The organism is Blautia aquisgranensis (assembly GCF_040096615.1).
Taxonomy (GTDB): Bacteria; Bacillota; Clostridia; order Lachnospirales; family Lachnospiraceae; genus Blautia_A; species Blautia_A aquisgranensis.
Map to the genome: position 1 here is coordinate 115,344 of NZ_JBBMEJ010000005.1, position 57,671 is coordinate 173,014.

The window sequence follows — 57,671 nt, forward strand, 5'->3', positions numbered from 1 at the left end:
TTGCCACAATGTCAAAAAAATACAGCAAGCAGAAGAATGTTATCTATGAGATCTGCAATGAACCGAACGGCTGTAGCTGGAGTACCATCCGTTCTTATGCAGTATCGGTTATAAAAACCATTCGAAAATATGACAAGAACGCGGTGATCATCGTGGGAACTCCGACCTGGTCTCAGCTGGGATCAGACGGAACCAGCAATGAGGTGGCAAAAAATCCTATCAAAGGATATAAGAACATTATGTACTCCCTGCATTTTTATGCCAATGAATGGAGTCACAACCAATATCTGCCAGATAAGCTGGTTTATGCCAGAAAAAGAATCTTCCGGTGATGGTCACAGAGTTTGGTATGTCGGCAGCCAGCGGAGGAGGTGGAATCAGCACTTCATCTACAGGAAAATGGCTGACCAGACTGAATAAATATAACATCAGCTATTTTTGCTGGAGTCTGAGCAACAAGAATGAATCATGCTCGTTTTTGTTTTCCGGAACAAGAAAGACAAGCCAGTGGAAAACCAGTGATCTGTCAAAAGCCGGACAATATATCCGTTCCAAATACCGTGCAAGGAAAAAAGCCCTTGGAAGTAAAGCGTGAAAAGTGATGATTTACGAAGAAAAGGATTCATGATATTATAGATAAGATATGTTTACTAAATATTTATGACTGATCCTGGAGATATGGCAGGAGGTCAAAGCTTTATGTGATGAGAACAGGATGAATTTCAATAATAAATCAAGGGGGAAATTATGAACCAGGAAACACAGACACCACACAAGCGGCGTGTACGTTATAAGGGGAAATATCCGAAGAAATTTGAGGAGAAATATAAAGAGCTTCAGCCTGAAAAATATAAAGATACGATCGAGCATGTGATCAGCAAGGGCAACACACCAGCTGGAATGCATATTTCCATTATGGTAAAAGAGATCATTGATTTTCTGGATATCAAGCCTGGCGAGACAGGATTTGATGCGACGCTGGGATATGGAGGGCATACGAAGGCCATGCTGGAATGTCTGAAAGGACAGGGGCACATGTATGCAACAGATGTGGATCCGGAAGAGTCTGCCAAGACGAAAAAACGTCTGGCCGAGCAGGGTTTTGGAGAAGATATGCTGACTGTAAAACTTCAGAATTTCTGCACCATTGACGAGATCGCAAAAGAAGCAGGTGGATTTGATTTTATCCTGGCTGACCTTGGGGTGTCATCCATGCAGATCGACAATCCGAAGAGAGGTTTTTCCTTTAAAGTGGACGGACCGCTGGATCTGAGACTGAACCAGGAAGCCGGGATCAGTGCAGCTAAACGTCTGGATACGATTTCCAGGGAAGAGCTTGCCGGAATGCTGGACGAGAATTCGGACGAGCCGTACTGTGAGGAGATCGCAAAAGCCATCACAGACGAGATCCGCAGAGGAAATCATATAGATACCACCACGAAGCTTCGGGAAGTTATAGAGAAAACCCTTTCATTTCTGCCTGAGAAGGAGAGGAAAGACACAGTGAAAAAAACCTGCCAGAGAGTATTCCAGGCACTGCGTATTGATGTAAACCGGGAATTCGAGGTTCTCTATGACTTCATGGAAAAGCTGCCCAGAGCACTGAAGCCAGGCGGACGTGTGGCAATCCTTACTTTCCATTCCGGAGAGGACAAGCTGGTAAAAAAAGCACTGAAGCAGGGCTACAAGGAAGGAATCTATTCAGACTACGCAAAAGATGTGATCCGTCCTTCCGTTCAGGAATGTGCCCAGAACGGCAGAGCCAGATCCACAAAGATGCGGTGGGCTGTGAAAGCATGAAAACAGATAATATAATAGCTGTGAAGGATTCATAAGCCATGGCAGGAGCTGCCATGGCTTATATTTTGGAGAATTTACAAATTTATATATTATATTTTGAAATAATTCCATACAAATAAAAAAATCACTGTGATATCATGATAAATAATTACAGCGTTTTAGTGAAAAGCTATGAAAACGAAAGGAATAGAAAACATGAATATCACACTTGAAACAGCAGCAGATAAGCTGGTAAAAGAGATCTTTGGTGTAAAGGCCGGAGAGACAGTGATCCTTACAGCAGATGATGATTCAGACATGTCCGTTGTACAGGCAGTTAAGGACAGTGCAAAAAGAGCAGGTGCTCATGCCATGGTGATTTCCGTTCCAACACCAGGCGGAGTAGGAAAGGCGGCAGACCCGGATCTTCCGGTAGATGCGTTAAGTGCGGCGCTTCTCTGTGCAGATGTATGGATCGAGTTCAATCATCAGTGGCTTCTGTATTCTACGCCATTTGAACGTGCTGAGGCAGAAAACAAAAAAATGCGTTATATGTGCTTAGTAGATTTCAATCCGGAGCTGATGATCCGTACGATTGGAAATGTAGAAACAGAGCAGCTGAAAAGATTTATGCTGGAGATCACTGCAAGAACAAAAAATGCAAAAAACATGCGGGTTACAACACCGGCAGGCTGTGATGTTTCTTTTGAGATCGATCCGGGACACTATACAGCATGTGACTGCGGCAATGCAACTGTTCCGGGAATCCATATGCTCACCGGGCAGATCAATGTTGTACCTCGTTTTGGAAGTATCAATGGAGTGATCGTTTTTGACGGTTCTGTGACACCGCCGTTTGGAACAACTCCTGATGCACCGATCCGTCTTACGATTGAAAACAGTAAAATTGTAAAAATTGAAGGAGGCAGCGATGCAGCTGTTTTTGAAAAACATTTGAAAAGCTTTGAGGATGAAGGCATGTTCAAGCTTGCACATATTGCATATGGATTTAATCCGGGAGCGATCCTTACCGGAAATATCGTGGAAGATGAACGTGTGTGGGGATCCACAGAATGGGGAATCGGCTATGTCAGTCCGTTTGACGCACCGCCACATGGACAGGACGCAAAATCTCACTGTGATGGTATCTGTCTGAATTCTTCCGTATGGCTGGATGGTGTTCAGATCATGGACGAAGGAAAAATGGTGGATCCGTATCTGAAAGAACTGGCTGCATTCAGAGAATAGATCATATGAATATATCTTTATTGCAGATTTTAAATGCACCTTTATTTGAAAATGTAAAAATTCTGGCAGGACAGGATGGACTTACCCGGATCGTAAAAAGAGCATCTGTTTTTGATGCACCCTTTCAGGAGGATGTCCTGGAAAAGGATATTCTTGCACCTGGAGATTTTTTTATCACATCACTTTTGCAGTTTGAACCCGACAGTGAAGAACTGATGCAGGTGTTGGAACTGCTGGTAAGAGGAAACTGCAGCGGACTGTGTGTGATGATGGAAGAGCGGGCAGAACTTTTTTCAGAAGAAATGTTGCTTTTCTGTGAGGAAAAACAGTTCCCCGTGATCTGTATGCAGAAAGACATTTCCTATGCAGAAGTTCTTGGAGTCATTAATCAGTGTATTCTGGAGGAGCAGACCAATGTGCTCAATCAGCTGAAGCTGGATAAGATCTTGGCAGCCAAAACTCTGCCGCAGGAGCGGATGAAAATTCTTCTCAGCATCAATCCAGGCGTGCGGGAATATGTACAGGCCATTTATGTACGGGATGAAAAGCGCAAGAATACACGTCGGAGGGCAACGGGAGATGTATGCTCTGCTTTTGATATTTTTATTCCCTCGGATAATTATGACATTTGCATTCTGAGCGCAGATTCCATAAAGGAGCTGGAGCAGCATAGGAGTGTTGTATGTGAACAGCTTCTCAGAAGCTGCAATGGCCGCAGGCTGGGAATAGGAAGGCCCTATGCCAGATACCGGGTGGAACGTACGCTGCTGGAAGCTGGAGATGCGCTGGATATGGCACAGGCTTCAGACAGAAGTCTTCAGGTGTATGATCCGTTATCTCCGCAGCAGCTGCTTCTTCCAATAAGAGGAAGTCGTGAGATGCAGGAATTCTATGATGAATTCTGCCGTGAGATCGCAGTGAAAACAACAGAAGAAGGAATGAAGGATATGCTTCTTACCACAAGGGCATATGTGCAGTGCAATGGAGATTTTAAGGAAACCGCCAGAAAACTGAAACAGCATGAAAATACGATCCGCTATCGCATTAACCGATTGAGAAATTATCTCGATGTAGAGGAGCAGCCATTGCTTTTTCATGAGATCATTTCTCTGGCTGTGCGGATCGAATCTATGCTGGAGATCAAAAAAGAATAAAGAGGTATGAGAGTGGAACAGAAAAAGAAAACAGGAAATGTGGAATCTGTCACGCTGGAACAGGTTCCTATGGGGGAAAGAAAAAGCTGGGCTGATGTTGCCATGATCCAGGCCGGTATTATGATCTGTGTGCCGAGTCTGATGCTGGGAGGAATCCTGGCAGAGGCTATGCCCATGTCACAGGCGATCTGGTCCGGTGTGATCGGATATGCGGTGATCGTAGCATTGATGATATTCTGCGGGATTATGGGAAGCGACCTGGGTGTACCGACCTGCGTGGTCGCCTCAGGAGTTTTTGGAAAACAGGGATCCTCCAAACTGATCTCTGCGTTGTTTATGATTTCCATGATCGGATGGTTTGCAGTTCAGAATGGTGTCTGTGGTTCTGCATTCTCCAATCTGATCGAGGCAGGAACAGGCGTGAAGATTCCGATTCCGTTATCCACGGTCGTATGGGGTGTGATCATGCTGGTCACTGCGGTATATGGAATCAATGCTCTGGATAAATTAAACAAAATAGCGATTCCGGCACTTGTGATCGTTACTGTGATCGGCTGTGTGGTTGCGATCCAGCGTTTCGGTACAGGAAATTTAAGCATGGTTATCGACAAGCCTTCCATGAGTTTTGCAGATGGTGTTGTGCTTACCATCAGCTTTATGGCTACCGGTGCATTGAATGCTCCGGATTTTACAAGATATCAGCGAACAAGAAAAGACACAGTACTTTCTTCTGCAATCGGAGTGATGCCTGCGGGAATGGCAATGCTGATCCTTGGAGCAGTGATGACAAGAATCGCACAGCAGTATGATATTTCTTTGGTATTTTCAGACATCGGACTTCCATTCCTTGGAATGATCGTGCTTATCCTTGCAACATGGACGACCAATACGACCAATGCCTACAGTGCAGGTCTGAATGCGGTTATGGTATTTAATCTGAAAGAAAGCGGACGTTCTCTGGCAACGGTTGTGCTGGGAGCAGTGGGAACAGTGCTGGCAGCTGTTGGAGTAGCTGGAAATTTTGAAGGTTTTCTGACGCTTCTTGGAAATGCATTTATGCCGATCATTGCACTGTTTATTGTAGAATACTGGATCCTTGGTAAAGGAAGGGCAGAAAACTTTACACTTCGCGAGGGATGGTCTGCTGCAGGAATCGTGACCTGGGCACTTGGGTTTGCAGCGACTTTTCTGACAGTTGGAATCTCCTTTATCAACGGAATGTTAGTTTCCGGAATTTTATATCTTATCTGGAGACTGGTAAAAAAGGGTGAGAATTAAATGATCAGAGAATACATAGAAAAAAACACACCGGACATGGTAAACCGACTTGGTGAGCTGGTAGCGATACCAGGTGTGTTTGAAGATGCTCCGTCAAAGGGAGCTCCTTTTGGAAAAAATATCCGGAAGGCATTGGAATATGTCCTGAAAATGGGACAGGAGATGGGCTTTCAGGTGAAAAATTATGATGGTTATGCAGGAGAGCTTACCATAGGAAAGGGAAAACGTATAATAGGTGTTCTCTGTCATACAGATGTGGTCAGTGCGGGTGAGGGATGGAATACATCGCCGTTTGATCCCGTGGAAAAGGATGGGAAGCTTTATGGAAGAGGAACCTCGGATGATAAGGGTCCGCTGATCGCATCCCTGTATGCTATGAAGTATCTGGCTGACAATCAGCTGATTCCGGAGGATACCTGTCTGCGAATGATCGTAGGAACTGATGAGGAAGAAAGCTGGCAGTGTATCCGCTATTATCTGGATCACGTAGAAAATCTTCCGCAGGTTTCTATTGTGCCGGATGCCAACTTTCCGCTTCTGTATTGCGAAAAAGGTCTTCTTGATTTTGATCTGTCTTCGATTGCGTATGTGGATGAGAAGGCTGAGATACAGCTGGTGGATCTGAGGGGAGGACGCAGCCGGAACATTGTTCCGGATGAGGCAAGCTGCCTTCTGAAATGTCAGGATCCGCAAATCACAATGAAAGAGCTTATATTGCCGGAGCAGGTAACCGCTGAGATTGCAGATGGTTTTGTGAAACTGACAGCAAAGGGGATCAGTACACACTGTATGAGTCCGGAAAAAGGCTTTAATGCAGTTTCGTGCCTTCTGGAAACACTGAAACAGCTTGGAAAGAAATTTTCTCATAATACTTACATAGAAAATTTTCATCAGGCTATTGGAATGGAATATAGCGGAAAACGACTTGGCTGTGCGATGGAAGATTCAGCCGGTGTCCTGACCTTCAATGTTGGTACGGTTAGCATGGATGAAAATCGAAAAATTCTTCTTCAGTGCAATATCCGTTATCCTGCATCTGTAGAATACAATGACATAAAAGAACTTCTGGAAAAACAGCTGAAAAAATATGATTTTGCATATAATGAAGTAGATTATCTGGCACCAGTGTACCATAAAAAGGACTCTGCGCTTATAAAGTGTCTGATGGAAGCATATCAGAAGGTAACCGGGGATATGGAGACAGAACCGATGGCGATCGGTGGAGCTACCTATGCCAGGGCACTTCCTAATGCAGTTGCTTTTGGGCCGCTGTTTCCGTATGAGGAAGAGCTGGCTCATGAGGCAAATGAGTTCATAAGTATTGACAGTCTGAAAAAGATGACAGAAATTTTTGCCGAAGGCTTATATAAGCTTATGACTGAATACAGATAAATAAAAAACAGAAGCATAAAAAATATCTTGGAATGCGTTGACATCCAGGATATTTTTTGCTATGTTATATAAGTTTATAAACAGGGGAGAGGAGTGACAGAAAATGGGAAAAGACACAACTAATGACATGACAGTAGGAAATCCGGTGAAGCTGATCATCCGGTTTATGATTCCCATGTGTCTTGGAAATATTTTTCAGCAGTTTTATAACATTGCAGATTCCATTATTGCAGGACAGTTTCTGGGTGTGGATGCACTGGCTGCGATCGGAAGTACCGGTTCGCTGATGTTTTTTGTTACCGGATGGCTGAACGGGCTGAGCAGTGGTTTTGCGATTCTGGTATCCCAGTGGTTCGGAGCAAAGCAGTATGATAAGATGCGCCATTATGTGGCGATGTCTGTTTATCTGGCAGCTGCTTTTGCCATTGTGATGACAATCGGGCTGGAGGCCTTAAATGAGCCGATCCTGCGGCTGATGAATTCTCCGGAAGAGCTGATGGGCTCTGTGAAGGGATATATGGGGATCATCTATGCCGGCCTTATCGTGACGGCAGCGTATAATTCTCTGGCAGCGTTCTTACGTGCCCTTGGAGATTCCAAGTCACCGCTGTATTTTCTGATCATCTCAGCAGTGATCAACGTGATCCTGGATATTGCGTTTATTGTAAAAGGAGGAATGGGTGTTGAGGGCTGCGCCTATGCTACCGTGATCGCGCAGGCAATCTCAGCCGTGTGCTGCCTGCTCTTTATCATAAAAAAATTCCCGATCCTTCATCTGAAAAAAGAAGATTTCAAAGTTTCATTTACCAGCTTCCGCTATCTTCTGGCACTTGGTATTCCCATGGGACTGCAGTTTTCCATTACAGCCATCGGAACCATTATCGTCCAGGGAGCGGTAAATATTTACGGTTCTGTTTACATGGCAGGATTTTCTGCAGCAGGAAAGATCCAGAATATCATTGCGACTGTATTTGTGGCTTTTGGCGCGACAACAGCAACCTATGTGGGACAGAACCGCGGCGCCGGAAAAATAGATCGTGTAAAAGAAGGTATGAAATATACCCAGATCATGATTCTGATCTGGAGTGTGATTACGATGGTCATTATGTTCTTCTTCGGAAAATATATGACCTGGTTGTTTATTGACAAATCTCAGACAGATGTAATCAATGTGTCCGTTACATATTTCCACACAGTGTTCTGGGCTTATCCGTTCCTTGGAAGTATTTTCCTCTACAGGAACGGCCTTCAGGGACTGGGATATGGACTGGTACCGATGGTGGGAGGAATTTTTGAGCTGGTGGCAAGAAGTGCCATTGTCATGTTCGTAGCCGGAAAAACAAGCTTTGCAGGCGTGTGTCTGGCTGATCCGGCTGCGTGGATCGCGGCACTGATTCCGCTGATCCCGTATTATATTTACGTGATGCGGAAGTGGAATAAGAAGAATTCCGGAACGGTCGTCTCATAATAATGTTCCGGTTTAATTTGGGGCTTGCAATTATGGAAGATGCAGTTATAATTATACTATAACTGCGAAAGATACCGGGGCTCCGGAATTCCGGTTAGAAATGAAGATCCAGAAGGGAGAATATAGATCATGGAAATCACAAAGGAAACAACAATGGGCGAGATGCTCGCATACGATGAGAAGATTGCATACATCCTTATGCAGGAAGGAATGCACTGCATCGGATGCCCGTCATCCATCGGTGAGTCTCTTGAGGAGGCATGCATGGTACACGGACTTGACGTAAACGTAGTACTGGCAGACATCCATCATTATGAGGAGACCAAGGATCAGAAATAATAAGATCACAGTGATCAGATAATAAGAACGTACAGATTACGGACCGTAGAAGGGATAACGACTGTGCATGTTTTTTGGCATGCCTTTCGTTATCCCTTTTTTATTTGAAGCAGAGTTGCATGGCGAATATTCGATTAACTTAAAGGTGGAGAGAAACGTATGTATGTAATGATAGATAATTTTGATTCTTTTGTTTATAACTTAAAGGCGTATTTTGAGGAGCTGGGACGGGAGATTCTGGTGAAACGCTGTGATGAGATCACACTGGAAGAGCTGGAGGAGCTGAATCCGGAGGGAATCATTCTTTCTCCAGGACCGAAACGTCCCTGGGATGCAGAACTTTGTGTGGAGACGGTAAAAAGATTTCAGGGCAGGATTCCGATCCTTGGAGTCTGTCTGGGACATCAGGTGCTGGGGCACTGTGCAGGTGCCGTGGTAGAAAAGGGAACACGCCCCATGCATGGAAAAGTGACAGAGATCCGCAATCATGGAACCGGAGTCTTTGCCGGTCTGCCGGAAGAATTTAAGGTGACAAGGTATCATTCCCTTATTGTCCGTGGAGAAAGTCTTCCGGAAGAATATCAGGTGGATGCGGTTTCTAAGAATGGAGCAGTCATGGGAATCTCCCACAAAACACTTCCACTGTATGGTGTACAGTTTCATCCGGAGGCGGTTCTCACGGAGTATGGTCACGAGCTTCTTGAAAATTTCTGTAAAATTGCGGAGAAATTCCGGGAAGAAAAAGAAGTGCTGGTTCGGGAAAAAACTGCCTGATCGAAAAAGAAAGCAGTGAATCGAGAATAAAACACACAGGAGATAAAAATGTACAGAAAACAACGCATCATAAAAGAACTAACCCCATATGTTCCCACAGCGGAAATCTTCAGGATCTATGAAAAAGAGCCAGAGGCAGCATTTCTGGATTCTTCTCTGGTTAATGAACTGGGACGGTATTCTGTGATCGGAAAATGCCCGTATCTGAAACTTATAAAAGATGGAAATATTTTTACCGTAAACGGAAAAGAGGAAACAGAGAAAACTTTTGAACAATACATGCGGGAATATTTAAATACGCATTTTGACAAAAACGACAGTGAATTGCCGATCGTATCCGGAGCTGTGGGATATTTTTCCTATGATTACGGAAGAAAACAGATGGGTGTTCCAAGTAATGAATCAGACATTGTGACGATCCCGGAAGCGGTTCTGACGTTTTATGACTGTTTTATTGTGGAAGACTGCCGGGAAAAACGGACCTATCTTGTGTCCAATGGAATCAGCGGAGACGCGGAAACCGAAATTCAGATGATGGAGAAGGAAATTCTGGAGGCGTCAGAATCCGGCAGAAAAAACTGCAACGGAAATGCAAAGGAAGAAGAAGCTCATTCAGATAAAAAATATGAGATTCAGGTTCATCCGAATTTTGAAAAGGAAGAATATAAACGTGCAGTAGACAAGATGATACGTTATATTATCGAAGGAGATATCTATATCGCCAATATGACACAGCAGCTGACCATAGAAAGCGAAAAGCCACCGCTGGATGTTTTTTATGATCTGCGGAAAAATAATCCTTCTCCGTTTGGCGGATATCTGGATTTCGGAGATTATCAGATCGTCTGTGCGTCTCCGGAGCGTTTCCTGAAGATGAAAGACCATCACGTAAATACGCGTCCCATAAAGGGAACAAGAAAGCGTGGTGCAACGCCGGAGGAGGATGAGCAACTTCGCCAGGAGCTTGCAGATTCCGGGAAGGATAAAAGCGAGCTTCTGATGATCGTAGATCTGGAACGAAATGATCTGAACCGGGTGTGCAAGCCTGGCAGTGTAAAGGTTACAGAGCTTTTTACAGTAGAGACCTATGCGACCGTTTTTCATCTGGTGTCTGATATAGAGGGAACACTTGAAGCGGATAAAAATGTGATGGATCTTCTGGAAGCCACATTTCCGGGTGGCTCGATCACAGGTGCTCCGAAATACCGTGCTATGGAGATTATTGACGAATCAGAGCATGGCAAAAGAAATCTTTACACAGGCTCCATCGGTTATCTGACATTGGATGGAAGCTGTGATTTCAACATCGTGATCCGAACAGCACTTCATAAAAACGGAAAATATCATCTGGGAGTAGGCGGTGGGATCACGGCGGAGTCGGATCTGGAATTTGAATACGAGGAAACCCTGCAGAAAGCCAGAGCGATACTGGATGCGTTGCAGTAAGGAGAAGCCAAAATGAACGTAAAATTAGATGAATGCTTTCAGTTCGGTCTGGGAGCTTTTGAGACAATCGGAATCGAAGAAGGAACACCCATACTTCTGGAAAAACATCTGAAACGGTTGAGCCGTGCAGCAGATTTTCTGAAACTTGGTGATCTGAATGAACGCGGAATCACAGAAGAAAAGATCCGGGAGTATCTGAAAGAGCAGACAGAGTTAAAAGAGATCCAGGAAGAATTCGGGAATCTCACGCACTGTGCACTGAAGCTTATGCTCACGAAAGAAAATGCAGTTTTTTTGCTCCGGGCCAATCATTATACACCGGAGAAATATGAGAAAGGTTTTTGCATGGATATCAGCAGTGTGAAAAGAAACGAGACATCACCTCTTGTATATCACAAAACTATGAATTACGGGGACTGCACTCTGGAAAAGAGAAATGCGACGGCAGCAGGTGTAGATGAGAGGATATTTCTCAATACAAAAAGGCAGATCGCAGAAGGAACAGTCAGCAATATTTTCTTTGTACGAAAAGGCGTGATCTGTACGCCGGAAATCAGCTGCGGACTTCTTCCGGGGATTCTACGGGAATATATCTGTGAGACAGAAGAGGTGGAGGAAACGGATATCTATGTTCAGGACCTGAAATGGTATCAGGAATGCTTTGTGACCAATTCCTTGATGGGAATCATGCCCGTGCGGCAGATCGGGAGCGTTTACTTTGAAGAAGATAAGATAACCAGGGAACTGATGGCAAAGTACCGTAATATGATCGCTGAAACAATAAGGCAGAGAAAATCGTTGTGACAGAAAAAACGATATGACAGAATATGAATGGTTTAAACGAATATGACAGAAATATCTTGAATGAAAGTGCGTATAACTGGAAAAAATACAGTTAACGCACTTTTTTTGTGCAAAATCAACCAAAAACGATCAGAAAATTTGTGGAGTAGTTTGATTGACTTTGGACGATTTTGAATGTATACTAAGTTCAACAAATGAGAGGTAGAAAAAAGCGGTCAAAAAACTGCAGAATAACAAATATGGGAGGAAAGAAATGATCTGCACAGTAACTTTTAATCCGTCTCTGGACTATATCATTTCCGTGGAAGACTTTAAACTGGGTCTTACCAACAGAACCAGTTCCGAGCTGATGCTTCCGGGCGGAAAAGGAATCAACGTTTCCATAGTGCTTAAGAATCTCGGAATCGAAAATACAGCACTTGGTTTTATGGCAGGATTCGTTGGAGATGAGATTGTAAGAAGACTTGAGGAAATGGGAGTAAATTCCGATTTTATCGGAATTTCCGAAGGAGTATCAAGGATCAATGTGAAACTGAAATCCATTGATGGAACCGAGATCAATGGAATGGGACCTGAGATCAGCAGTGATAAAGTCCAGGAGCTGATGGAGAAGCTTGATACATTAAAAAAAGGAGATGTACTTTTTCTCGCAGGAAGCATTCCTTCCTCCATGCCGGATGATATGTATGAGAAGATTATGGAGCGGCTGGATGGAAGAGGCGTGATGATCGTTGTGGATGCGACGAGAGATCTTCTTGTAAATGTGCTGAAATACCATCCGTTCCTTGTGAAACCAAACAATCACGAGCTGGGAGAAATTTTTGGCGTAGAGCTTAAGACCCGTCAGGATGTGATCCCTTACGGAAAAAAGCTTCAGGAAAAAGGAGCCAGAAACGTGTTGATTTCCATGGCAGGCGAAGGTGCAGTCCTGGTGGCAGAAAACGGCCAGGTATTTGAAAAACCGGCACCGAAGGGAAAACTGATCAACGGTGTTGGAGCAGGCGATTCCATGGTAGCAGGCTTTATGGCAGGCTGGATGGAGAGACAGGAGTACGAGCATGCTTTCCATATGGGAATCTCTGCGGGAAGCGCGAGTGCATTTTCTGAAAATCTTGCCGCAAAGGAAGAAATTCAGGCGGTATATAAACAGGTAACAGAGGAGTAAACGGGAAAGGAGAAGGGAAAATGAGAATCACAGATCTGCTTGATAAGCGAAGTGTCTCACTGGATGCAGCACCGAAGAGCAAATCCGAGGCTTTGGATATGGCTGTAGATCTTATGGTGAAAAGTGAGAAGATCAGCGACAGAGAAGCGTACCGGAAACAGGTATACTTAAGAGAAGAAGAAAGTACAACGGGAATCGGCGACGGAATTGCCATTCCTCATGGAAAATGTGACGCAGTAAAGAAGCCGGGACTTGCAGCCATGGTAGTAAAAAACGGCGTGGAATTTGAAGCACTGGATGATGAGCCGGTAACACTGCTTTTCCTGATCGCGGCACCGAACACAGAGGATAACATTCATCTGGATGTTCTCAGCAAGCTGTCCGTTATGCTGATGGACGATAATTTTACGGAATCCTTACGTAATGCGAAATCGGTAGATGAGTTTATAGAGATTATCGATAAAGCAGATGATGAGAAAAAAGATATCGACGAGAGACTTGCAGATACAGGCAGCTCCGAAGGAGCCAGAGCCAGACTGCTGGCAGTGACTTCCTGCCCCACAGGTATTGCCCACACCTACATGGCAGCAGAAGGACTGGAAAAAGCAGCAAAGGCGAAGGATTGCTTCATTAAAATAGAAACAAGAGGCTCCGGCGGAGCGAAAAATGTACTTACTGATCAGGAGATCCAGGAGGCAGACTGCATCATCGTGGCAGCAGATGCCAAGGTTCCGATGGATCGTTTCGATGGAAAAAAACTGATCGAATGTCAGGTTTCCGATGGTATCAGCAAAGCAGATCAGCTGGTTGAACGTGCCATTTCCGGAGATGTACCGGTATATCATGCGACAGCAGGAAGCCAGAGCACTTCCACGACGAAGGCAGGCGGCGGAGCCGGACATAAGATCTATATGCAGCTGATGAATGGCGTATCCCATATGCTTCCGCTGGTTGTGGGTGGCGGTATTCTGATCGCCATTGCGTTTCTGATCGATGGTCTGTGTGTGGATCTGAATTCTCTTCCAGCAGACCAGAGAGCAAATTTCGGTACTATTACACCGGTAGCAGCTGTACTTAAAAGCATCGGTGATACAGCATTTGGATTTATGCTTCCTGTACTGGCCGGCTTTATTGCAATGGCAATCGGTGACAGACCGGCACTTGCAGTTGGCCTTGTAGGCGGTATGATCGCAGCCAATGGAAAATCCGGTTTCCTCGGAGCGCTGCTTGCAGGTTTTCTTGCAGGATATCTGATCCTGGGACTTCGCAAAGTTTGTGATAAGCTTCCGGAAGCTCTGGAAAAAATTGCTCCTGTACTGATCTATCCGGTTGTTGGTGTCCTTCTTATGGGACTTTGCATGACTTTTATTGTTGAGCCGATCATGGGTGGCATCAACACAGGATTAAATAATGCCTTGACAGGCATGGGAAATTCAAGTAAAGTAATTTTAGGACTGGTTCTTGGCGGTATGATGGCCATTGATATGGGCGGTCCTTTCAATAAAGCAGCGTATGTATTCGGTACAGCTGCAATCGCAGCAGGCAATTATGACATCATGGCAGCAGTTATGGTAGGAGGTATGACTCCTCCATGTGCGATCGCACTTGCATCTCTGCTGTTTAAAGACAAATTTACAAAAGAAGAGCGGGAAGCTGGTCCGACCAACTTTATCATGGGACTTGCATTTATCACAGAGGGAGCGATTCCTTTTGCAGCTTCTGACCCGATTCATGTACTTCCGTCCTGTATTGTTGGTTCCGCAATAGCTGGAGCAATCTCCATGTTTTTCAACTGTACATTAATGGCACCTCACGGCGGAATCTTCGTATTCCCTGTGGTAGGGAACGCACTGATGTATCTGGTTGCGCTTGTTGTGGGAACTTTGATCTCAGCAGTACTCCTTGGAGTCCTGAAGAAAAAAGTCTCTTAAAACTTAAAAAATAAAAATTTGGAGGATAAAGAAATGAAAGAATTCAAGTATGTAGTAACAGATAACGAAGGAATCCATGCACGCCCGGCCGGAGAGCTTGTGAAACTTGTAAAAGGATTCGAGTCCAAGATCACAATTGAGAAAGACGGCAAGACAGTAGAGTGCAGAAAACTTCTCGCACTGATGGGACTTGGCGTAAAGAAAGGCCATGAGGTTACTTTTACATTCGACGGTGCAGATGAGGATGCAGCATACGAGGCAGTAAGCAAATTCATGCAGGAGAACCTGTAATTCCTGAATGGAAGAATAAGAGACAAGACATCCCGGTCGCATGATCGGGGTGTCTTTTTTAAGGAGGATGGTTATGCTGACAGAGCAGAGATATGAGATCATTCTCGGGCTTCTCAGAGAAAAAAACAGTGTAACTGTGACAGAGCTGAAAGATATTCTGGAGGCATCGGAATCCACAGTACGCAGGGATATTACAGCACTATATAAGGCTGGAAAGCTTACCAGGGTTTTTGGCGGTGCCGTGGCTCTGGAGCAAAAAGTGAATGCCTATGAACCCACAGTGGCACAGAAATCTGAGCTGAATACAGAAGAAAAAAAGAAGATCGCAGTCTATGCAGCGTCGCTGATAAAGCCGGAGGATTTTGTGTATCTGGATGCAGGAACTACTACAGGATATATGCTGGAGCATCTGAATGATTCCAGGGCAACTTTTGTGACGAACGGTGTGTCCCATGCCAGAACGCTGGCGCAGATGGGAGAGCGGGTACTTCTGGTTGGCGGTGAGCTGAAAGGCTCCACGGAAGCAGTAATTGGAAGCCAGGCCATGCAGATGCTTAAGAATTATCATTTTACAAAGGGTTTTTTCGGAACGAACGGAATGACTCAGAAAGAAGGTTTTACTACTCCGGAAGCCAATGAGGCTCTGGTCAAGCGCACAGCCATGGAACAGTGCCTGGAGCGTTATGTGGTATCAGACAGCTCCAAATTCGGTCTGATCAGTGCTGTGACATTTTTTTCTTTTGACGAGGCTGTTATTCTTACAGAAAATTGTTCAAGAGAATATAGAGACTGCAAAAATATACAGATCATATAAGAATATAAACAGACAGCCACGGATCATTTGCCGGATAATTTCCGGATGGCTGTAATAGAGGAGAGGCTGGCTATATAAGTAACAAGAAACTTATATAGCCGGTTTTTTGCGCTTATAAAAAAGCTTATGACAGCAGTTGGGGTCTGGAAAATTAAGGAGTATCAAGAAAATCATATTGACTAGATAGGAAAAGTATGATAATTTGTTTGGATAAATATGATTTAGAAGAGGTGAAACGATGTCAGATAAAAATTTGCAGGAAGTATTAAAAAAACAGGAAGAGCTGAAGACTTATATTCAGGAGCTTGGAAGTGTGGCAGTGGCTTTTTCCGGAGGTGTGGATTCCACATATCTTCTGAAAGTGGCACATGATACCCTGGGAGACAAGGCAATCGCGGTAACGGCAAGATCCTGTTCTTTTCCGGAGAGAGAGCTTAAACAGGCGATGCGCTTCTGCGAAAAAGAAGGAATCCGTCACTTTGTCTGTGAATCCGAGGAGCTGGATATCGAGGGCTTTTCCCATAATCCGAAGAACCGGTGTTATATCTGCAAGCATGAGCTGTTTGAGAAAATCATAGACATTGCGAAGGAACAGAAGCTGGTGTATATTGCAGAAGGCTCCAATATGGATGATAACGGAGATTACAGACCGGGGCTACAGGCAGTGGCAGAGCTTGGCGTGACCAGCCCTCTTCGCCATGCGGAGCTTAATAAGGAAGAAATCCGTATTTTATCCAGAGAGCTTGGGCTGTCTACATGGGATAAGCAGTCTTTTGCCTGCCTTTCCTCCAGATTTGTCTATGGGGAGGAGATCACAAGAGAAAAGCTTTCCATGGTTGATAAAGCAGAACAGCTGCTTCTGGATCTGGGATTTCATCAGGTCCGTGTGCGGATTCATGGAATGATGGCACGTATTGAAGTGATGCCGGAGGAATTCTCAAAAATTCTTGAAAACCGGGAAAAGATTACAAAAGAATTTAAGACATACGGCTTTACATATGTTACAATGGACTTAACGGGGTACAGAACAGGAAGCATGAATGAGACACTGTAGAAGCTGCCCCGGTTTATTTAACGGGAGGTTTTTTATGGTATATTCAGACAATGGAAAATTATATCACATCCAGGTTGCACCAGGAGAGGTTGGGAAATATGTGATCCTGCCGGGAAATCCCAAGCGCTGTGCGAAGATCGCGAAGTATTTTGATGATCCGGTGCTTGTGGCAGACAGCAGGGAATTTGTTACCTATACGGGATATCTGGATGGGGAAAAAGTCAGCGTCACTTCCACCGGTATCGGAGGTCCTTCGGCAGCGATCGCCATGGAAGAGCTGGTTCAGTGCGGGGCGGATACATTTCTTCGTGTGGGAACCTGCGGCGGAATGGATCTGAATGTAAAAGGTGGCGATATTGTGGTTGCTACCGGTGCAATCCGTATGGAAGGAACCAGCCGCGAGTATGCGCCGATCGAATTTCCGGCAGTTGCCAGTCTGGAGGTAGCCAATGCGCTGGCTGCTTCAGCGAAGGCTCTGGGAGCAAAATATCATACAGGTGTTGTTCAGTGTAAGGATTCCTTCTATGGACAGCATTCTCCGCAGACCAAGCCGGTAAGCTATGAGCTGGAGAATAAATGGGAAGCCTGGCTGCGTCTGGGCTGCCTGGCCTCAGAGATGGAGTCCGCTGCGTTAATGACTGTGGCAAGTTACCTTCGTGTACGCTTTGGTTCAGCTTTTCTTGTACTGGGTAATCAGGAGCGGGCAAAGAAGGGACTGGATAACCCTCAGGCCCGGGATACAGATCTGGCGATACGTGTGACAGTTGATGCTATGCGTCGACTGATCCGGGAAGATAAAGAAGCAGCAGATGTCGGTGAGAAGTAAATGATTACGGGCATTTATTAAGAAATAGCAGGGAGTTTCCGCCGGAATTGTGCTGTAAAACAGCCGCAGTTCCGGTGGAAAAAAACAGATTATGAAAATAATTGCAAGAATACAGAGCGATTTTCCTACGAAGTTTGGAATTCCGCGCCAGAGCGGGCGCGTGGAAGAACTGACAGCTAGGATCGTATTTGAACCGGAATATCGGGTAAGAGAGGCAGTGAAAGGGCTTGAGGATTTTTCACATATATGGCTGATCTGGGAGTTCTCAGAGGCTGTGCGTGAGAGCTGGTCCCCTACGGTACGGCCGCCACGGCTTGGCGGAAATGAGAGAATGGGCGTGTTTGCTACCAGGTCACCGTTCCGGCCGAATGCGCTTGGGCTTTCCAGCGTGAAGCTGGAGCATATTGAACTGGACAGTCAGAATGGACCGGTACTTGTTGTGTCCGGTGCAGATCTCATGGATGGAACGCCGATCTATGATATCAAGCCATATATTCCGGCTGCGGACTGTCATCCGGAAGCGACAGGCGGCTTTGCCCAAAAGGTGGAGCAGCGTTTTTTGAAGGTGGAGATTCCGGAACCTTGGAACAGTATGATTCCGGAGGAAAAGTTGCAGGCACTTAAGGGAGTTCTGCGTGAAGATCCAAGACCTGCTTATCAGAAGGATCCGGAACGTGTATATGGAATGCCTTTTGCCGGAATGGATATACATTTCCGGGTGCGGGATGAAGTGCTGACCGTGTGCGGTGTCACAGAATATAAAAAATAAATAAAATCTCAAATTACCTTTGACAAACTTTTTAAGCCATGGTATTATGAATATAGAGTTAGCGAATGCTAACTCGAAATTTTAGGCCAAGAGTTAGATCAGAATAACCATATAATAAAAAGTTTAAGAATCAAAGGAGAGTGAATTATGAGCGTTGTAATTGTAGGCGGTAATGAAAGAATGGTATGTCAGTATGAGGATATCTGTAAAGGCTTTGGATGTAAGGCGAAGGTTTTTGCCAAGGAAAAAGGAGCCATGAAGAAAAAGATCGGTGTGCCGGATCTGATGATCCTGTTCACAAGCACAGTTTCTCACAAAATGGTGAACTGTGCAGTGGAAGAGGCAAAGAAAAAATCCATTCCTGTGTGCCGCTGCCACACAAGCAGCGCTGCAGCTCTTGAGAATATTCTGAAACAGTACTGTGCATAAGAAATGAGCCGGATGGCACGTTTCTCTTGTATAATTTGACTTTTTTTGCGGAAATGTGGCAGAAAGACTTGCAAAATGATGAGTTTTTCAATAAAATAGCCGTAGGTTTCTGCGGTAAAGCGTTGCAGTGAATCACAAAAAAGTAGCGCTGGAAGTCAGGATGCTGTGTTTATTTCAGATGGCAGCATCGAAATTACAGGTGAGAGGTGTTATTCATGAAAAAAGTTGTTAAATTTGGTGGAAGTTCTCTTGCAAATGCAGAGCAGTTCCAGAAGGTTGGCGATATCATCCGCAGCGATGAGAGTCGCTGTTATGTAGTTCCGTCAGCTCCGGGTAAGAGATTTGATGAGGATATTAAAGTAACAGATATGCTCTATGGCTGCTATGAAGCAGCTTCCAATGGAGAAGATTTTTCCGATAAGCTCAAAGCGATCAAAGAGAGATATTATGAGATCATCAAAGGTCTTGGGCTGACTCTTTCTCTCGAGGATGAGTTTAAGAAGATCGAGGAGGATTTCCGCGCACAGGCAGGAATCCAGTATGCGGCATCCAGAGGAGAGTTCCTCAACGGAAAGATCATGGCAGCATATCTTGGATATGATTTTGTAGATGCAGCTTCTGTAATTCGTTTTGATAAGAACGGCAACCTGGAAGCAGAGGAGACAGATAAGCTCCTTTCCAAAAAACTTAGCAAATGCCAGCATGCGGTAATTCCGGGATTTTACGGTGCCTGTGCAGACGGCACAGTTAAGACATTTTCCAGAGGTGGCTCTGACGTAACAGGATCCCTGGTTGCAAAAGCGATCCATGCAGATATTTATGAGAACTGGACAGATGTTTCCGGTTTCCTTGTAACAGATCCGCGTATCGTGCATAATCCTGAACCGATCGAGGCAATCACATACAGAGAGCTTCGTGAGCTTTCCTATATGGGTGCTACTGTTCTTCATGAGGATGCAATCTTCCCGGTACGTAAAGAGGGAATTCCGATCAATATCCGTAACACTAACAGCCCGGAAGACAAGGGTACTCTGATCGTAGAGAGCACCTGCAAGAAGCCGAAATTCACGATCACAGGTATCGCAGGAAAGAAAGGCTTCTGTTCCATCAATATTGAGAAATCCATGATGAACAGCGAGATCGGATTTGGTCGCAAGGTTCTTCAGGTATTTGAGGATCAGGGGATCAGCTTTGAGCATGTACCGTCCGGAATCGATACCATGACTGTATATGTTCATCAGGATGAGTTCGAGGAAAAAGAGCAGCAGGTTATTGCCGGAATACACCGTGCAGTACAGCCGGACTTCGTGGAGATGGAATCCGATCTTGCACTGATCGCAGTGGTAGGAAGAGGAATGAAGTCCCAGAGAGGAACAGCGGGAAGAATCTTTTCTGCCCTTGCTCATGCCAACGTAAATGTAAAGATGATCGATCAGGGTTCCAGTGAACTGAACATTATCATCGGTGTGGAGAACCGCGATTTCGAAAAAGCAGTCAGAGCGATTTATGATATTTTTGTATTAACCAGAATCTGAAAAAAATCTGCCCGTAGATTTTTTTCATGAGGAAGAAGCGAAACGGATTCCGAATGTAAAGTATATATTAGGCTACAAAAAACACTGCAAGGTATCATCTACAGAACCTTGCAGTGTTTTTTATGTTTTTTATCCCGTTTTATGATATTGACAGGCGCAAACATATGTTCTATAATTCGCCTAAAGAAAAAAGAATGTTTGTTTGGAGAAGACTATGGTAATCAATGAGAATCTGAACCTGATGGATAAACTGAAGATACTGACCGATGCAGCTAAATATGACGTTGCCTGCACCTCCAGCGGTGTGGAACGCAGAGGAGACGGGACAGGGATGGGCAACAGTATTGCGGCGGGAATCTGTCACAGCTTTTCCGGGGATGGAAGATGTATCAGTTTGTTGAAGATTTTATATACGAACGAGTGTGTATTTGACTGTCATTATTGTATTAACCGCCGTTCCAATGACGTAGAGCGGGCGAGCTTTACACCGGAGGAGATCTGTCAACTGACGATGGAGTTTTACCGGCGGAACTATATAGAGGGACTGTTTTTAAGTTCCGGGGTGAAGCACAGTCCGGATGAGACAATGGAGGAATTATGCAGAACAGCAGAACTTCTGCGGAATCAATACCATTTTCAAGGGTATATCCATATGAAGGCAATCCCGGGAGCTTCCCCTGAACTAGTAGAACGTCTTGGACATCTGGTGGACAGAATGAGTGTGAATCTGGAGCTCCCCACTGCAGAAGGGCTTAGGAAGCTGGCACCGAATAAGAGCCGAAGGACGATCCTGCGTCCGATGAAACAGATCCAGCTTCGAAGAGAGGCGAATAAGGAGGAACTGACACTTTATCGTAAGGCTCCGAAATTTGTGCCTGCTGGGCAGAGCACCCAGATGATCGTGGGTGCAACTGGGGAGACTGATCTTCAGATCGTTTCCGTGGCAGAGACACTGTATCAGCAGTTTGATCTGAAGAGGGTATTTTATTCTGCTTTTGTAGATGTGAATCATAACAGCCTTGTTCCGGCAGCTATATCGGGACCGCCGCTTCTCCGGGAACATCGTCTTTATCAGGCAGACTGGCTTTTGAGATTCTACGGTTTTCAGGCTTCTGAGCTTCTCTCAGAGAAACATCCGAACTTTAATCTGCTCCTGGATCCGAAATGCGACTGGGCGGTGACGCATCTGGAACAGTTTCCGGTGGAGATCAACCGGGCAGATTATTATACACTTCTGCGTGTTCCGGGAATCGGGGAACGCTCAGCCAGGCGGATCGTAGGAGCCAGACGGACCCGTGCCCTGGATTTTCCGGATCTTAAGAAGATCGGAGTGGTTCTGAAGCGCGCTTTGTATTTTATTACCTGTAATGGAAGAATGATGTACAGGACGAAGATGGATACCGATTATATTGTGCGAAATCTCCTGGAAGCAGACAGACATCAGAACAGGACTTCCGGGCCACAGTATGAGCAGCTGTCCATATTCAATTATATGCAGGGGTAATCACTGATTTCCCAAAACAAACATTATAAAAGATCAGTGGAAGGATGGAACCGAAGCTATGATAGTAAGTGAAACAGGCCAGACATGCAAACCTAAGAAGATTTTGATCTGTGAGGACAGTATGGAAGGGATATTTTCAGCAGTGTATGATGGCTGGAAGTATGGGGATTATTATGAGGTTTCTTTAAGTATCGGGGAACCGTGGGAACAGGAGTTTTTTGCCGGGTATGAAACGATTCCTGCTGATTCGGTGAAATTCCGTAAGGTAATACGTTCCATATGGAATAAGCTGGGAATGACTGCCTGGGAACAGATCGGCTACTGTGCTGTGGCGGATGATGCAGAGAAAGGAACGGCTATTTTTCATACATTGTGGAAGGCCTTGTCACATGGACAGTGTAACAGAGATATCATGGAAGAACTGGCAGATCCTTACGTGAACCACGTATTTAAAATGCACACCAGGGTGTGGCATGAATACCATCGCTTTCTGGGATTTGTTCGCTTCAGGGAGGCTGGCGGAGGAGTTCTTTTTTCGAAGATAAAGCCGGAGAATGACATCCTGGAGATACTGGGACCGCATTTTCAGAACCGGTATCCGTTGGAGAGCTGGATGATTTACGACGAAAAACGAAGTAAGGTTCTTATTCATCCGGCCGGTGAAGACTGCAGTGTGCGAAGAGATGTGCATCTGAAGATCGAACAGGTATCTAAGCCTACAGAGAACGATGAATACGAACAGCTCTGGAAGGCATTTTGCGACAGCATTACCATTGAGGCCAGGAGAAATCCTAAACTCCAACAGCAATTTCTTCCCAGAAAATTCCAAACAAATATGACAGAATTTATAGAATAAATACAAAAGATATTGTACATTGTGTCGAAAAACGTCTGACATGAAATAAACAGTATTGACAAAAACTTAACTTTTGTGTAAAACTAACACATAGTAATTTTTCAGAAAGGCAGGCGGTTAACAATGGAACAGCAGATCAAACTGGATGAGAAAAGTGCTCAGGAGTTTGTAAGTGCAGCCAGCAGATGCAACTTTGACATTGATGTATTTTATAATCGTATTATTATCGATGCAAAGTCGATTCTGGGACTTCTCAGCTTAGATCTTACACAGACATTGACAGTAAAATGTTACGGAGAGGATGAGAATTTCAATAGGGTTCTTTCCAAGTATGCTGTAGGGTGAGATAATATGGATAGAGAGAAACGATAATGGAAGGGCGCAGTTCACGAAAGAAAAAACAGAACATGCGTCCTTTTTGCTGTTTCCAGAAGTATTAATTGTCGGAAATGTCATGGCGGGAGTAAATGATGGATAAGCCAAAAGTACGGATTTCAGTGAGAAATCTGGTGGAATTTATATTGCGAAGCGGAGATCTGGATAACAGCCGGGGCTCCGGTGACAGGGAAGCCATGCTGAAAGGCGGGAGACTTCATAGAAAAATCCAGAGAAGCATGAAAGGAGACTACCAGGCGGAGGTTTCCCTGAAAAGAGAAAGTGAATATGAGGATGTGATCATTCAGGTAGAGGGACGAGCGGATGGAATCTTTACAGAAGAAGAGCTTATCTTTATTGATGAGATCAAGGGAACGTATGGGAATCTGCAGGCAATGGAGAAACCGGTTCCGGTTCACCGGGCGCAGGCTATGTGTTATGGTCTGATCTACGGCGCGAGAGAAGGTCTGTCCAGGATCGGAATACAGATGACGTATTCACATCTTGACACAGAGGACACCCGGAGATTCCGTGAGGAATTTTCCATGGAGGAGCTGGAGAACTGGTACCAGGAGCTTCTGGATGCTTATCATAAGTGGATCGCGTATTCACTTCAATGGAGGAGAGAGCGCAATGCGTCCATGACAGACTTACAATTTCCTTTTCCATACAGAGAAGGGCAGCGCGAGATTGTCAGTGGCGTATACCATACGATCTCCAGTGGAAAGACGCTGTTTGTGCAGGCACCTACAGGCGTAGGAAAAACCATGTCAGCAGTTTTTCCGGCGGTACGTGCTATCGGAGAAGGAAAAGGGGAGACACTTTTTTATCTTACAGCGAAGACGATCACAGGAACGGTTGCCCAGGAAGCCTTTCATATTCTAAGGGAAAAAGGATTGAAATTCAAGGTAACTGTGATCACTGCGAAGGAAAAGATGTGTTTTATGGATACGCCGGAGTGTATCCCAGAGAAATGTTCCTATGCGAAAGGGCATTTTGACAGAGTGAACGATGCTGTCTATGAACTGTGGACTTCCAGGGAGGTATATTCCCGTGAAATACTTAGAGAGCATGCAGAGAAATGGAAGGTTTGTCCATTTGAAATGTGCCTGGATCTTGCTGTGTGGACAGACGGGGTGATCTGTGATTACAATTATGCTTTTGATCCTAATGTACATCTGAAACGTTTTTTTGGTGAAAATATCTCAGGAGATTATATTTTTCTGATTGATGAGGCACATAATCTTGTGGAGCGTGGACGGGAAATGTACAGCGCAGATCTGTACCGTCAGGTTCTGCTGAAGCTTCGAAAAAAAGTACGAACTCCGTTTCCGAAGCTTGCAAGGGCACTGGATAAGGCCAGCCGTCAGATGCTGGAGCTTAAGGAGAACCTTGAAGAAGCGGGGAAGACTTACCTGGTTCTTCCAAACCCGGGACCTCTGCCGATCACTTTTCTTACGATATCAGGAGAGCTGGAAGAAATACTGGAGGAGAAGAATCTTGAAGAAGAACTCCGCAGGGAAATTCTGGAATTCTATTTTACAGTGCGGGATTTCCTGAACGTGTCAGAGCTGGTAGATGAGAATTATGTTGTATATACGGAGTGCTGTGGTGATGAGGATATTCATCTGAGACTGTTTTGTGTAAACCCTGCAGGAAATCTGGGAGAATATCTCAAAAAAGGAAAAAGTGCCGTGTTTTTTTCCGCAACACTTTTTCCTATGCTTTATTACAGAGAGCTGCTTACAACGGAAAAAGATGCCTATGGTATCTATGTGCGCTCACCATTTCCGGTGGAAAACCGCCGGATACTGATCGGCAGTGATGTGAGCAGCAGATATACAAGAAGAGGCTATGGGGAGTATCGTAAGATTGCAGAGTATATTGCCAGATGTGTGTGGCAGCGGCAGGGAAATTATATGATATTTTTTCCGTCTTACCGTCTGATGGAGGATGTGTATCAGGTTTATGAGGAGGAATTTTCCGTAGACTGGGTGCGCTGTATTCGCCAGAATTCAGATATGACAGAACGGGAACGGGAGGAATTTCTGGAAGAATTTCAGAGCAGAGAAGGAACACTGGTGGGCTTCTGCGTATTAGGAGGGATTTTTTCAGAGGGAGTTGACCTTACAGGGGAGCGTCTGATCGGAGCTGTGATCGTGGGTACAGGACTTCCCCAGATTGGCAGTGAGCGTGAGATCCTGAAAGAATATTATGACAGAAGAAATCATGCGGGTTTCGACTATGCGTATCGCTATCCGGGAATGAATAAAGTTCTCCAGGCAGCCGGTCGCGTGATCAGGACAAAAGAGGATAAGGGTGTGATTCTGCTTCTGGACGAACGTTTTCTGGGGCGCGATTATGCAGAGATATTTCCGCAGGAATGGCAGGATCGGAGCGTCTGCAGAATGGATACGGTGGAACAGGATCTGGATGTTTTCTGGAAGCGGTTTACTTGACAGAACGGATAAAATCGGTATACTGATAGAGACTTTATCTATATAGAAAAGTTGCAGAGCCCTATACATAAAAAAGGTTCGAAGATAAAGTCGGAAACAGATGATAAGAATTAAGAAAGAGAAGTATATGAGACAGAAAAAAATATTCAGAGTACTGGCTGTCTGCCTTACTGCGTCCATGCTTACGCAGGCAGTGCCGGCAGCAGGAGCACAGCAGACAGCACAGGGAAGCCTTGGTTCTGTTACAGAGGAGTCCCAGATACTTCCGATTCCCGATGGAAGTGGGAAATATATTTTAAAGAGCAGTGGATTTTACTGCCTGAATGAGGACGGAACCAGAGAAAACACACCGGCAGTCCATTATTTCGATCATTTTGTGATCAATGGAACCGTGTTTGACGGCTATTATTATCATGATGAGGGTGGTAAGTTTACAGCAGGAGATCCTCATATGGTTCAGATCAAGAACCTTACGTCAATGTCGGATGACGGAAGCGGCGGCGAGATCACTTTTGATGGCTGTTATATGGTAAATAATCTGGGTAAATTAAGTGCTGCGTCACAGGCTCGCTACATAGATAATCTTGTAGTGGATAAAACAACCTACAATGGTTTTTATTATTTTGACAAATATGGAAAAATGATCACAGACACCGGAATCCATAAAATAAAAATGAATACTGCAGGACAGATGTTTGATGGTTATTACTATTTTGGTGGTGAGAATGGTGTACTGGTGCAAGGAGCTGGTGAGACTCCGGAGGGATTTCCTGTGAATGAGGATGGTAAGGTAGAGACCGGAAATCTGGGAATGAAAGGTCTGCAGGCGAGACTCGAAGAACTGATCGGAACTTACGAGGGAACCTGGAGCATTTATGTAAGAGATATTACAGACGATGAAAAATTCTCTCTGAACAGCAGATCTCTGTATTCGGCAAGTCTGATCAAGGTGTTTGTTATGGCGCAGACTTATGCTAATATGGATACCGTGCTTGCAAATGAAGCTGCGAAGCTGAAAAAAGATGTTTCAGATCCAGCTGTAACAACGAAAGTGAATGATCTCCTGTGGAATATGATCACAGTCAGTGATAACGAATCCTTTAATGAACTGGTGAGGCTACAGACAGCCTCCGATGTATTTAAAGATGGCGCTGAAGCTGTGAACGTTTTTCTTGCAGAGAATAAATATGCGGATACATCAGTACAGCATATTCTGAGTCCGTCCTCCTCGAAAGATGAAGGATTGGGAGGAAGAAACACCACTTCCGTGAAGGACTGTGCCAGCTTGCTGGAAAAGATTTACAGAGGAAAATGTGTGTCAAAAGAAGCATCAGAAGCGATGTTGAACCTTCTTCTGAATCAGCAGGTTACTACAAAGATTCCTGGAGGAGTTTCTGCAGCTGTGGAAATTGCCAATAAAACAGGAGAGACAGACACAGACCAGCATGATATTGCCATTGTCTATGGCGAAAAAATAACATATATTCTCTGTGTCATGTCAGAAGACTGTCAGGCTGAAGATGCGGTTTCGCATATCCGGGATATTTCAGGCATTGTTTATAATTATCTGAACATGCAGCTTGACCAGTAATGATTTGTGAGCTAAAATGAAAAGCGATCGAGCTGCAGTACAGCAGCGCATGAAAGGAGAATGCATTATGAAAACAGTACATACAGATAAGGCACCGGCAGCGATCGGACCATATTCACAGGCAATCATTCACGGAGATACACTTTACACATCCGGCCAGATCCCGGTTGATCCGGCTACTGGTGAGGTTGTAGGAACTACGATAGAGGAGCAGGCTGACCGTGTAATGAAGAATCTGGGAGCAGTTCTTGAAGCAGCAGGCTCCAGCTATGAAAATGCAGTTAAGACTGTATGTTTCCTTGCAGATATGAATGATTTTGCAGCGTTCAATGAGGTTTATGCGAAATATTTCGTAAATAAACCGGCACGTTCCTGCGTCGCAGTAAAGACTCTGCCGAAAAATGTTCTCTGTGAGGTAGAGGTGATTGCTGCGGTATAAATACCGTCAGAAATCGTAGGATAGTACAGATTTACAGGAAGTTAATCGTAGAATTATACAGAAATCCCCGTTAAATTCATGAAATAGACGTTGCTTTTTGGCAAATTAGCAGCTATTTCAGGATTAACGGGGATATTTTTGTTAAAAAATACACAATAAAAAGCTGAAAAATCGTAAAATAGTATACTAAAACAACCAGATAACAGAGGTTATGTAAAAATCATGGCGGTAAAATAAAGACACTTAATAAACGATGAGTGCAGATTATTGAGAATATAACAGAATAATTAGGAGGGAACGCCATGATTATCATTGGTGAGAAACTGAACGGATCTATTCCTTCAGTTGCAAAGGCAATCGCTGAGAGAGATGCGGATCTTATCAGAGAGAGAGCAAAGAAACAGGCTGAGGCAGGAGCTACATTCCTTGATGTTTGTGCTTCAGTAGAAGAAGATGTAGAGGTAGAAACATTAAAATGGATGATCGACCTTGTACAGGAAGTAACCGATACACCGATCTGTGTGGACAGCCCAAGTGCGAAGTCCTGTGTTGCGGCAATTCCGTTCTGCAAACGCCCGGGACTTGTAAACTCCGTTTCTCTTGAGGGAAACAAGATCGATACGATCTTTCCGGTGATCGCAGACACAGACTGGGAATGTGTTGCACTTCTCTGTGACAACGACGGAATTCCGGATTCTGTAGAACGCCGTATGAAAGTTTTCCACGGAATCATGGAAAAAGCAAAAGAGTACAATATTGCACCAAGCAGGCTTCACATTGACCCGCTTGTTGTAACCTTATCCACAGACCAGACAGCACTGACCGTATTTGCAGAGTGCTGCCGCCAGATCAAGGCAGAGTATCCGGATATCCACATCACAAGTGGTCTTTCCAATATCTCTTTTGGTCTTCCTACAAGAAAAAATATCAACCAGGCATTTATGGTACTGGCTATGAATGCAGGAATGGACAGTGCGATCGTTGATCCGACCAACAAAAACATGATCGGAATGATCTACGCGACCAATGCACTTCTCGAAAGAGATGAGTACTGCCTGGACTATATCGATAAATTTAAAGACAAACCTGCTGAGACAGCAGCTCCAGTGGCAGAAGCAAAAGAGCTGACACTTGCAGAAGAAAAAATGCAGGCTGTATTTAAAGCAACAGAAAACGGAAAGAACAAAGAAATCGGCAAATGTGTTCAGGAAGCACTGGATGCAGGCTGTGATCCTACCGCAATCCTGAACGACGGAATGATCGGTGCCATGGCTGTTGTCGGTGAGAACTTCAAAAAAGAGATCATCTTTGTTCCGCAGATGCTTGCGGCAGCACGTGCCATGAAAGAGGGCGTTGAGGTTCTGAAACCATATCTTGCAACTGGAGAAGCCGGAAGTGCAGGAAAGATCATTCTTGGTACGGTAGCAGGTGACCTTCATGATATCGGTAAGAACCTTGTAGGTATGATGTTCGAGAGTGCAGGCTTCGAGGTTATCGACCTTGGTGTTGATGTACCGATTGAAAGATTCATTGAGGTTGTAAAAGAGAATAAGGATGCGACGATCATTGCTCTTTCCGCTCTTCTTACAACGACTATGCCATCTCTCCGTGATACCGTAGCAGCACTTCTGAAACAGCCATTCCGTCCACGTATTAAGATCATGGTCGGCGGAGCTCCGATTTCCCAGGAGTTTGCAGATGAGATTGGCGCAGATGCTTATACAGAGGATGCAGCTTCCGCAGCAGAGCAGGCAAAGAAATATGCAGAGTCCGGCTTCTGTGCAAAAGCAGCAGCCGGTGAGTTCCCGGACGTAGAAGTAGTTGAGGAGGAAGCTCCGGCAGAGGAAGAGAAAGCACCAGAAGCTCCGGCGGTTCATGTAGAGAAACCGGCAGAGATCAAATTCGATAAATCTGCAGTCGATATCAGTAAAGTAAAACTTCCTGGACCGGGAGAAGGCTACAAGCTGAACTGGGCAGAAACGAAAGAAAAATTTGCTAATTACTGGCAGCATAAGAACACAGGCCGTCCGCTGATGTGTGTTATTGCAAGACGTCCTGAGGTTGAGCAGTTCTCTGATGGAACACCTGTTGAGGGCGGCTATCTGGATCAGATCTGCCAGGGTAAATATTACAACATGCCGAAAGAACTTTACTGGAAGGATATGGAGGATAAATACCAGAATGCAGAGCGTATCGTAGCACGTTACCGTTACTTCTGTGATACTCACGCATTCCTCGGTGAGAGCTTCCCGAACCTGAACATTGATTTTGGACCAGGTTCTACAGCCGCATATCTTGGATCAGATATCGGATTCAAAGAAGATACCGTATGGTTCAAAAAATGCCTGGATGGCTGGGATGGTGTTCCGAAACTTACCTTTGATCCTGAAAACAAATGGTTCAAGAAACATCTTCAGCTTGCAAAAGACTGCCGTGCTCTTGCCAAAGATGATTTCTATGTAGATATGCCTGACCTGATGGAGAACATCGATGTGCTTGCATCCTTAAGAGGAGCACAGGATACCCTGTTCGATCTTCTGGATGAGCCGGAAAAGGTTGGCAAGCGTATTCAGGAAGTTACCGATGTTTACTATGAGTACTATGATCGTTTCTACGATGTGATCAAGGACAAAGATGGCGGTAATGCATACACCGTATTCCAGATCTGGGGACCGGGAAGAACTGTAAAATTACAGTGTGACTTCTCCGCAATGATGGCACCGGAAGATTTCCGTAAATATATTCAGCCGTCTCTGCGTACACAGTCTGAGAATGTTGACCATGTACTGTATCACCTTGACGGACCGGCTGCAATTAAGCACATGGATGCACTGATGGAGATCGAAGGCATTGATGCTCTTCAGTGGACAAGTGGTGATGCCGGCCCTGACGGAACACTTCCTGACTGGGATGTGATCTATGATAAAGCAATCGCAGCAGGAAAATCCATCTGGGTTAAGGTTTACTCCGGTGAGTTTGAGGACTGGATCCGCAATGTTGACCGTATCGTTAAGAAATATGGTTCCCACAGCCTCTTCCTTCTTTTCCCTGAGATGTCCATGGAGCAGGCCGTATATCTTCTTGACTATGCAGACAAGAACTGGAGCGATGTAAAAGGTACTTTCTGTGAATCCCTCGGCAGATAAGATCTGCTACACTGAATAAAACCTGATAATCTGACACGAATCCTATAATGTTAAATCAATCCCCTGTCCGGAAATAATCCCAGCCGGATGGGGGATCTTTTTGTGCTTCTTTTTCTGTGAGCTATACTTTGTCTCTCTGATTGATTTTTAAACAGAAATCCTGTATAATACCAAACTGTAATATTGTATCATTCAGCGAAGACTATAAATTTGCTGTGAATTATTAAGATAAGTCAGGAGGATATAAATACATGCGAGTCGATGCGGACGATTTTGCCCGACCTTGCGGCTGCGGGAGGGAGCACCACATAGACGTAAAGGAAATCATTATCAGATCAGGAGCGGTGGAAAAACTGGAAGAGGAAATGTCAGACGGAGAACTGAAGGAATACATTTCCCCCCTTCTGATCTGTGACACGAACAGCTATAAAGCAACAGAAGAGCTGATGGAGGATATCTACGACAGGTGCCAGGTACTGATCCTGGATGCAGAGAATCTGGAAGCAGATGAACGTGCTGTAGAGATCGTAGAGAATTACATGGAAGAGGATATTGATCTTGTGCTTGCAGTTGGTGCAGGTACGATCCATGATCTCAGCCGGTATGTTGCCCATCAGTATCGGATTCCTTTTGTCTCTGTGCCCACCGCAGCCAGTTCAGACGGATTTACTTCTACAGTAGCGGACATGACCTGGAATGGTGTGAAGAAGATGGTGAAGGCTTCTGCACCGATTTTTGTCTTTGCAGATACCGACATTTTTGCGAAGGCGCCAGGGAGACTTGCAGCGGCAGGTGTTTCCGATATTCTGGGGAAATACATTGCTCTGGCTGACTGGAAGATCGGAAGTATTCTTACCGAGGAATACTATTGTGCAGAGGTAGTAAAGCTTGAAACAAGAGCAATCCGTACTGTGAAGGATAATCTGAAGGAGATCGCAGCGGGTGAAGAGGATGCCTGTGAGAAGCTGATGTATGCACTGGTACTGTCTGGTCTGGCGATGCAGATGACCGGCAATTCCAGACCGGCCTCCGGTGCGGAACATCATCTGGTACATCTGTGGGATATGGAAGTACTCAATGGTCATCTGAATGCACTGCACGGAGAGAAGGTTTCTGCTGGAACTATGCTGACACTTTTAGAATATAAGAAGATTGCGGATGCCATCCACAGAAAATCCTGTAAAGTACACACGCACACAGAAAAGGACAGAGATCTTTTGCAGAAGACCTTTGGAAAAAAAGGTGTTCTGGATGCTATTTATAAAGAGAATGCTCCGGAGATTCTGGATGAGATCAGTACAAGACAGCTTTCAGATGCACTTCCGGAAATCGCGCAGATCATTGATTCACTGCCATCTGTAACGGATATGCAGGAAATGATGAGTACAGCTGGTTGTGTAAGCAGAGTACGGGACATCGGACTTCCGAGAGAAACAATTTCGGATAGCTTGAGACTTGCACCATATACAAGGCGGCGATTGAGCCTTTTGAGACTTTCTAAGATGCTGACATATTAATCTGACATTAGGAGGAATCTGCTAACATAGATGCAAGGCGGGTTCTACCGGAATATTTTTTAAGAAAGGCAGTGAGGATGGTTTGATGAGAGTAGGAATGGGATATGATGTACATAAACTGACAGAGGGCAGAGATCTGATCCTTGGTGGAGTAAACATTCCCTGGGAAAAAGGTCTTCTCGGACATTCCGATGCGGATGTACTGATCCATGCGATCATGGATGCACTTCTGGGAGCCGCGGCACTTGGCGACATTGGAAAGCATTTTCCGGATACAGATCCTGCATACAAGGGGATTTCCAGTGTGAAGCTGCTGGTACATGTTGCCGGACTTCTGAAGGAGAACGGATACGAGGTCGGCAATATCGATGCAACCATCATTGCCCAGAAGCCCAAGATGGCACCGCATATTCCGAAGATGAGAGAAAACATTGCGACAGCGCTTGGAATTGACATATCACAGCTGAATATCAAGGCAACTACAGAAGAAGGACTTGGTTTTACAGGGCAGGGAGAAGGAATCTCCTCGCAGGCGATCTGCTCCCTGTATAGAATCGGGAAATTGGAGGAAGAGCAACATGAAGATTTTTAACACACTGACACGTCGAAAAGAAGAATTCGTACCTCTTGAAGAGGGTAAGGTAAAGATGTATGTCTGCGGACCTACCGTTTACAATCTGATCCATATTGGAAATGCCCGTCCGATGATCATTTTTGATACGGTACGCAGATATATGGAATATAAGGGCTATGAAGTAAATTACGTATCCAACTTCACAGATGTGGATGACAAGATCATCAAGAAGGCCATTGAGGAGGGAGTTACCGCAGAGGAGATTTCCACCCGCTATATCAAAGAGTGCAAAAAAGATATGGCAGATATGAATGTAAAACCTGCCACAACAGCACCGCAGGCAACACAGGAGATTCAGGGGATGATCGATATGATTCAGACACTGATCGACAAAGGCTATGCGTATCCGGCTGCTGACGGAACCGTATATTTCCGTGTGAAGAAGTTCAAGGAATACGGTAAGCTTTCCCATAAGAATCTGGATGATCTGCAGTCCGGTTTCCGTTCTCTTAAGGTGTCCGGAGAAGATCAGAAGGAAGATCCGCTTGATTTCGTACTCTGGAAACCGAAGAAGGAAGGTGAGCCATCCTGGCCGTCACCATGGTGCGACGGACGTCCTGGCTGGCATATCGAGTGCTCTGTTATGTCCAAAAAATATCTCGGAGAGGAGATTGATATCCATGCAGGCGGCGAGGACCTGATCTTCCCGCATCATGAGAATGAGATCGCACAGAGTGAGTGCTGCAATGGAAAGATCTTTGCAAGATACTGGATGCACAATGGTTTCCTGAACATTGACAATCGTAAGATGTCTAAATCTCTCGGAAACTTCCGTACAGTCCGTGAGATCGGTGAACAGTATGATCTTCAGGTGCTTCGTTTCTTCATGCTGAATGCACATTACAGAAGTCCGCTGAACTTCAGTGCGGATCTGATGGAAGCAGCGAAGAATTCCCTGGAGCGTATTCTTGAGGCAGCAGGTAAGCTTAAGGATCGCAAGGAGAATGCTGCGGCAGAAAATATCACAGAGGAAGAGCTTGCATTTCTCAAGGAAGCAGAGGTTTTTGTTACAAAATTTGAAAATGCCATGGATGATGATTTCAATACAGCAGATGGTCTTGCAGCAGTATTTGAACTGGTAAAATTTGCCAATACCAATGTAAATGAAAACAGCTCTAAGGAATTTGCAGGCAGCCTTTATGAAGAGCTTTTCAAGCTCTGTGATGTGCTCGGACTGAAAGTAGAGAAAAAAGAGGAAATTCTTGACAAAGAGATCGAGGATCTGATCCAGGAGCGTCAGGCTGCAAGAAAGGCAAAGGATTTCAAGAGAGCAGACGAGATCCGTGATGAGCTTCTGAAAAAAGGTATCATTCTGAAGGATACAAGAGAAGGTGTGAAATGGCAGAGAGCTTAAAGGAGCTTAAAGAGCTGTTTGATCTGAAAGATGCGGATTTAAGAACATATTCGCCACTGACTCTGGCTTATATCGGAGATGGTGTCTATGAGCTTGTGATCCGCACTATCCTTGTAAAAAAAGCAAACTGTCCGGTAAACCGACTTCACAGAAAGGCAAGCGGTCTTGTGAAAGCTTCTGCACAGTCGGGAATGATGGAGATCATTGAACCGCTTCTCACAGAAGAAGAAAAAGGTGTTTACCGAAGAGGCAGAAATGCACATTCTGCCACTATGGCGAAGCATGCGACTATGGCAGATTACCGACGTGCAACAGGCTTTGAGGCTCTGATGGGATATCTTTATCTTAAAGAGGATTTTTCCAGGATCCTGGAGCTGGTCCGTGCAGGTCTTGAGAAGGAGGAATTTAAAGTTGACTGAAATCATCGAAGGAAGAAATGCAGTTCTGGAGGCGTTTCGTTCCGGTAAAAGTGTAGATAAATTATTTATTCTGGATGGATGCCAGGATGGTCCTGTCCGTACGATTGCAAGAGAGGCCAGAAAACATGATACTATCGTGAAGTTTGTTCCGAAGGAACGACTGGATTCTATGAGCGAGACTGGGGCACATCAGGGCGTGATCGCACAGGTTGCTGCCTATGATTATTCCACAGTGGAGGATATTCTGAAAAAAGCGGAAGAGAAGGGAGAGCCTCCTTTTATTATTCTGTTGGATAATATTGAAGATCCTCATAATCTGGGAGCAATCATCCGTACAGCGAACCTTGCAGGTGCCCATGGAGTGATCATTCCGAAACACAGAGCTGTCGGACTTACGGCAACGGTAGCCAAAACTTCTGCTGGAGCACTGAATTATACGCCGGTAGCAAAAGTAGCTAATCTTGGACAGACGATCGACGAGCTGAAAGAAAAAGGTATCTGGTTTGTATGTGCAGATATGGACGGCGAAGTGATGTACAGACAGAATCTCACAGGCCCAATCGGCCTTGTGATCGGAAATGAAGGAAATGGTGTCAGCCGTCTGGTAAAAGAAAAGTGCGATTTTACAACTGCAATTCCGATGCAGGGTGACATTGATTCTTTAAATGCTTCGGTAGCGGCCGGTGTACTTGCTTTTGAAATTGTGAGACAGAGAATGTCGAAATAACAGCAGAAGCTGTATGGAGAGAGAATGTGCCGATATAATGAAACTGCGGATGAAATTCTGATCGGAAGGCTTCGAGACGGGGAGACTGCAATTGCGGATCATCTGATGGAAAAATATAAAGGGCTGGTCAGAAAAAAGGCCCGTGCCATGTTTCTCATTGGCGGAGATACGGATGATCTGATCCAGGAAGGGATGATCGGCCTGTTTAAAGCAGTCCGTGATTATCGGCCCGGGCACGAGGCATCGTTTCAGTCCTTTGCGAATATGTGTATTGACAGGCAGATGTACAGCGCAATAAAAAGCTCCAACCGTCAGAAACATCAGCCGCTGAACACGTATATATCGCTAAGCAGCAGCGAGACGGAAGAAAATCTCAGAGATTCCTGTGTGGAACATGGTAATCCGGAATCAATCCTGATCGACAGGGAGAATGTGAAGGCTCTTGAGAAAGAAATGGAAAAAAACCTGAGCGCTCTGGAGAACAAAGTGCTTGAACTGTATCTGGATGGAAATGGTTACCGGGAAATCGCAGAGATTCTGGGAAAATCTCCCAAATCCATTGATAATGCACTACACAGGATTCGGAGAAAAATAAAAAAATATTTCTGAGATTTTTCCCTCTTTCATTTTGAAAATAAAAGTATTACAATGGGTTATAAAAGAAGCGGAATAAGAAAGGAGAGCAATGTTATGGCAAAGATCAACAAATATTGGGGACTGGTTGCAGTAGGTGCACTTACAGCAGCAGCTGCAGGTGCTGTTGCGGCACTTGTGACAAGAAAGAAATCATATGAAGAAGACTTTGAGGATGATTTCGATGATCTGGATGACCTTGAGGAAGACGACAAAAAAGAAGAAAAAGAAGAGAAAGAAGTTTTCCAGGACTGGGACAAGACAGCATCTGAAACAGTAGAAGTAGCGAAAGAGACAGAAGCGCAGGCAGAAGAAGTTACTGAAACAGAGGAAGCATCTGAGAAAGTCAAAGAAGAAACTGCAGAAACAGAGGAAGCATCTGAGGATGCCAAAGAGGAAGAACCGGATGAAACAGAGGATGCTTCAGAAGAAACTGTAGAGGAAGAGACTGATACAGAAGAATAAAAAAAGAAGATTCCAGCGGCTCAACGGCATTATAAGAAGGTGTTGCTGAGCTGTTGGATTTCTCTATTATTCGCGAAAAATATATTTTTACAAAAAATATATAAAAAGTAAAAATAAACTGTTGACAATAAACGTATCATCTGATAATATAATCAACTGTGAGCGGTAAGTGCCGCGTAACAAGCTGCTGTGGCTCAGTCGGTAGAGCGTCGCCTTGGTAAGGCGGAGGTCACGGGTTCGATTCCCGTCAGCAGCTTTATTTTTTTGTCTAAATACAGTTTTTTCGGGTTTCAAAAACTTTGAAATTGTGATAAGATAAGACATCAGGACGATATCTAGGAGGGAGATCAATGGACAACGAGACAGTTTCCAAGAATTTTATTGAAAATATTATAGACAAAGATCTTGAAGAAGGCGTATACGACACCGTGCATACACGTTTCCCGCCGGAGCCGAATGGCTATCTTCATATTGGACATGCGAAATCCATTCTTTTGAATTATGGCTTAGCTAAGAAATATAATGGTAAATTCAATCTGCGTTTTGATGATACCAACCCTACAAAGGAGAAATCAGAATTTGTAGAATCTATCAAGGCTGATGTAAAATGGCTTGGCGCAGACTGGGAAGACAGACTTTTCTTCGCATCTGATTATTTTGACCAGATGTATGAGGCTGCAGTGAAGCTTATTAAAAAAGGCAAGGCCTTTGTCTGTGACCTGACAGCAGATCAGATCCGTGAGTACAGAGGAACGCTTACAGAACCAGGTAAAGAGAGCCCATACAGAAACCGTACAGTTGAGGAGAACCTGAAGCTCTTTGAGGAGATGCGAGAGGGCAAATATGGAGATGGAGAGAAGGTTCTCCGTGCCAAGATCGATATGGCATCTCCGAACATGAACATGCGTGATCCGGTCATCTATCGTGTAGCCCGCATGACACACCATAATACAGGAGATAAATGGTGCATTTATCCTATGTATGATTTTGCTCATCCGATCGAGGATGCTATCGAAGGTGTAACACATTCCATCTGTACACTGGAGTTTGAGGATCACAGACCGCTCTATGACTGGGTCGTAAAAGAGTTGGAATATCCGCATCCACCGAAGCAGATTGAGTTTGCTAAGCTGTATCTGACTAACGTTGTTACAGGTAAGCGTTATATCAAGAAGCTTGTAGAGGATGGTATTGTAGACGGATGGGATGATCCGAGACTGGTTTCCATCGCAGCACTTCGCCGCCGTGGCTTTACACCGGAATCCATTCGTAAATTCGTAGAGCTCTGTGGAGTTTCCAAGGCTAACAGCTCTGTTGACTATGCAATGCTTGAGTATTGTATCCGTGAGGATCTGAAGCTGAAACGTCCGCGTATGATGGCAATTCTTGATCCGATCAAGCTGGTGATTGACAACTATCCGGAAGGCCAGGTTGAATATCTGGAAGCACCGAACAATATGGAGAATGAGGCACTGGGAAGCCGTAAGATTCCATTCAGTGGAGAACTTTACATTGAACGTGAAGACTTCATGGCTGAGCCGCCTAAGAAATATAAACGTCTCTACATTGGAAACGAAGTGCGTCTGATGAACGCATATTTTGTAACCTGCACAGGCTATGAGGCAGATGATGATGGAACGATCCGTGTTGTTCACTGCACATATGATCCGGCAACCAAAGGCGGAAATGCACCGGATGGCCGTAAGGTAAAGGGAACCATCCACTGGGTTGAGGCATCCAATGCAGGCAAGGTCGAGGTAAGACTTTATGAGAACATCGTAGATGAGGAGAAAGGTGTTTACAATAAAGAAGACGGTTCTCTGAATGTGAACCCGAATTCTCTTACTGTTACAAGTGCCTATGTGGAGCCGGAGCTTCTCAAGGCGAAGGGATATGACAGCTATCAGTTTGTCCGGAACGGATTTTTCTGTGCAGACATTCATGATTCCAAGGAGGGAGCACCGGTATTTAACCGTATCGTTTCTCTTAAGAGTTCTTTTAAGCTGCCAAAAGCATAAAATAAATATTGACAGAAATATCAGATACGCCGGGATTTTAAATTATCCCGGCGCATTTTTTCTCTGTAAAAAAATCCTTTTATGGATTCCGGGTTGCACCTCCATTCGGAAAAGGGTATACTGGTAACACAGGAAAGAGAGGAACATAACAGATGAAAAAAATTGTACTTGCTTCCGCATCACCGCGGAGACGGGAGCTTTTAAGCCAGGTGGGAATAGAATTTGAAGTAAAGCCGGCTGATGGAGAGGAAAAGATTACCAGTACGGAACCCTCGAAAATAGTTGAGGAGCTTTCCTACCAAAAAGCAATGTTCACGGCCAGAGCCCTGGAAAAAGAGAATGGACATGTGCCGGAGGGCTGCATTGTGATCGGTGCAGATACGATCGTATCTTATGAAGACAGGATCCTTGGCAAACCAGCAGACCGGGATAAAGCGATCCAGATGCTTTCCATGCTGCAGGGGAATACACATCAGGTTTATACAGGTGTGACCGTGCTGACCGGAGAGAGCGGATCCTGGAAGGTACATACATTTTTTGAATGTACAGATGTGATCTTTTATCCGGTGAGTGAGGAAGAAATCGAGGCTTATGTGGACAGCGGAGATCCCATGGATAAAGCGGGAAGTTATGGAATTCAGGGAGCCTGGGGTGCTTATGTAAAGGGAATCCGTGGAGATTACAACAATGTGGTAGGTCTGCCGGTGGCAAGGCTGATCTACGAGACGAAAAAAATCGGAATAGACCTGAGAGGATGAACAAAATGATAAAAGCCTGTATATTTGATCTGGATGGAACACTTGCAGATACGTTGGAATCCATGGCTTATGTAGCCAACGAGATCATAGAAAAATTTTCTTTGCAGCCGCAGCCAGCTGATAATTTTCGCTATTACAGCGGCGAAGGTGCAGATATGCTGATTCGCAGATGCCTTGCAGATGCCGGGGATCCGAAGCTTATCCATTATGATGAGGTGAGGGAGCTTTACCGCCGGAAATTTGACGAGGATCCATTGTATAAAGTTGTGCCATATAAGGATATGCCGGAAACAATCAAAGTGCTGAAAACACTGGGACTGAAGCTTGCAGTCTGCTCCAATAAACCTCACATTGCTGCACAAAAAGTTGTAAAAGCAATTTATGGGGATGTTTTTGACGAGGTTATGGGGCAGCAGGAAGGAATCCGACGCAAACCGGCTCCGGATGGTCCGCTGAAGATTGCGGAAGATTTCAGTGTGAAGCCAGAGGAATGCATGTATATCGGAGATACAAAGACGGATATGCAGACCGGCAAAGCAGCAGGTATGTATACAGTGGGCGCGCTCTGGGGCTTCCGGGACAGGGAAGAACTGGAGAAAAACGGGGCAGATATTGTAGCGGAAGGACCGCGCGATCTGATCGCTGTGTATAAGGAGAAAAATCATGATTAAACTGGTAGCCAGCGATCTGGACGGAACATTACTTACAAACGGAAGACAGTCTCTGCCACCGGAAATTTTTCCGCTGGTAAAAGAACTGAAAGATATGGGAATTCTTTTTGTTGCGGCCAGTGGAAGGCAGTATGCAAATATGAGGAATATGTTTGCTCCGGTAAAGGACGATATGGCTTTTATCGGGGAGAATGGTGGTCTTGCAGTTCAGAATGAGAAGCTTCTTTATTGTGACAGCTTCGATAAAGATCTTGTGATGGAAATCCTGCAGGCGATTTGGGAGAAAAAAGACGCGGAGTTTTCCTGCTCCACGAAGGATCTTTATTATATTATGCCCAAAACAGAGCATTACCGTCACCTTATGATCGAAGAAGTAAAAAATCAGTGCAGGATCATAACGGATTTCAGTGAGATCACAGAGCCCTGCATGAAGGTTGCCGTTTATGAAAAAGAAGGAATGACAGAAGAATCTATCCGGTACTGGAGAGAACGGTTCGGAGACCGTTGTACAGTTGTAACATCCGGATTTGCGTGGGTGGATTTTATACCATTTACCACTAATAAAGCCAAGGGAATCCGGAAATATCAGGACCTTCTGGGAATCGGGCCGGAGGAATGTGTGGTTTTTGGTGATGAATACAATGATATCGAAATGATGAAATCGGTGAAATACAGCTTTGCCATGAAGCATGCGAAACAGGGAGTGCGGGAAGCAGCGGCCTATGAGACAGAAGAAGTTGCACCGGTGCTTCGCAGACTGATCCAGGCAGGCGGAAATATAAAGGAGGTACTTTCAGATGTATAAGAAAGAATACGTAGAGACATTTCTCAAAAACCAGGGACAGCTTTTTGATGAGCCGGTGGCAGATGATTTTGAAGAGGCAGAGGCTTTTCTTGAGGACTGTATGGCAGTTGTCCTGGATTCCCTCAAAGATGTAAAAAAATATCTCGATGGAATGGGCGCGGATGTAGAGGGGCTTTCCCTGAAGGAACTGGAAGAAGAAAGCGAAGTGTTCAAGCTTCCGGATGGAAAATACATGATCGTGGAAGGCTGATGCTTCTAACGGAAACCGGGAATTACATTTTTAAGAATTAAATATGATAAACTTGCATCAGCAAACAGAGAGCTTTAGGTATATTGAAAATATACCCGGAGAAATGAAGAATGATGTAGAGGAGGATGGAATATGAGGAAAGGCAGAGTACTGGCCATTATGATGGCTGTGCTTATGGTGGTGACACTGCTTCCGTCTATGGTGTTTGCATCAGCAGCTCCGTCCGGAGCTTTGGATGGAACACTTAAGATCAAGGGAAATGCAGCAGTTGGAATTACATTGAGCGCCGATTATTCAAAAGTGAAACCGGAAGGAATTACTGATGACCTGGTAGATTTTTCCTGGTCATTGAAAGATGGAGATCTTCTTACAGAAGTCAGCACGGATAAAACATATAAGATTGATGAAACTGCTCTTGGACTTCCGATTGTACTGAAGATCACAGGTAAGTCCGACAAAGGAATCAGCGGTGAGCTAACAGCTGAAACATATGAAGTTTCTGCTACAGAGGAAGAGGCGAAAGCGCTTGCAGAGCAGAAAAAAGCCGAAGAAAAAACGGTCGGAAAAACGGAGGATGCAGATGCAGCGAGCGATGTAGCTTCTGAGTCTTCAGAGACTGTGGAAAATGAAAATACAGAAATATCTGAAGAAGGTAATGAATCAGAAGCACAAACCGGGGATACGGAAGAGAACTCCACGCCGGGTACCGATAGCGAAGCTTCCGACGAGAACAGTGATACAGATGCGGCTACCGGGGATAATGCCGTTGTAGAAGTAAATGGTGATTCGGAAAACAACGAAAATGCCGAAGCTGCACAGGAGGAGACTTCAGAAAGTACCGCAGAAACAAATTCCTCCGAAAAGAATACAGATGCTGTTCAGGTTGATGGAAACAGTGACCAGCAGGGGAATGAAAATAAAACAGAAGAACTGACTTATTCTGCTGAAGTAACAACAGATGACGGAAGCGGAGTTCTGAATTTCGGCACTGTGGAAGAAGGATATACAGAAATACCGGAAGCGCAGTATGTTTCCATTACTAATACCGGAACCGGTGATCTGAATTTTAAGAGTATTTCACCGAAGAATTTCATGGTGCAGGATATCAATGATCAGCCGCTGAAATCAGGAGAGACTGTAACTGCATGGGCAAAACCAAGAGAAGAACTGCCGGTCGGAGAATATAAAGATCCGATCACCTATGAGACAGAAGAAGGTGTGCAGGTATCTTTTGAAGCAGATTTCACGGTAAAGGCTGCTGAGAAGAAATCAGAAGAGAAAAAAGATTCTTCTTCAGAGTCTGATGATAATGGAAACCAAAAGGGAAAATTTAAACTCAGTGTAGATAATCCAGATCTTTCTTTTGAGACTTTAACTGAAGGATATGAGGAAACTGAGACCCTTACAGTTACCATTAAGAATGATGGAACAGAGACGGTAACTCTGGTACAGCCAGATTCCGATTATTTTGACATTACACCGGTGACTTCTGTTGAAACAGAGGGAAATATTCAGATTGCGGCAGAAGATGAGCAGATGTTTACTGTGCAGCCGAAGGAGGGGCTTCCTGCGAAGGAGGAACCATACGCAGATGAGCTTAAATTCTCAGCAGAAGAAGATGAAAATACCGTTGTAACAGTAAATGCGCAGATAACAGTAAAAGCAGCAGCCGAAGAAAAAGTATCTGTAAGTACAGATCCTTCTGAGAAAGATTTCGGAAGCCTGGAGCAGGGATATGACGCTGCACCGGATGCTGTAACGATTACAGTGACGAATACAGGAAATGTAGCTGTCCGCCTGGCACAGCCGGAAGCAAACAGTTATGTAGTAGGAAAACTTTCGGCAGAAGTCGTTAATCCGGGAGAGAGTGCCACATTTACGATTCAGCCTAAGCTGGAACTTCCTGCGGGTGATTATAGTGGCAAAATATATATAAAAGATCTGGACGGAACGGAGCTTGATTCTGTTGAGGTATTTTTTGGAGTGACAGAGCCGGAGCCGGTATATGATCTTTCTATCAGTCCGGACAGCGTGGAATTCGGAACCTCCGCGGAAGGCTACAAAAATGCACCGGATGCTCAGACAGTGACAGTGACCAATACCGGAAATACTAATATCACACTGCAGCAGCCGGAAAGTAAATATTATACAGTTGGCAGTTTTTCTACAACAGAACTGGCAGCCGGGGCAAGTGCAACATTCAGCGTACAGCCGAAAAGTGGTCTCACAAAGGGTGAATATCTTGAGGATATTACAGTTGAGAACAGCGCAAATGTGGAACTGTATGTAAATGCACATTTCAGTGTTACTAAAAAGAACGATGATAATAATGACACGGCAGAGAATCTTACAGGGATTAAAAAGCCTTCGGATATCAAGGATCTTCCGAATGGAACAGAGAAATCTCAGAAAGCACTGAAACTTCCATCTACGGTAAAGATTACTACAACAAAAGGTGAGAAGGAAGCATCCGTGAAATGGGATGTAAAGGGCTGTTCTTACAATCCTTCTTCTTCAGACAGACAGACATTTAATGTAAAAGGTACTGTCACACTTCCGGATGGAGTGAAGAACCCGGATAAGATCAGTACAGTAATAGCAGTAAGTGTCACAGTAAATGGATATACAGGTTCGAAGGCTAAGGAATCTGATAACAAGATTACCGGTATTGATGCCAATGGCAAATATGACACTAATAGCAAGATCACATTTACAGCAGTTGGAGCAGGAATGAACAACGAGAGCCCGAAGAAGGGTGATACAAGATTCCTGCCTGCAAGTTGGAAGATCACAGAGACACGTACCTGGGATGCAGCTCCTTATACAGCAACTTTTCGTGTAAGTAAGCCTGGTCAGTATACACTGAAGGTTACTTTTACAGAGCAGAAATACGATGGATCGAAATGGTCTGACATTGGAAGTAGCACTGAAAGCCAGGTGACATTTACCGTATCCCAGGCAGCAGCGTTGACTGCAACGCCAAGTCCGGCAGTTACCGGAGCAAACAAGAAATCAGCAGTTCAGACAGGTGACAGCACTCCGATTATGACATTTGTGATCATTCTTGTGATCGCTGCTGTATGTATTGGAGGAGTTCTTGTATATCGCAAAAAGAAAAAATAATAAGTCAGGCAGAAGCCTGTATTGAACGGAAGGAGATCCTTGCATAGTTTGCGGGGATCTTTTTCTGTCTTTAGGAATATCTGGACAATATTGTTACTAGCACTCAAAATTGGTGAGTGCTAAATTTTTCTTGACTTTTGTTAAAAGTCGTATTAGTATATATTTATCGAAAAAAACAGAACCAATTTTCCGGTTTTTCCGGAACACAATAAATAAGAACAAAAGGAGAGTGACATACATGTCAGCAAAACATGGAAGTTTATCAATCAACAGTGAGAATATTTTTCCGATCATCAAGAAGTGGTTATATTCAGACCATGATATTTTTGTAAGAGAGATGATCTCCAACGGATGCGATGCCATCACGAAACTGAGAAAACTTGAGGTTATGGGAGACTACACATTCCCGGATGGTTATAAGCCGGCTGTCAATGTTGTTGTAGATCCGGATCAGAAGACCCTGAAGTTTATTGATAACGGTATCGGTATGACTGCTGATGAGGTAGAGGAATATATCACACAGATTGCTTTTTCCGGTGCTACCGAATTTCTTGAGAAATATAAAGATAAGACAACAGATGATCAGATGATCGGTCATTTCGGACTTGGTTTCTATTCCGCATTCATGGTTGCAGATGAGGTTCATATTGATACACTTTCTTATAAAGAAGGTTCTACACCGGTTCACTGGACCTGTGATGGTGGCACAGAGTATGAGATGGCTGATGGTAACAAGACAGTACCTGGAACAGAGATCACACTTTTCCTTAATGAGGAGAGCCTGGAATTTGCCAATGAGTACCGTATGCGTGAAGTAATCGAGAAGTACTGCTCTTTCATGCCGGTAAATATCTACCTTTCCAAAGCTAATGCAGAGCAGGAATATGAGACGATCGACGAGGCAGATCTCCGTGAGGATGATGTAGTAGTTGAACATATTCATGAGGAAGCCAAGACAGAGGAAAAAGAGAACGATAAGGGTGAGAAGGAAGTTGTTGAAGTTTCTCCTGCAAAAGATAAAGTAAAGATCAACAAGCGTCCGGTATCCTTAAGTGATACACAACCACTGTGGATGAAACATCCGAATGAATGCACAGATGATGAGTATAAGGAATTCTACCGTAAGGTATTTATGGATTACAAGGAGCCTCTGTTCTGGATTCATCTGAACATGGATTATCCGTTTAACCTGAAAGGTATCCTTTATTTCCCGAAGATCAGAACAGAGTATGATTCCATCGAGGGAACTATTAAACTTTACAATAATCAGGTATTTATCGCAGATAATATTAAAGAAGTCATTCCTGAATTTCTTCTCCTTCTGAAAGGTGTGATCGATTGTCCGGATCTGCCGCTGAACGTATCACGTTCCGCACTGCAGAATGATGGCTTTGTGAAAAAGATCTCCGAGTATATCACCAAGAAGGTTGCAGACAAGCTGACAGGAATGTGCAAGACAGACAGAGAATCCTATGAGAAATACTGGGATGATATCAGCCCGTTCATTAAGTTTGGATGCATCAAGGATGCAAAATTCGGCGAAAAGATGAATGATTACATTCTCTTTAAGAACCTGGATGGTAAATATCTTACTCTGAAAGACTGCATTGAGGAGAACAAGAAAGAAGAGTCCAAAGAAACAGAGGAAGAGAAGAAAACAGAAGAGAAGGCTTCTGAGGAGAACCAGAGCGAAGAACCGGAGAAGACAGTGATCTACTATGTAACCGATGAGGTTCAGCAGAGTCAGTACATCAACATGTTCCGCGAGGCCGGTAAAGATGCAGTGATCCTGAAACATGTGATCGATTCTCAGTTTATCTCTCACCTGGAGCAGCAGGATCAGGCAATTCAGTTCAAGAGAATTGATGCAGATCTGACAGAGGAGCTTCGTGAGGATGGAGAGACTGATGAGGCAACCGTAAAAACTCTTACAGATGTATTTCGCAAGAACCTCGGCAAAGATAAACTGGAAGTAAAAGTAGAGAAACTGAAAAACGAAGGCACTGCAGCAATGATCACTCTTCCGGAAGAGAGCCGTCGTATGCAGGACATGATGAAGATGTACAATATGTATGGAATGGATCCGAACATGTTCGGTGGACAGGAAGTACTGGTACTGAATGCAAATCATCCGCTCGTCAAATTCGTAGCTGAGAATCAGGAATCCGAACATGTTCCGGTAATCTGTGAGCAGCTTTATGATCTGGCAATGATGAGCCATAAACAGCTTTCACCAGAGGAAATGACGAAATTTGTTAAGAGAAGCAATGATATCCTTATGGTACTTACAAAATAATAAGATTTTTCAAAAGGCTTTGTCCGGTGTTTCTACTGGGCAGAGCCTTTTTTGCTGATGGTATATCATGGATATCTGACGGATGGCTATTAGTTTTCTATCTGGACAGCAATGTGTGTATCTTTAACACAATTTTCCGTATATTATATAATACACTATATATTAAACAAAAATTTACAGTTATATGATGTTGAAAAGTTAAAATAGTATCTAATATATGAAAAATAAATTTTCAGAAGAAAGCGAAAAATACACAGAAAATTCGTATTATATATGTGAGCCTATTTTAAAAGAATAATGGAGGGAAACGTATGAGAAGAATTTATGGTTTGATAAGGAGACTGGGTGCCAACTCAAAATACAAAGGGTACTTTTTTGCTGCGGAGGCAGTAAAGATATCCATGAAATATCAGGAGAAACCACTGCGGATCACAAAGGATATCTATCCATGTCTGGCGACAAAATATAAATCAACACCTACAAATGTTGAGCATGATATCCGTACATTGGTAAATGTCTGTTGGGAAGGAAACAGGGAGCTGTTGGAAGAGATTGCAGGATATTCCCTGGATTATAAGCCGACTAACAGTGAATTTATTGATATGTTGGCGTATTATCTTACAGATATGGAAGAACGTATCTGATTACATTTTTTCGAAAAGTATCTGATTCTGTGACAGAAAACGAAGAATCGTGTCATCCCAGAGCTGTTCCGGACGTTTATTCATGGAAAATGTCCGAAGAGAAATCCCGGTAGTGCAAAGAAGAGAGTTGTTTTTGAACTGGAGATTCAGAAACAATCCACTGATCTGATCGGAAGAAATTCCGGTATCTGTATTATTCATTGCAGCTTCCATGCCGCTTCGACTTAAATGAAGTACGATCTTAAAACCAAGAGGGGTACGCTTTCCACGTATCACAGACCAGCAGAAAGGTCTGATATCTTTCCATAAGGAATGAGTACGGCCGTATTCCGTGATCTTATTCAGAGTGTCTGTATCAAAAAAATCCTGCTGGAGTCTGCCGTCAATGGTAAATGTATTGAAAGTGGTGATCGTAGCTTCGGTCAGACAAAATTTGTCAAAAACTTCTCCTATGAAAAGTTTGTTTGTAAAATCCCGAATATCGATAATCTTTAATGCCAGCATGTTACACTTCCTTTCGTTTATGAGTATCTGTAGAGCTATTATATCTCAAATAAAGAAAAAAAGACAGACTTTTTAAAAAACTCTTTTCAAATATGCGTTTATGTGATACCATAGATGTGGTATTGAAAACTACATATAATGGAAAAGAGGACGATATAATTGAGTTATAAGATTGCGATAGATAGCTGTGGAGAACTTCTTGATGAATGGAAAGAGGATGAGAGAATTGAAGCTGTGCCGCTTACGCTGATGGTCGGTGGTGAGAGTATTATAGATGATGAGACTTTTGATCAGAAGGATTTTTTAAAAAAAGTTGCAGAATGCCCGGAATGCCCGAAATCTGCCTGCCCATCTCCGGAACGGTATATGAAGGCTTATGAGTGCGATGCAGATCATATTTATGCAGTGACACTTTCTTCGGAACTGAGTGGTTCCTATAACAGCGCTGTACTTGGAAAGAGTCTGTTTCTGGAAGACTATCCGGGAAAGAAGATCCATGTGTTTAATTCGAAGTCTGCGTCAGGCGGAGAGAGTCTGATCGCTATGAAAATCATAGAATGTGAGAATAAGAATCTTTCTTTTGAGGAAGTTGTAAGCACGGTAGAAGAATATATTGAAGAGATGAGTACCTTTTTTGTACTTGAGAATTTGGAAACACTGCGTAAGAATGGACGCCTCAGCAGAGTGAAGGCGCTGGTGGCAAGTGCGCTGAAGATCAAGCCGGTAATGGGCTCTACACCGGAAGGAACAATCTGCCAGCTGGATCAGGCGAGGGGCATGAACAAAGCTATTGTGAAGATGGTAGACCATGTTGCAGAGAAAGGAATCAATATTCCGTCAAAAACAGTTGCAATCACACACTGTAACTGTCAGGAGAGAGCGAAGATGCTGGAGGAAGCTATCCGCACAAGACTGAATCCGGCGAATGTTGTGGTTATGGATACTGCGGGAGTCAGCAGCATGTATGCCAATGACGGTGGTATTATCGTAGCAGTGTAATTTTTGAAATTTCTTCACAGGGTGCCGCTTTTCTTTTGAAAACAGATGTGCTATAATGGATAAAGTATTTGAAGCGGCAAAGGAGAAAGATAATGAGCCAGAAGAAAGTTGACAAATATAAAAATGGAAAATTTGCACGGAGCAGTGCAATGAAGAAAGAACGCGCGGAGTTTGTTCTTGAGATGGCAGCATGGATTCTGATCGCAGTTCTGTTTGTGGGCTGGATTGGTTATTCTGCTTATACGAAGATCGAGGCGAAACAGAACAGCATTAAGGTAGATACTGTGATGGATACTTCTGCACTGACCGATTATATTTCAGGTCTGTCTTCAGACGGCGCAGAATAATTGCAATCTGTCTGTATGGGGAAGAATCAAAAGTCTTTCCAGATAAAACAGAAAAGGCAGTTATCTGACTATGGGAATGCAGCGGATGCGGATTGCAAGCAGATATTTAATGAAATCAGAATATGAGAAAAAATCCCCGGGAAGTTTTTGCAACGTTCTGGGGATTTCTGTATAATACGATGGAATAAAAAAACAGGTCCGCATATCGCAGACCTGTTTTGACTTATACGTTTTTTATGGTTATAGATTTATCTTATAAATTATAACTTTGTAACGTTAGCTGCCTGCATTCCGCGAGCGCCTTCTGTTAAGTCGTAGGATACAGCCTGTCCCTCTTCAAGAGACTTGAATCCCTCACCGTTGATTGCGGAGAAGTGTACGAATACGTCCTGTCCGTCCTCACCTGTGATAAAACCATAACCTTTTTCTGCGTTGAACCATTTTACAGTTCCCTTGTTCATTTTGTGTTACCTCCATAGAAATAAAAAAGTTAAATAGCCGTCTGATGATAATAAAAAATCACCAGATTTTACAGACTATATTTATGTAAATATAATCTCTAAAAACTAGTGATTTTACATTAAATATCTTGCCATGAACTGATTATATAACCCGTGTTTTGAAATGTCAAGGAGAAAATTCCAACAATTTCGGTGCATAAAACCCCTTGGAAATGCTTTGTAAAAAAAATCTTTATAAAAAGAGAATTTTCGTGTATGATATAATAGAATATGAAATAAAATGAGAGGAGAACACAAATGGGGATTCTGATTCAGGGAGGCCGGATCGTAGATGCGGCTACAGAGACAGATAAGACAGGCGATATTTATCTGGAAGACGAAATCATTACGGAAATCGGCCAGAAACTGAAAGCGAAGGACGGTGACCGGGTGATCAATGCAAAAGGATTACTGGTAATGCCGGGAATCATTGATCTTCATGTCCATTTTCGTGATCCGGGACAGACACATAAAGAAGATATTATGAGTGGATCTGCGGCAGCTGCCCGTGGCGGTGTGACGACGGTTGTTGCCATGCCGAACACAACTCCGACGATCGACAGTCCGGACAAAGTGAATTATGTACATAATAAGGCAGCACAGGTATCCGGAATCCATGTGCTTCAGGCAGGCGCCGCAACGAAGGGCGAAAAAGGCACAGAGCTTGCAGACATCGAAGGAATGGTAAAAGCGGGAATTCCGGCAGTTTCCGAGGATGGTAAATCTGTAATGAATACAGCTCTTTGTAAAGAAGCGATGAAGCTTGCGGCAGAGTGCGGTGTGCCGTTTTTTGATCATTGTGAAGATATTGATCTTCGTGGCGATGGCTGCATGAATGATGATGAAAACGCCAGAAGGCTTGGGCTTCCGGGAATCTGCAATGCAGTGGAGGATACGATCACAGCCAGAGACATTATTCTGGCACTTGAGACAGGTGTACATCTTCACCTTTGCCACTGCTCTACATACGGAGATGCTGAGATGATGAAGATTGTAAAAGAAAAAGGTTACGATAACATTACGGCAGAAGTATGCCCGCATCATTTTATCCTTTCATCTGACGATATTAAAACGGATGATCCGAATTACAAGATGAATCCGCCTCTTCGTACCCCGAAGGACGTGGAGGCATTAAAGAAAGGCCTTCAGGACGGAACAATCGAGGTGATCAGTACAGATCACGCACCTCACAGCGCCCAGGAAAAAACAGGCTCCATGAAAAATGCACCGTTTGGAATCGTAGGTCTTGAGACAAGCCTTCCTCTCACTTATACAGAGCTGGTAGAAAAGGGTGTGCTTACCCTGAATCAGATGGTGGAGAAGATGTGCCTCAATCCGGCGAAGATCCTTGGGCTTGAGAGTGGAACACTTCAGAAGGGACATCCTGCGGACGTTATTATTGTGGACACAGAACATGAATACGCCATTGATAAGAATAAATTTGTTTCCAAAGGACATAACACACCATTCGACGGCAGGAAGGTAAAAGGAAAAGTTCTTTATACCATATGTGACGGAAAAATCGTATTTGAAAACCAGGAGGAGAAATAATCATGATTAACAAGCTGATCAGTAACATAAAAAAGACAAACGCACCGATCGTTGTAGGACTGGATCCTATGCTGAATTACATTCCGGAGCATATCCAGAAGAAAGCTTTTGCAGACCTTGGAGAGACACTGGAGGGAGCAGCAGAAGCAATCTGGCAGTACAATAAAGGAATCGTAGATGCGACTTATGATCTGATCCCGGCAGTAAAACCACAGATCGCAATGTATGAGCAGTTTGGAATTCCCGGACTTGTTGCATACAAGAAAACTGTAGATTACTGTAAATCAAAAGGACTTGTTGTGATCGGAGATATCAAACGAGGAGACATCGGCTCCACATCCGCTGCCTACGCAGTAGGGCATCTCGGACAGGTCCAGGTCGGCTCTAAGAAATATGCAGGTTTTGATGAGGATTTTGCAACAGTGAATCCATATCTCGGCTCTGATGGTGTGAAGCCGTTCATGGATGTCTGCAAGGAAGAGAAAAAAGGCATCTTCGTTCTGGTAAAAACCTCCAATCCTTCCAGTGGTGAATTTCAGGATCAGGAGATCAACGGACGCCCTCTGTATGAACTGGTAGGGGAAAAAGTTGCTCAGTGGGGCGATGAGCTTATGGGCGATGGTTACAGCTATGTAGGCGCAGTTGTCGGTGCTACTTATCCGGAAATGGGAAAAGTGTTAAGAAAGATCATGCCAAAAACCTTTATCCTTGTACCGGGATATGGTGCACAGGGCGGAAAAGGCGCTGACCTTGTTCATTTCTTTAACGAAGATGGTCTTGGTGCTATCGTAAACTCATCCAGAGGAATCATTGCAGCATACAAACAGGAGAAATATAAAGAATTCGGCGCAGAGAATTATGCAGATGCCTCCAGACAGGCGGTAAAAGACATGATCGCCGATATCAGCGGTGCACTTGAGAGCAGATAAAACGGGAGGCGTCGTATGAGCACATCAGAAAAGAAAAAAACAAAAAGATCCTGCAGGATCATCAGCCAGGAGTGCATCGGTAAGGATATTTACAGCATGTGGCTGGATGCCGGAGAGATCGCGGAGAATGCAGTTTCCGGACAGTTTGTATCTCTTTACAGCCGCAATGGCAGCAAGCTTCTTCCAAGGCCGATCAGTCTCTGCGAGATTGATAAAGAAGAGAAACGGCTGAGACTTGTCTATCGTGTTACAGGGAAAGGAACCGGTACAGAGGAATTTTCCAGGCTTCATGCAGGCGTGCCTGTGGAGGTGCTTGGACCGCTTGGAAACGGCTTTCCGCTGGATGCAGTAAAAGGAAAAAAAGTATTTCTTATGGGCGGTGGAATCGGAATCCCACCAATGCTGGAAACAGCCAAAGAGCTGGATGCAGAGAAAACCATGGTTCTCGGATACAGGGATGAACTGTTTTTAAATAAGGAATTCGAAGCTTATGGGGATGTATATGTAGCAACAGAAGACGGCTCTGCAGGAACGAAGGGCAATGTTATGGATGCCATCCGTGAGAATGCTTTGGAAGCAGATGCTATTTTTGCCTGCGGACCGGCACCGATGCTCCGTGCGATCAAGGCTTATGCACTTGAGAGGGGAATTCCATGCTGGATTTCCATGGAAGAGCGTATGGCCTGCGGAGTAGGCGCATGCCTGGCCTGTGTCTGCAAGTCTAAAGATGTAGATTCCCATTCTCATGTACACAATAAAAGAGTATGCAAGGATGGACCGGTATTTTTAAGCACGGAGGTAGATTTATGAGCAGAATGAATGTAAAGCTTGCCGGCGTAGAACTCAAAAATCCGGTGATGACAGCGTCCGGAACATTTGGTTCCGGATCAGAGTACAGCGAGTTTGTAGATCTGAATAAGCTTGGCGCAGTTGTAACAAAAGGTGTTGCTAATGTTCCGTGGCCGGGCAACCCGACACCGCGTGTAACAGAGACTGCCTCTGGAATGCTCAATGCTATTGGTCTTCAGAATCCGGGAATTGATGTTTTCTGTGAGAGGGATATTCCGTTCCTTAAGAAATATGACACAAAGATCATTGTCAATGTCTGCGGAAGATCCACAAAGGATTACTGCGAGGTTGTAGAACGCCTTGGCAATGAACCGGTAGACATGCTGGAAATCAATGTATCCTGCCCGAATGTCAAGGAGGGCGGAATCGCGTTTGGACAGAATCCGAAAGCACTTGAAGATATCACAAAAGAAGTAAAGAAATATGCGAAACAGTCTGTGATCATGAAGCTGAGCCCGAATGTGACAGATATTACAGAGATGGCGAAAGCGGCAGAGGCAGGCGGAGCAGATGTTCTTTCTCTGATCAATACGCTGACAGGCATGAAGATCGATATCAACAGACGCACTTTTGCGCTGGCCAATAAAACCGGCGGAATGTCAGGCCCGGCTGTAAAACCGGTGGCAGTCCGTATGGTATATCAGGTGGCTAATGCAGTATCTCTTCCGATCATCGGAATGGGAGGAATCGCAACGGCAGAGGATGCGCTTGAGTTTATCATGGCAGGAGCAACTGCGGTTTCTGTGGGAACAGCGAACTTTTTCAATCCTTATGCAACGGAAGAGATTGTGGATGGAATCCAGGCATTTCTGGAGAAACAGAATGTGGCAGATATCAATGAGCTGATTGGTGTTGTGAAGTAAAACGGGATTTTTGCGTTGTTTGCAATTCGGTTACACATATGTTAGAATAACCACGTATATATGCACATGAGAAAAATATGGAGGATTAGATAAATGGAACAGTATAAGCAGGAATTTATTGAGTTTATGATTGACTGTAATGTCCTGAAATTCGGAGACTTTGTTACCAAATCAGGAAGAAAGACACCGTTTTTTGTAAATACAGGATTTTATCGCACTGGTGCACAGCTGCGTAAGCTTGGACAGTACTATGCAAAAGCGATCGAGAGCAAATTCGGACTTGATTTCGATGTTCTTTTCGGACCGGCATATAAGGGAATTCCCCTTTCTGTAGCTGCAACAATGGAGATCAGTGAAATGTACGGAAAGGACATCCGCTACTGTTCCAACCGTAAGGAAGTGAAGGATCACGGAGATAAGGGAATTCTTCTCGGAAGTCCGATCCAGGATGGTGATAAGGTTGTGATCATTGAGGATGTTACAACAGCAGGTACCTCTATTCAGGAGACACTTCCGATCATCAAGGCGCAGGGCGATGTGAATCCGATCGGTCTGGTAGTTTCTGTTGACCGTATGGAACGCGGACAGGGAACGAAGAGTGCGCTCAAAGAGATCGAGGAGAAATATGGTCTTCAGACAACTGCGATCGTAACAATGGCAGAAGTTGTAGAGCATCTTTACAACAAAGAATATAAAGGCCGCGTTGTAATCGATGACAAGCTGAAAGCTGCTATTGACGCATATTATGAGGAATATGGTGCAGAATAATACGGTAACGTGTGCTGCATATAAAAAGAGCAGCGGATTCCGAATGTCCGCTTAAACTGGGAGGACACAGCTCATGAATGAAAAAATCTATAAAACCATGGCGAGCAGTGGGGCCGGAAGCCTTGCACTTGGCATTATCGTTCTGGTGACGGGGCTTGTCACAGGAATTCTGATGATCGTAAATGGTGCGAGACTGCTCAGAAGAAAATCAGACATATTGATATAACTGAAAAGCCGCACGCAGCTTCGTGTGGCTTTTCAGATTATTTAAGCAGGGGAGAATATTGAATAAAGGGACAAAACGCAGGGTAAAAAAACTCGGGACAGCTTTTTTTGTGCTGTATGTTCTCATCCTTATCTATCTTCTTTTCTTTTCAGAGGGATACGGACGTGTGGCACAGGCGGAAAGAGAATACCGTTATAATCTTGTCCCGTTTGTGGAAATAAGACGTTTCTGGATATATCGGAAACAGCTTGGGATGTTTGCACTTTTTACCAATATTTTTGGAAATGTACTGGGGTTTGTGCCATATGGCTTCGTTCTTCCGGTAATAGCCAGAAGAATGAGAAGTGGCTTTTTTATTATATTATCCGGTTTTGCAATCAGCCTCAGTGTGGAAGTGATTCAGCTTATTACGCGGGTCGGCTGTTTTGATGTGGATGATATGATACTGAATACTCTGGGCGCAGCACTGGGATATGCAATGTATGCAGTCTGTGAGAGACTTAGGAGAAAATATAATGGCAAGAAGATATAGATATGCGTTTGCAAAAAAAAGAGAAGCTGCAAAGGGGAAGCTGTCAGTCGGGCTGGCAGCTGCTTCTTTTGGCCTGTTTGTCGCAGCGGTGGTGCTTGCACTTTTCTTTGACGGAAAAATGGGAGGACTCATCGGCGGAACAGGCTTTTTTGCGATGCTTCTCTCTGTATATGGTTTTGCAATGGGGCTTTCGAGCTTTTCCGAGGAAAACCGCAAACACAGAACCAGCATGATCGGATCTATTTTAAATGGTGTGATCATGGTCATCTGGCTGGGACTTTTTTTATCAGGAGTATAAAAGATGGATGAAAAAGAACGACTGAAAAAACAGCTTGATTTTATCCTGGAAGTGGATAAAGTCAAGAACATTTTCCGGCAGACCTATCTTGCTGACGGAAAACGCAAAGAGAATGATGCGGAGCACTCCTGGCATCTGGCACTTATGGCAGTACTTCTGAAAGAATATTCCAATGAAGATGTGGATCTTTCGAAGGTAATACCGATGGTACTTGTACATGATCTGGTGGAGATCGATGCAGGAGATACGTATGCGTATGATGAGAAAGGCGCGCTGACGAAGGATACCAGAGAAAGAGCAGCAGCAGAACGGATCTACGGACTGCTTCCCGAGGATCAGGGACAGTGGCTTAAGGAGCTTTGGGAAGAATTTGAAGCCTATGAGACTCCGGAGGCGAAATTTGCCCATGTTCTGGATAACTGTCAGCCGCTTTTTCTCAATGATGCATCCAACGGAAAAAGCTGGGAGGAGCATCAGGTGAAAAAAAGTCAGATCTATAAACGGAACCGGAAGACAGGAGAAGGTTCCACGGTGATCTGGGAATACATGAAAGAACTGATCAATAAACACATTACTCTTGGGCATGTGATCGACGATGAAAAAGATGGGAGATGAAGCTTTGGACGAATGTATGAGAGAGCGCTATGCGCTTGCAAAGGAGCGAATCCGTGAGATTATAACAGAGGAGACTGTGCAGGAGCCTTTTGGAGCTTTTTTCAGAAAGCTTGCACAGTTTCTTTATATGACGACAGATGTGATGGATGAGGAAGATAATGAACTTGATCTGGAAGCACTGAAGGAGAGAAACCACCGTTTTTATGAGGATATCTTTCCGGAAAATTATGAGAACAGCTATGGAAATCCGGCCTATGCAGTAAAGCAGCTTGGCGATTACGGAAAATTATTCAGCTTTCTTTATGCGGAGCTTTTGGGAACGGCAGCCTATGCACATGAGAAGAGACTCTGGGATATGACGGTATCCATGGAACTGTTTCTGGAAGTGTATTCTGCTTTTTGTGAGGAAGAACTTCCGGAGACAAGTACAGTAGAAGGAATCCTGCGTTCTTATGTGAATGATTACTGCCAGGATATGATGGAGCAGAGAATCCGCGAAGGCGTTGATCCGGAACTTGACTTTGCAGCAAATATCATTATGAATTCGGATCTTTCAGATCTCAGATATCTGTACCGTTACGGAGAATATGTATCTGCAAACGAGACCGGTGTGGCAGAGTTTCTGAATTCTCTTTCCCAGGAAGAGATCGACAAAATGGCATCTACCTACACAGAAGGTTATCGGATCGGATTTATCACCGGACGCAAAGACATTACCAAAAAGAAAACTGTAAATATCCGTTACAGTCTTGGTTTTGAGCGTATGGTAAAAGCTGCTATTTTACAGTTCAGGGAAATGGGACTTGAGCCTGTGATCTACCGCCATGCGACACATGCAGTCAACAAAAGAGGTGCTGTGAGAGTAGGCTATACAGGCGGAGTGGCGAATCCACAGTATGATTATGACCACCGTCAGGACAGTGCCCTGTTTCTGGACGGGGATTTTGTGCAGCGTAAGCTTCGTGCTATGCAGACTTCTTATGAGAAATACAGGGATCTGGCGAATGTGCATGGTGGACCGGCCTGTATTGATACTTTCGGAGAAGCACCGTTTTCACCGGTCAGCAAGCCGGAGGCATATACTTTAAGCGAGGCACAGCAGAAGCTTGAGACCGAGCTTTCCAATGAATCAGGACAGATCGTGAACCGTTATATTAAAGGTGATGAGAGAAGCTTTACCATTATTGCTTATCCGGTTCCGGAGATTGGTGGTAATTATTCAGAAATCTTCCGCGAGATCGTGAAGATCAATACACTGGATTATCATCTTTATCAGAAGATCCAGCAGACGATCATTGATACACTGGATACCTGTGAGTGGGTAGAGGTCAAGGGATGCGGGGACAATGAGACAGATCTTCTCATTCATCTTCATGAGCTTTCTGATCCGAAAAAACAGACAAATTTTGAGAACTGTGTTGCAGATGTGAACATTCCGGTAGGTGAGGTGTTTACTTCTCCGCAGCTTGCAGGTACTGGCGGAATCCTTCATGTGAAGAAAGTATATCTG

At 44.3% G+C, this 57,671-nt stretch carries 57 protein-coding genes and 1 tRNA gene (1 of these 58 only partly in view); 56 read left to right on the plus strand and 2 right to left on the minus strand.

The window, feature by feature from the left end; genetic code table 11:
* Positions 1-8 precede the first annotated feature (8 nt).
* The 44 genes from WMO28_RS05895 (at position 9) to WMO28_RS06110 (ending at position 47,180) form a co-directional block, all read left to right on the plus strand.
* Complete coding sequence (locus WMO28_RS05895) at positions 9-332, plus strand: cellulase family glycosylhydrolase (protein WP_349056348.1); 324 nt, start codon at positions 9-11, stop codon at positions 330-332.
* The gene (locus WMO28_RS05900) at positions 332-595 is read left to right on the plus strand and encodes a hypothetical protein (RefSeq protein WP_349056404.1); all 264 of its coding nucleotides are present in this window, start codon (positions 332-334) and stop codon (positions 593-595) included. The genes WMO28_RS05895 and WMO28_RS05900 overlap by 1 nt, the downstream gene beginning before the upstream one ends.
* A gap of 152 nt (positions 596-747) precedes the next feature.
* The gene (rsmH, locus tag WMO28_RS05905; protein WP_178642842.1) at positions 748-1,800 is read left to right on the plus strand and encodes a 16S rRNA (cytosine(1402)-N(4))-methyltransferase RsmH; all 1,053 of its coding nucleotides are present in this window, start codon (positions 748-750) and stop codon (positions 1,798-1,800) included.
* A gap of 195 nt (positions 1,801-1,995) precedes the next feature.
* The gene (locus WMO28_RS05910) at positions 1,996-3,027 is read left to right on the plus strand and encodes a 2,5-dihydroxypyridine 5,6-dioxygenase NicX family protein (protein ID WP_178642841.1); all 1,032 of its coding nucleotides are present in this window, start codon (positions 1,996-1,998) and stop codon (positions 3,025-3,027) included.
* Positions 3,028-3,032: 5 nt separating this feature from the next.
* The gene (locus tag WMO28_RS05915) at positions 3,033-4,181 is read left to right on the plus strand and encodes a PucR family transcriptional regulator ligand-binding domain-containing protein (RefSeq protein ID WP_178642840.1); all 1,149 of its coding nucleotides are present in this window, start codon (positions 3,033-3,035) and stop codon (positions 4,179-4,181) included.
* 12 nt (positions 4,182-4,193) lie between these two features.
* Entirely contained in the window at positions 4,194-5,459 is a 1,266-nt protein-coding gene (locus tag WMO28_RS05920) for a cytosine permease (protein WP_178642838.1), read from the plus strand.
* A complete protein-coding gene (gene pepV / locus WMO28_RS05925) occupies positions 5,460-6,851 on the plus strand; it encodes a dipeptidase PepV (protein WP_349056350.1) in 1,392 nt (463 codons plus the stop codon).
* Between the two features lie 103 nt (positions 6,852-6,954).
* A complete protein-coding gene (locus tag WMO28_RS05930; RefSeq protein WP_349056351.1) occupies positions 6,955-8,319 on the plus strand; it encodes an MATE family efflux transporter in 1,365 nt (454 codons plus the stop codon).
* A 129-nt stretch (positions 8,320-8,448) separates the two neighbouring features.
* Positions 8,449-8,658 carry a DUF1858 domain-containing protein gene (locus WMO28_RS05935; protein ID WP_178642832.1) on the plus strand — a complete coding sequence of 70 codons (210 nt, stop codon included), beginning with the start codon at positions 8,449-8,451 and terminating at the stop codon, positions 8,656-8,658.
* A 159-nt stretch (positions 8,659-8,817) separates the two neighbouring features.
* Positions 8,818-9,432, plus strand: a complete 615-nt coding sequence (locus WMO28_RS05940) for an anthranilate synthase component II (protein WP_349056352.1) — start codon at positions 8,818-8,820, stop codon at positions 9,430-9,432.
* A gap of 48 nt (positions 9,433-9,480) precedes the next feature.
* The gene (gene pabB / locus WMO28_RS05945; RefSeq protein ID WP_349056353.1) at positions 9,481-10,878 is read left to right on the plus strand and encodes an aminodeoxychorismate synthase component I; all 1,398 of its coding nucleotides are present in this window, start codon (positions 9,481-9,483) and stop codon (positions 10,876-10,878) included.
* Between the two features lie 12 nt (positions 10,879-10,890).
* Positions 10,891-11,682 carry an aminotransferase class IV gene (locus tag WMO28_RS05950; protein ID WP_349056354.1) on the plus strand — a complete coding sequence of 264 codons (792 nt, stop codon included), beginning with the start codon at positions 10,891-10,893 and terminating at the stop codon, positions 11,680-11,682.
* 253 nt (positions 11,683-11,935) lie between these two features.
* The gene (gene pfkB / locus WMO28_RS05955; RefSeq protein ID WP_349056355.1) at positions 11,936-12,847 is read left to right on the plus strand and encodes a 1-phosphofructokinase; all 912 of its coding nucleotides are present in this window, start codon (positions 11,936-11,938) and stop codon (positions 12,845-12,847) included.
* A gap of 20 nt (positions 12,848-12,867) precedes the next feature.
* Positions 12,868-14,778: a fructose-specific PTS transporter subunit EIIC gene (locus WMO28_RS05960; protein WP_178640982.1), complete on the plus strand. Its 1,911-nt coding sequence runs from the start codon at positions 12,868-12,870 to the stop codon at positions 14,776-14,778.
* Positions 14,779-14,811: 33 nt separating this feature from the next.
* On the plus strand, positions 14,812-15,069 hold the full coding sequence (locus tag WMO28_RS05965; protein ID WP_015525831.1) for an HPr family phosphocarrier protein: 258 nt from the start codon (positions 14,812-14,814) through the stop codon (positions 15,067-15,069).
* A 73-nt stretch (positions 15,070-15,142) separates the two neighbouring features.
* A complete protein-coding gene (locus tag WMO28_RS05970; protein ID WP_178640988.1) occupies positions 15,143-15,883 on the plus strand; it encodes a DeoR family transcriptional regulator in 741 nt (246 codons plus the stop codon).
* A gap of 238 nt (positions 15,884-16,121) precedes the next feature.
* The gene (larE, locus tag WMO28_RS05975) at positions 16,122-16,937 is read left to right on the plus strand and encodes an ATP-dependent sacrificial sulfur transferase LarE (protein WP_349056356.1); all 816 of its coding nucleotides are present in this window, start codon (positions 16,122-16,124) and stop codon (positions 16,935-16,937) included.
* Between the two features lie 34 nt (positions 16,938-16,971).
* Positions 16,972-17,763: a uridine phosphorylase gene (gene udp, locus WMO28_RS05980; RefSeq protein ID WP_349056357.1), complete on the plus strand. Its 792-nt coding sequence runs from the start codon at positions 16,972-16,974 to the stop codon at positions 17,761-17,763.
* A 91-nt stretch (positions 17,764-17,854) separates the two neighbouring features.
* Positions 17,855-18,532 carry a tRNA (N6-threonylcarbamoyladenosine(37)-N6)-methyltransferase TrmO gene (gene tsaA / locus WMO28_RS05985; protein WP_349056358.1) on the plus strand — a complete coding sequence of 226 codons (678 nt, stop codon included), beginning with the start codon at positions 17,855-17,857 and terminating at the stop codon, positions 18,530-18,532.
* A gap of 147 nt (positions 18,533-18,679) precedes the next feature.
* On the plus strand, positions 18,680-18,961 hold the full coding sequence (locus WMO28_RS05990; protein WP_015525835.1) for a DUF2325 domain-containing protein: 282 nt from the start codon (positions 18,680-18,682) through the stop codon (positions 18,959-18,961).
* Between the two features lie 215 nt (positions 18,962-19,176).
* Positions 19,177-20,496 (plus strand): aspartate kinase, encoded by a 1,320-nt coding sequence (locus tag WMO28_RS05995; RefSeq protein ID WP_349056359.1) that lies wholly within the window; start codon positions 19,177-19,179, stop codon positions 20,494-20,496.
* Between the two features lie 214 nt (positions 20,497-20,710).
* Entirely contained in the window at positions 20,711-22,000 is a 1,290-nt protein-coding gene (locus WMO28_RS06000) for a putative DNA modification/repair radical SAM protein (protein WP_178641021.1), read from the plus strand.
* Positions 22,001-22,058: 58 nt separating this feature from the next.
* Positions 22,059-22,856, plus strand: a complete 798-nt coding sequence (locus tag WMO28_RS06005) for a TIGR03915 family putative DNA repair protein (RefSeq protein ID WP_349056360.1) — start codon at positions 22,059-22,061, stop codon at positions 22,854-22,856.
* Between the two features lie 123 nt (positions 22,857-22,979).
* Complete coding sequence (locus tag WMO28_RS06010; protein WP_178641025.1) at positions 22,980-23,201, plus strand: HPr family phosphocarrier protein; 222 nt, start codon at positions 22,980-22,982, stop codon at positions 23,199-23,201.
* Between the two features lie 122 nt (positions 23,202-23,323).
* Entirely contained in the window at positions 23,324-25,690 is a 2,367-nt protein-coding gene (locus WMO28_RS06015; RefSeq protein ID WP_349056362.1) for an ATP-dependent DNA helicase, read from the plus strand.
* A 127-nt stretch (positions 25,691-25,817) separates the two neighbouring features.
* Entirely contained in the window at positions 25,818-27,281 is a 1,464-nt protein-coding gene (locus WMO28_RS06020) for a serine hydrolase (protein WP_349056363.1), read from the plus strand.
* A gap of 67 nt (positions 27,282-27,348) precedes the next feature.
* Positions 27,349-27,720: a RidA family protein gene (locus WMO28_RS06025; RefSeq protein ID WP_180215113.1), complete on the plus strand. Its 372-nt coding sequence runs from the start codon at positions 27,349-27,351 to the stop codon at positions 27,718-27,720.
* A 302-nt stretch (positions 27,721-28,022) separates the two neighbouring features.
* Complete coding sequence (locus WMO28_RS06030; RefSeq protein ID WP_349056365.1) at positions 28,023-30,866, plus strand: cobalamin-dependent protein; 2,844 nt, start codon at positions 28,023-28,025, stop codon at positions 30,864-30,866.
* A gap of 251 nt (positions 30,867-31,117) precedes the next feature.
* Positions 31,118-32,383, plus strand: coding sequence for a sn-glycerol-1-phosphate dehydrogenase (locus WMO28_RS06035; protein WP_349056367.1), 1,266 nt, complete (start codon positions 31,118-31,120; stop codon positions 32,381-32,383).
* 85 nt (positions 32,384-32,468) lie between these two features.
* Positions 32,469-32,975, plus strand: coding sequence for a 2-C-methyl-D-erythritol 2,4-cyclodiphosphate synthase (gene ispF, locus WMO28_RS06040; protein ID WP_178643196.1), 507 nt, complete (start codon positions 32,469-32,471; stop codon positions 32,973-32,975).
* Positions 32,962-34,371 carry a cysteine--tRNA ligase gene (gene cysS / locus WMO28_RS06045; protein WP_349056369.1) on the plus strand — a complete coding sequence of 470 codons (1,410 nt, stop codon included), beginning with the start codon at positions 32,962-32,964 and terminating at the stop codon, positions 34,369-34,371. Before ispF ends, cysS begins: the two co-directional genes overlap by 14 nt.
* The gene (locus WMO28_RS06050; RefSeq protein WP_178643200.1) at positions 34,356-34,790 is read left to right on the plus strand and encodes a ribonuclease III domain-containing protein; all 435 of its coding nucleotides are present in this window, start codon (positions 34,356-34,358) and stop codon (positions 34,788-34,790) included. The genes cysS and WMO28_RS06050 overlap by 16 nt, the downstream gene beginning before the upstream one ends.
* On the plus strand, positions 34,783-35,517 hold the full coding sequence (rlmB, locus tag WMO28_RS06055; RefSeq protein ID WP_178643202.1) for a 23S rRNA (guanosine(2251)-2'-O)-methyltransferase RlmB: 735 nt from the start codon (positions 34,783-34,785) through the stop codon (positions 35,515-35,517). The genes WMO28_RS06050 and rlmB overlap by 8 nt, the downstream gene beginning before the upstream one ends.
* Before the next feature lie 24 nt (positions 35,518-35,541).
* Entirely contained in the window at positions 35,542-36,126 is a 585-nt protein-coding gene (gene sigH / locus WMO28_RS06060; RefSeq protein ID WP_178643204.1) for an RNA polymerase sporulation sigma factor SigH, read from the plus strand.
* Between the two features lie 81 nt (positions 36,127-36,207).
* On the plus strand, positions 36,208-36,615 hold the full coding sequence (locus WMO28_RS06065) for a hypothetical protein (RefSeq protein WP_178643206.1): 408 nt from the start codon (positions 36,208-36,210) through the stop codon (positions 36,613-36,615).
* 183 nt (positions 36,616-36,798) lie between these two features.
* Positions 36,799-36,871 (plus strand) — tRNA-Thr (locus tag WMO28_RS06070).
* A gap of 94 nt (positions 36,872-36,965) precedes the next feature.
* Entirely contained in the window at positions 36,966-38,633 is a 1,668-nt protein-coding gene (locus tag WMO28_RS06075; RefSeq protein ID WP_349056370.1) for a glutamine--tRNA ligase/YqeY domain fusion protein, read from the plus strand.
* A 152-nt stretch (positions 38,634-38,785) separates the two neighbouring features.
* A complete protein-coding gene (locus tag WMO28_RS06080) occupies positions 38,786-39,391 on the plus strand; it encodes a Maf family protein (protein ID WP_349056371.1) in 606 nt (201 codons plus the stop codon).
* Positions 39,392-39,396: 5 nt separating this feature from the next.
* Positions 39,397-40,062, plus strand: coding sequence for an HAD family hydrolase (locus WMO28_RS06085; RefSeq protein ID WP_349056372.1), 666 nt, complete (start codon positions 39,397-39,399; stop codon positions 40,060-40,062).
* Positions 40,055-40,867, plus strand: coding sequence for an HAD family hydrolase (locus WMO28_RS06090; RefSeq protein WP_349056373.1), 813 nt, complete (start codon positions 40,055-40,057; stop codon positions 40,865-40,867). Before WMO28_RS06085 ends, WMO28_RS06090 begins: the two co-directional genes overlap by 8 nt.
* Positions 40,860-41,117 carry a glyoxalase gene (locus WMO28_RS06095; RefSeq protein WP_349056374.1) on the plus strand — a complete coding sequence of 86 codons (258 nt, stop codon included), beginning with the start codon at positions 40,860-40,862 and terminating at the stop codon, positions 41,115-41,117. The genes WMO28_RS06090 and WMO28_RS06095 overlap by 8 nt, the downstream gene beginning before the upstream one ends.
* Before the next feature lie 132 nt (positions 41,118-41,249).
* Entirely contained in the window at positions 41,250-44,240 is a 2,991-nt protein-coding gene (locus WMO28_RS06100) for a hypothetical protein (RefSeq protein ID WP_349056376.1), read from the plus strand.
* Between the two features lie 238 nt (positions 44,241-44,478).
* Entirely contained in the window at positions 44,479-46,536 is a 2,058-nt protein-coding gene (gene htpG / locus WMO28_RS06105) for a molecular chaperone HtpG (protein WP_349056377.1), read from the plus strand.
* Between the two features lie 311 nt (positions 46,537-46,847).
* Positions 46,848-47,180, plus strand: coding sequence for a sporulation initiation factor Spo0A C-terminal domain-containing protein (locus WMO28_RS06110; RefSeq protein ID WP_349056378.1), 333 nt, complete (start codon positions 46,848-46,850; stop codon positions 47,178-47,180).
* Here WMO28_RS06110 and WMO28_RS06115 read toward each other — a convergent pair whose 3' ends face one another.
* Complete coding sequence (locus WMO28_RS06115; protein ID WP_349056379.1) at positions 47,181-47,684, minus strand: DUF5721 family protein; 504 nt, start codon at positions 47,682-47,684, stop codon at positions 47,181-47,183.
* A gap of 159 nt (positions 47,685-47,843) precedes the next feature.
* On the opposite strand from WMO28_RS06115, the gene WMO28_RS06120 reads away from it, so the two are divergent.
* Entirely contained in the window at positions 47,844-48,683 is an 840-nt protein-coding gene (locus tag WMO28_RS06120) for a DegV family protein (RefSeq protein WP_349056381.1), read from the plus strand.
* Positions 48,684-48,775: 92 nt separating this feature from the next.
* A complete protein-coding gene (locus WMO28_RS06125) occupies positions 48,776-49,030 on the plus strand; it encodes a hypothetical protein (RefSeq protein WP_349056382.1) in 255 nt (84 codons plus the stop codon).
* A gap of 260 nt (positions 49,031-49,290) precedes the next feature.
* Here WMO28_RS06125 and WMO28_RS06130 read toward each other — a convergent pair whose 3' ends face one another.
* Entirely contained in the window at positions 49,291-49,491 is a 201-nt protein-coding gene (locus WMO28_RS06130; RefSeq protein WP_015525894.1) for a cold-shock protein, read from the minus strand.
* A 297-nt stretch (positions 49,492-49,788) separates the two neighbouring features.
* Here WMO28_RS06130 and WMO28_RS06135 point away from each other — a divergent pair, with 297 nt between their 5' ends.
* The 10 genes from WMO28_RS06135 to WMO28_RS06180 form a co-directional block, all read left to right on the plus strand.
* On the plus strand, positions 49,789-51,081 hold the full coding sequence (locus WMO28_RS06135; protein ID WP_349056383.1) for a dihydroorotase: 1,293 nt from the start codon (positions 49,789-49,791) through the stop codon (positions 51,079-51,081).
* A gap of 2 nt (positions 51,082-51,083) precedes the next feature.
* On the plus strand, positions 51,084-52,010 hold the full coding sequence (gene pyrF, locus WMO28_RS06140) for an orotidine-5'-phosphate decarboxylase (protein ID WP_349056384.1): 927 nt from the start codon (positions 51,084-51,086) through the stop codon (positions 52,008-52,010).
* A 15-nt stretch (positions 52,011-52,025) separates the two neighbouring features.
* Positions 52,026-52,820, plus strand: a complete 795-nt coding sequence (locus WMO28_RS06145; protein ID WP_349056385.1) for a dihydroorotate dehydrogenase electron transfer subunit — start codon at positions 52,026-52,028, stop codon at positions 52,818-52,820.
* Positions 52,817-53,722: a dihydroorotate dehydrogenase gene (locus WMO28_RS06150; RefSeq protein WP_435375990.1), complete on the plus strand. Its 906-nt coding sequence runs from the start codon at positions 52,817-52,819 to the stop codon at positions 53,720-53,722. The genes WMO28_RS06145 and WMO28_RS06150 overlap by 4 nt, the downstream gene beginning before the upstream one ends.
* A 93-nt stretch (positions 53,723-53,815) precedes the next feature.
* Positions 53,816-54,490, plus strand: coding sequence for an orotate phosphoribosyltransferase (pyrE, locus tag WMO28_RS06155; RefSeq protein WP_178645470.1), 675 nt, complete (start codon positions 53,816-53,818; stop codon positions 54,488-54,490).
* A gap of 73 nt (positions 54,491-54,563) precedes the next feature.
* Positions 54,564-54,716 (plus strand): hypothetical protein, encoded by a 153-nt coding sequence (locus WMO28_RS06160; protein WP_178645469.1) that lies wholly within the window; start codon positions 54,564-54,566, stop codon positions 54,714-54,716.
* Positions 54,717-54,774: 58 nt separating this feature from the next.
* Complete coding sequence (locus WMO28_RS06165; RefSeq protein ID WP_178645468.1) at positions 54,775-55,248, plus strand: VanZ family protein; 474 nt, start codon at positions 54,775-54,777, stop codon at positions 55,246-55,248.
* Positions 55,232-55,546 carry a hypothetical protein gene (locus tag WMO28_RS06170; RefSeq protein WP_178645467.1) on the plus strand — a complete coding sequence of 105 codons (315 nt, stop codon included), beginning with the start codon at positions 55,232-55,234 and terminating at the stop codon, positions 55,544-55,546. The genes WMO28_RS06165 and WMO28_RS06170 overlap by 17 nt, the downstream gene beginning before the upstream one ends.
* Positions 55,547-55,549: 3 nt before the next feature.
* Positions 55,550-56,161 (plus strand): HD domain-containing protein, encoded by a 612-nt coding sequence (locus tag WMO28_RS06175; RefSeq protein ID WP_178645466.1) that lies wholly within the window; start codon positions 55,550-55,552, stop codon positions 56,159-56,161.
* Positions 56,142-57,671: the 5' portion of an aminopeptidase gene (locus WMO28_RS06180; protein ID WP_349056388.1), read on the plus strand. It continues 552 nt past the right edge of the window; 1,530 of the gene's 2,082 nt are visible here — the first part of the coding sequence; it begins with the start codon at positions 56,142-56,144; its stop codon lies off the right edge, out of view. The genes WMO28_RS06175 and WMO28_RS06180 overlap by 20 nt, the downstream gene beginning before the upstream one ends.

Excerpts from the sequence above, each read along its gene's own strand:
- pyrF (WP_349056384.1), top strand. The coding sequence starts at position 51,084 with ATGATTAACAAGCTGATCAGTAACATAAAAAAGACAAACGCACCGATC.
- WMO28_RS06035 (WP_349056367.1), top strand. The coding sequence starts at position 31,118 with ATGCGAGTCGATGCGGACGATTTTGCCCGACCTTGCGGCTGCGGGAGG.
- WMO28_RS06000 (WP_178641021.1), top strand. The coding sequence starts at position 20,711 with ATGGTAATCAATGAGAATCTGAACCTGATGGATAAACTGAAGATACTG.
- WMO28_RS06005 (WP_349056360.1), top strand. The coding sequence starts at position 22,059 with ATGATAGTAAGTGAAACAGGCCAGACATGCAAACCTAAGAAGATTTTG.
- WMO28_RS06010 (WP_178641025.1), top strand. The coding sequence starts at position 22,980 with ATGGAACAGCAGATCAAACTGGATGAGAAAAGTGCTCAGGAGTTTGTA.
- larE (WP_349056356.1), top strand. The coding sequence starts at position 16,122 with ATGTCAGATAAAAATTTGCAGGAAGTATTAAAAAAACAGGAAGAGCTG.
- WMO28_RS06050 (WP_178643200.1), top strand. The coding sequence starts at position 34,356 with ATGGCAGAGAGCTTAAAGGAGCTTAAAGAGCTGTTTGATCTGAAAGAT.
- WMO28_RS05950 (WP_349056354.1), top strand. The coding sequence starts at position 10,891 with ATGAACGTAAAATTAGATGAATGCTTTCAGTTCGGTCTGGGAGCTTTT.
- WMO28_RS05935 (WP_178642832.1), top strand. The coding sequence starts at position 8,449 with ATGGAAATCACAAAGGAAACAACAATGGGCGAGATGCTCGCATACGAT.
- tsaA (WP_349056358.1), top strand. The coding sequence starts at position 17,855 with ATGAAAATAATTGCAAGAATACAGAGCGATTTTCCTACGAAGTTTGGA.
- cysS (WP_349056369.1), top strand. The coding sequence starts at position 32,962 with ATGAAGATTTTTAACACACTGACACGTCGAAAAGAAGAATTCGTACCT.
- WMO28_RS05930 (WP_349056351.1), top strand. The coding sequence starts at position 6,955 with ATGGGAAAAGACACAACTAATGACATGACAGTAGGAAATCCGGTGAAG.
- udp (WP_349056357.1), top strand. The coding sequence starts at position 16,972 with ATGGTATATTCAGACAATGGAAAATTATATCACATCCAGGTTGCACCA.
- WMO28_RS06090 (WP_349056373.1), top strand. The coding sequence starts at position 40,055 with ATGATTAAACTGGTAGCCAGCGATCTGGACGGAACATTACTTACAAAC.
- WMO28_RS06015 (WP_349056362.1), top strand. The coding sequence starts at position 23,324 with ATGATGGATAAGCCAAAAGTACGGATTTCAGTGAGAAATCTGGTGGAA.
- WMO28_RS06085 (WP_349056372.1), top strand. The coding sequence starts at position 39,397 with ATGATAAAAGCCTGTATATTTGATCTGGATGGAACACTTGCAGATACG.
- WMO28_RS06020 (WP_349056363.1), top strand. The coding sequence starts at position 25,818 with ATGAGACAGAAAAAAATATTCAGAGTACTGGCTGTCTGCCTTACTGCG.
- pyrE (WP_178645470.1), top strand. The coding sequence starts at position 53,816 with ATGGAACAGTATAAGCAGGAATTTATTGAGTTTATGATTGACTGTAAT.
- WMO28_RS06145 (WP_349056385.1), top strand. The coding sequence starts at position 52,026 with ATGAGCACATCAGAAAAGAAAAAAACAAAAAGATCCTGCAGGATCATC.
- WMO28_RS06095 (WP_349056374.1), top strand. The coding sequence starts at position 40,860 with ATGTATAAGAAAGAATACGTAGAGACATTTCTCAAAAACCAGGGACAG.
- WMO28_RS06065 (WP_178643206.1), top strand. The coding sequence starts at position 36,208 with ATGGCAAAGATCAACAAATATTGGGGACTGGTTGCAGTAGGTGCACTT.
- WMO28_RS06135 (WP_349056383.1), top strand. The coding sequence starts at position 49,789 with ATGGGGATTCTGATTCAGGGAGGCCGGATCGTAGATGCGGCTACAGAG.
- WMO28_RS06080 (WP_349056371.1), top strand. The coding sequence starts at position 38,786 with ATGAAAAAAATTGTACTTGCTTCCGCATCACCGCGGAGACGGGAGCTT.
- pabB (WP_349056353.1), top strand. The coding sequence starts at position 9,481 with ATGTACAGAAAACAACGCATCATAAAAGAACTAACCCCATATGTTCCC.
- WMO28_RS06160 (WP_178645469.1), top strand. The coding sequence starts at position 54,564 with ATGAATGAAAAAATCTATAAAACCATGGCGAGCAGTGGGGCCGGAAGC.
- WMO28_RS06125 (WP_349056382.1), top strand. The coding sequence starts at position 48,776 with ATGAGCCAGAAGAAAGTTGACAAATATAAAAATGGAAAATTTGCACGG.
- sigH (WP_178643204.1), top strand. The coding sequence starts at position 35,542 with ATGTGCCGATATAATGAAACTGCGGATGAAATTCTGATCGGAAGGCTT.
- WMO28_RS06110 (WP_349056378.1), top strand. The coding sequence starts at position 46,848 with ATGAGAAGAATTTATGGTTTGATAAGGAGACTGGGTGCCAACTCAAAA.
- pepV (WP_349056350.1), top strand. The coding sequence starts at position 5,460 with ATGATCAGAGAATACATAGAAAAAAACACACCGGACATGGTAAACCGA.
- WMO28_RS05960 (WP_178640982.1), top strand. The coding sequence starts at position 12,868 with ATGAGAATCACAGATCTGCTTGATAAGCGAAGTGTCTCACTGGATGCA.
- WMO28_RS05910 (WP_178642841.1), top strand. The coding sequence starts at position 1,996 with ATGAATATCACACTTGAAACAGCAGCAGATAAGCTGGTAAAAGAGATC.
- WMO28_RS06100 (WP_349056376.1), top strand. The coding sequence starts at position 41,250 with ATGAGGAAAGGCAGAGTACTGGCCATTATGATGGCTGTGCTTATGGTG.
- WMO28_RS06115 (WP_349056379.1), bottom strand. The coding sequence starts at position 47,684 with ATGCTGGCATTAAAGATTATCGATATTCGGGATTTTACAAACAAACTT.
- WMO28_RS05940 (WP_349056352.1), top strand. The coding sequence starts at position 8,818 with ATGTATGTAATGATAGATAATTTTGATTCTTTTGTTTATAACTTAAAG.
- ispF (WP_178643196.1), top strand. The coding sequence starts at position 32,469 with ATGAGAGTAGGAATGGGATATGATGTACATAAACTGACAGAGGGCAGA.
- WMO28_RS06170 (WP_178645467.1), top strand. The coding sequence starts at position 55,232 with ATGGCAAGAAGATATAGATATGCGTTTGCAAAAAAAAGAGAAGCTGCA.
- rsmH (WP_178642842.1), top strand. The coding sequence starts at position 748 with ATGAACCAGGAAACACAGACACCACACAAGCGGCGTGTACGTTATAAG.
- WMO28_RS05995 (WP_349056359.1), top strand. The coding sequence starts at position 19,177 with ATGAAAAAAGTTGTTAAATTTGGTGGAAGTTCTCTTGCAAATGCAGAG.
- WMO28_RS05900 (WP_349056404.1), top strand. The coding sequence starts at position 332 with ATGGTCACAGAGTTTGGTATGTCGGCAGCCAGCGGAGGAGGTGGAATC.
- WMO28_RS06175 (WP_178645466.1), top strand. The coding sequence starts at position 55,550 with ATGGATGAAAAAGAACGACTGAAAAAACAGCTTGATTTTATCCTGGAA.
- htpG (WP_349056377.1), top strand. The coding sequence starts at position 44,479 with ATGTCAGCAAAACATGGAAGTTTATCAATCAACAGTGAGAATATTTTT.
- WMO28_RS06025 (WP_180215113.1), top strand. The coding sequence starts at position 27,349 with ATGAAAACAGTACATACAGATAAGGCACCGGCAGCGATCGGACCATAT.
- WMO28_RS05970 (WP_178640988.1), top strand. The coding sequence starts at position 15,143 with ATGCTGACAGAGCAGAGATATGAGATCATTCTCGGGCTTCTCAGAGAA.
- WMO28_RS05990 (WP_015525835.1), top strand. The coding sequence starts at position 18,680 with ATGAGCGTTGTAATTGTAGGCGGTAATGAAAGAATGGTATGTCAGTAT.
- WMO28_RS05965 (WP_015525831.1), top strand. The coding sequence starts at position 14,812 with ATGAAAGAATTCAAGTATGTAGTAACAGATAACGAAGGAATCCATGCA.
- pfkB (WP_349056355.1), top strand. The coding sequence starts at position 11,936 with ATGATCTGCACAGTAACTTTTAATCCGTCTCTGGACTATATCATTTCC.
- WMO28_RS06150 (WP_435375990.1), top strand. The coding sequence starts at position 52,817 with ATGAGCAGAATGAATGTAAAGCTTGCCGGCGTAGAACTCAAAAATCCG.
- WMO28_RS06030 (WP_349056365.1), top strand. The coding sequence starts at position 28,023 with ATGATTATCATTGGTGAGAAACTGAACGGATCTATTCCTTCAGTTGCA.
- WMO28_RS06130 (WP_015525894.1), bottom strand. The coding sequence starts at position 49,491 with ATGAACAAGGGAACTGTAAAATGGTTCAACGCAGAAAAAGGTTATGGT.
- WMO28_RS06075 (WP_349056370.1), top strand. The coding sequence starts at position 36,966 with ATGGACAACGAGACAGTTTCCAAGAATTTTATTGAAAATATTATAGAC.
- WMO28_RS05915 (WP_178642840.1), top strand. The coding sequence starts at position 3,033 with ATGAATATATCTTTATTGCAGATTTTAAATGCACCTTTATTTGAAAAT.
- WMO28_RS05895 (WP_349056348.1), top strand. The coding sequence starts at position 9 with ATGTCAAAAAAATACAGCAAGCAGAAGAATGTTATCTATGAGATCTGC.